Source organism: Streptobacillus ratti, assembly GCF_001891165.1.
Taxonomy (GTDB): Bacteria; Fusobacteriota; Fusobacteriia; order Fusobacteriales; family Leptotrichiaceae; genus Streptobacillus; species Streptobacillus ratti.
Map to the genome: position 1 here is coordinate 1 of NZ_LKKW01000003.1, position 57,671 is coordinate 57,671.

38 protein-coding genes and 1 CRISPR repeat array (1 of these 39 running past the window's edge) are annotated in these 57,671 nt (G+C 25.3%); of the genes, 37 read left to right on the top strand and 1 reads right to left on the bottom strand.

The window, feature by feature from the left end; translation table 11 throughout:
* The first annotated feature begins 499 nt into the window (after nt 1-499).
* From BT993_RS00980 to BT993_RS01145, 35 genes are all read left to right on the top strand, one after another.
* Nucleotides 500-2,782, top strand: coding sequence for a Tex family protein (locus tag BT993_RS00980; protein ID WP_072592815.1), 2,283 nt, complete (start codon nt 500-502; stop codon nt 2,780-2,782).
* Between the two features lie 9 nt (nt 2,783-2,791).
* Nucleotides 2,792-5,578 (top strand): isoleucine--tRNA ligase, encoded by a 2,787-nt coding sequence (gene ileS, locus BT993_RS00985; RefSeq protein WP_072592816.1) that lies wholly within the window; start codon nt 2,792-2,794, stop codon nt 5,576-5,578.
* A 1-nt stretch (nt 5,579) separates the two neighbouring features.
* Nucleotides 5,580-6,041 carry a signal peptidase II gene (gene lspA / locus BT993_RS00990; RefSeq protein WP_072592817.1) on the top strand — a complete coding sequence of 154 codons (462 nt, stop codon included), beginning with the start codon at nt 5,580-5,582 and terminating at the stop codon, nt 6,039-6,041.
* Nucleotides 6,042-6,062: 21 nt separating this feature from the next.
* Nucleotides 6,063-6,944: a glycine--tRNA ligase subunit alpha gene (glyQ, locus tag BT993_RS00995; protein WP_072592818.1), complete on the top strand. Its 882-nt coding sequence runs from the start codon at nt 6,063-6,065 to the stop codon at nt 6,942-6,944.
* Nucleotides 6,944-8,950 carry a glycine--tRNA ligase subunit beta gene (gene glyS, locus BT993_RS01000; protein ID WP_072592819.1) on the top strand — a complete coding sequence of 669 codons (2,007 nt, stop codon included), beginning with the start codon at nt 6,944-6,946 and terminating at the stop codon, nt 8,948-8,950. The genes glyQ and glyS overlap by 1 nt, the downstream gene beginning before the upstream one ends.
* 14 nt (nt 8,951-8,964) lie before the next feature.
* Nucleotides 8,965-9,516: a hypothetical protein gene (locus tag BT993_RS01005; RefSeq protein ID WP_072592820.1), complete on the top strand. Its 552-nt coding sequence runs from the start codon at nt 8,965-8,967 to the stop codon at nt 9,514-9,516.
* Between the two features lie 40 nt (nt 9,517-9,556).
* Nucleotides 9,557-10,531: a Holliday junction branch migration DNA helicase RuvB gene (ruvB, locus tag BT993_RS01010; RefSeq protein ID WP_072592854.1), complete on the top strand. Its 975-nt coding sequence runs from the start codon at nt 9,557-9,559 to the stop codon at nt 10,529-10,531.
* 1 nt (nt 10,532) lies between these two features.
* Complete coding sequence (locus BT993_RS01015; protein ID WP_072592821.1) at nt 10,533-11,234, top strand: RsmE family RNA methyltransferase; 702 nt, start codon at nt 10,533-10,535, stop codon at nt 11,232-11,234.
* Nucleotides 11,235-11,247: 13 nt separating this feature from the next.
* Nucleotides 11,248-12,222, top strand: coding sequence for a hypothetical protein (locus tag BT993_RS01020; protein WP_072592822.1), 975 nt, complete (start codon nt 11,248-11,250; stop codon nt 12,220-12,222).
* Nucleotides 12,223-12,230: 8 nt separating this feature from the next.
* Nucleotides 12,231-12,536, top strand: a complete 306-nt coding sequence (rsfS, locus tag BT993_RS01025) for a ribosome silencing factor (RefSeq protein WP_072592823.1) — start codon at nt 12,231-12,233, stop codon at nt 12,534-12,536.
* Between the two features lie 5 nt (nt 12,537-12,541).
* Nucleotides 12,542-14,419, top strand: a complete 1,878-nt coding sequence (gene mrdA, locus BT993_RS01030) for a penicillin-binding protein 2 (protein ID WP_072592824.1) — start codon at nt 12,542-12,544, stop codon at nt 14,417-14,419.
* Nucleotides 14,419-15,114 carry a 16S rRNA (guanine(527)-N(7))-methyltransferase RsmG gene (rsmG, locus tag BT993_RS01035; protein ID WP_072592825.1) on the top strand — a complete coding sequence of 232 codons (696 nt, stop codon included), beginning with the start codon at nt 14,419-14,421 and terminating at the stop codon, nt 15,112-15,114. Before mrdA ends, rsmG begins: the two co-directional genes overlap by 1 nt.
* A gap of 16 nt (nt 15,115-15,130) precedes the next feature.
* Nucleotides 15,131-20,125, top strand: a complete 4,995-nt coding sequence (locus BT993_RS01040; RefSeq protein WP_072592826.1) for a translocation/assembly module TamB domain-containing protein — start codon at nt 15,131-15,133, stop codon at nt 20,123-20,125.
* Nucleotides 20,126-20,182: 57 nt separating this feature from the next.
* Nucleotides 20,183-22,441 carry a BamA/OMP85 family outer membrane protein gene (locus BT993_RS01045; protein ID WP_072592827.1) on the top strand — a complete coding sequence of 753 codons (2,259 nt, stop codon included), beginning with the start codon at nt 20,183-20,185 and terminating at the stop codon, nt 22,439-22,441.
* 54 nt (nt 22,442-22,495) lie between these two features.
* A complete protein-coding gene (locus tag BT993_RS01050) occupies nt 22,496-23,053 on the top strand; it encodes a hypothetical protein (RefSeq protein ID WP_072592828.1) in 558 nt (185 codons plus the stop codon).
* Entirely contained in the window at nt 23,054-23,977 is a 924-nt protein-coding gene (locus tag BT993_RS01055; RefSeq protein ID WP_072592829.1) for an Hsp33 family molecular chaperone HslO, read from the top strand.
* Between the two features lie 11 nt (nt 23,978-23,988).
* Entirely contained in the window at nt 23,989-24,465 is a 477-nt protein-coding gene (locus tag BT993_RS01060) for an STAS domain-containing protein (protein ID WP_072592830.1), read from the top strand.
* Entirely contained in the window at nt 24,465-25,364 is a 900-nt protein-coding gene (locus tag BT993_RS01065; protein ID WP_072592831.1) for a D-alanine--D-alanine ligase, read from the top strand. The genes BT993_RS01060 and BT993_RS01065 overlap by 1 nt, the downstream gene beginning before the upstream one ends.
* Nucleotides 25,364-26,083 carry a site-2 protease family protein gene (locus BT993_RS01070; protein WP_072592832.1) on the top strand — a complete coding sequence of 240 codons (720 nt, stop codon included), beginning with the start codon at nt 25,364-25,366 and terminating at the stop codon, nt 26,081-26,083. The genes BT993_RS01065 and BT993_RS01070 overlap by 1 nt, the downstream gene beginning before the upstream one ends.
* Nucleotides 26,080-26,658: an IMPACT family protein gene (locus BT993_RS01075; RefSeq protein WP_072592833.1), complete on the top strand. Its 579-nt coding sequence runs from the start codon at nt 26,080-26,082 to the stop codon at nt 26,656-26,658. Before BT993_RS01070 ends, BT993_RS01075 begins: the two co-directional genes overlap by 4 nt.
* A 13-nt stretch (nt 26,659-26,671) precedes the next feature.
* Entirely contained in the window at nt 26,672-27,988 is a 1,317-nt protein-coding gene (gene der, locus BT993_RS01080; protein WP_072592834.1) for a ribosome biogenesis GTPase Der, read from the top strand.
* A 158-nt stretch (nt 27,989-28,146) separates the two neighbouring features.
* Complete coding sequence (locus BT993_RS01085; protein ID WP_072592835.1) at nt 28,147-30,270, top strand: hypothetical protein; 2,124 nt, start codon at nt 28,147-28,149, stop codon at nt 30,268-30,270.
* A 20-nt stretch (nt 30,271-30,290) separates the two neighbouring features.
* Nucleotides 30,291-32,084 carry an endonuclease/exonuclease/phosphatase family protein gene (locus BT993_RS01090; RefSeq protein WP_072592836.1) on the top strand — a complete coding sequence of 598 codons (1,794 nt, stop codon included), beginning with the start codon at nt 30,291-30,293 and terminating at the stop codon, nt 32,082-32,084.
* Nucleotides 32,085-32,272: 188 nt separating this feature from the next.
* Nucleotides 32,273-32,701 carry a Fe-S cluster assembly sulfur transfer protein SufU gene (gene sufU, locus BT993_RS01095; protein WP_072592837.1) on the top strand — a complete coding sequence of 143 codons (429 nt, stop codon included), beginning with the start codon at nt 32,273-32,275 and terminating at the stop codon, nt 32,699-32,701.
* Nucleotides 32,702-32,710: 9 nt separating this feature from the next.
* Complete coding sequence (locus BT993_RS01100) at nt 32,711-33,382, top strand: dTMP kinase (RefSeq protein WP_072592838.1); 672 nt, start codon at nt 32,711-32,713, stop codon at nt 33,380-33,382.
* Complete coding sequence (gene hisS, locus BT993_RS01105) at nt 33,379-34,623, top strand: histidine--tRNA ligase (protein WP_072592839.1); 1,245 nt, start codon at nt 33,379-33,381, stop codon at nt 34,621-34,623. Before BT993_RS01100 ends, hisS begins: the two co-directional genes overlap by 4 nt.
* Complete coding sequence (aspS, locus tag BT993_RS01110; protein ID WP_072592840.1) at nt 34,616-36,379, top strand: aspartate--tRNA ligase; 1,764 nt, start codon at nt 34,616-34,618, stop codon at nt 36,377-36,379. The genes hisS and aspS overlap by 8 nt, the downstream gene beginning before the upstream one ends.
* 43 nt (nt 36,380-36,422) lie before the next feature.
* On the top strand, nt 36,423-40,214 hold the full coding sequence (locus tag BT993_RS01115) for a S6 family peptidase (protein WP_072592841.1): 3,792 nt from the start codon (nt 36,423-36,425) through the stop codon (nt 40,212-40,214).
* Nucleotides 40,215-40,280: 66 nt separating this feature from the next.
* Nucleotides 40,281-44,114, top strand: coding sequence for a S6 family peptidase (locus BT993_RS01120; RefSeq protein ID WP_072592842.1), 3,834 nt, complete (start codon nt 40,281-40,283; stop codon nt 44,112-44,114).
* 124 nt (nt 44,115-44,238) lie between these two features.
* Entirely contained in the window at nt 44,239-45,846 is a 1,608-nt protein-coding gene (locus tag BT993_RS07470; RefSeq protein ID WP_244147525.1) for a S6 family peptidase, read from the top strand.
* A 24-nt stretch (nt 45,847-45,870) separates the two neighbouring features.
* On the top strand, nt 45,871-48,081 hold the full coding sequence (locus BT993_RS07475) for a hypothetical protein (RefSeq protein ID WP_244147526.1): 2,211 nt from the start codon (nt 45,871-45,873) through the stop codon (nt 48,079-48,081).
* Between the two features lie 102 nt (nt 48,082-48,183).
* On the top strand, nt 48,184-51,960 hold the full coding sequence (cas9, locus tag BT993_RS01130; RefSeq protein ID WP_072592843.1) for a type II CRISPR RNA-guided endonuclease Cas9: 3,777 nt from the start codon (nt 48,184-48,186) through the stop codon (nt 51,958-51,960).
* 1 nt (nt 51,961) lies between these two features.
* On the top strand, nt 51,962-52,888 hold the full coding sequence (gene cas1, locus BT993_RS01135) for a type II CRISPR-associated endonuclease Cas1 (protein ID WP_072592844.1): 927 nt from the start codon (nt 51,962-51,964) through the stop codon (nt 52,886-52,888).
* A 4-nt stretch (nt 52,889-52,892) separates the two neighbouring features.
* Nucleotides 52,893-53,207, top strand: coding sequence for a CRISPR-associated endonuclease Cas2 (gene cas2, locus BT993_RS01140; protein WP_072592855.1), 315 nt, complete (start codon nt 52,893-52,895; stop codon nt 53,205-53,207).
* A gap of 85 nt (nt 53,208-53,292) precedes the next feature.
* Nucleotides 53,293-54,251: direct repeats of the CRISPR family, unit length 36 nt; unit sequence GATATAGATTCTTGATAAATTTGAATAATGTGAATG.
* Between the two features lie 103 nt (nt 54,252-54,354).
* Nucleotides 54,355-55,203 carry a hypothetical protein gene (locus BT993_RS01145; RefSeq protein WP_072592845.1) on the top strand — a complete coding sequence of 283 codons (849 nt, stop codon included), beginning with the start codon at nt 54,355-54,357 and terminating at the stop codon, nt 55,201-55,203.
* Nucleotides 55,204-55,463: 260 nt separating this feature from the next.
* Here the strand turns inward: BT993_RS01145 and gpmA are convergent, their stop codons facing one another.
* Nucleotides 55,464-56,153 (bottom strand): 2,3-diphosphoglycerate-dependent phosphoglycerate mutase, encoded by a 690-nt coding sequence (gpmA, locus tag BT993_RS01150; RefSeq protein WP_072592846.1) that lies wholly within the window; start codon nt 56,151-56,153, stop codon nt 55,464-55,466.
* Between the two features lie 378 nt (nt 56,154-56,531).
* On the opposite strand from gpmA, the gene BT993_RS01155 reads away from it, so the two are divergent.
* Nucleotides 56,532-57,260 (top strand): META domain-containing protein, encoded by a 729-nt coding sequence (locus tag BT993_RS01155; RefSeq protein WP_072592847.1) that lies wholly within the window; start codon nt 56,532-56,534, stop codon nt 57,258-57,260.
* Between the two features lie 173 nt (nt 57,261-57,433).
* On the top strand, nt 57,434-57,671 hold the 5' portion of the coding sequence (locus tag BT993_RS01160) for a S8 family serine peptidase (protein ID WP_072592848.1). It continues 2,810 nt past the right edge of the window; the window shows 238 of its 3,048 coding nt (coding positions 1-238); it begins with the start codon at nt 57,434-57,436; the stop codon falls past the right edge of the window.

Sequence of the window (57,671 nt, forward strand, 5' to 3'; positions counted from 1 at the left end):
TTTTTAGAGAATTTAGATATAATGGGAATATAGATGATTTTAAGACAGAATTAAAATCTAAAATTGCTAAAAACCCAAAGGATATAGATTCATTAAAAAAACTTGCAGGTGTATATCATGCGTATTTAGAAAATGATAAGGCGATTGAGTTATAGGGAGGATAGTAAGTATTATTTAAGGAGAGTATTTAGGAGTATAGAGGAGTTAAAAAGAGGAGTAAAGAAGTATTGTAGTAGATATAATAATATAAGGAGAAAAGTACTAAACTTTAAGAGTCCGAATGAGGTAGTAAGAGAGTATCAAAATAGTTTAACAAATTAATAAAAATGTAAAAAAGGTGACTAAGTGGTTAATTACACACTTATACAGAAACTTTTTAAATATTTTGTTACATATGTTTGACAACTAAACATTGGAATTTAGGAAATATCTTGCTATAGCTAGAAATTTTGAAAAAAATGTGATAAAATAGTATGATAGGAAAATAATGGAGGAAAGAATGGAAAGTAAAATATTTGGGTATGTTTCTAAGGAACTTAATATAGGGTTAAAACAAATTGAAGAAACTATTAAACTATATGATGAGGGAGCAACTATCCCCTTTATATCAAGATATAGAAAAGAAGTTACAGGCAATTTAGATGAAGAACAAATTAGACTTGTAGTAGAAAAAATAACATATTACAGAAACTTAGAGAAAAGAAAAGAAGAAGTAATAAGACTTATTGATGAGCAAGGAGCATTAACTCCAGAATTAGAAAAATCTATCAATGAAGCCATGGTATTACAAAGAGTAGAAGACTTATATATGCCATATAAGAAAAAGAAAAAAACTAAGGCTGATATAGCTATAGAAAATGGATTAGAACCTTTATCTATTTTTGCAAAAGATGAAAAAGTTACTATGGAAGCTTTAAGAGAAGAAGCTAATAAATATATTAACGATAATGTTTTAAGTGTTGAAGAAGCATTAGAGGGGATACATTTAATATATGCTCAAAAAATATCAGAAGAAATTACTAATAGAGAATATTTAAGAAACTTATTAGCTCAAAAATCTTTAGTTGTTTCTAAACTTATAGAAAAGAATAAGGAACTTGATGAAAAACAAGTTTACAAAGATTACTATAACTTCCAAGAACCATATTCTAAAATAGTTACTCACAGAATACTTGCTATTAATCGTGGAGAAAATGAGAAAATTTTAAAAGTTAATTTAGAAATAGATGAAGTTACAAGAGAAGAATTGGTAAATAGAATATATCATATGAATTTTGAGAATAATAATATAAAATCTTTTTTCATAGATGTAGTAAATGATTCTATAGATAGATTAATGTATCCGTCAATAGAAAATGAATTAAGAAACATCTTAACAGAAAAAGCAGAATTAGAGGCTATAGAAAATTTTGCAACTAATTTAGAAAAACTATTATTACAACCACCTTTGAATAAGAAAACTATACTAGGGCTTGACCCAGGTTATAGAACGGGAGCAAAACTAGCAATTATTGATAAAGATGGTTTCTTTAAAGAAAGTGATGTAGTTTATTTAGTTAAAGATGTTCATAGTGAAAAACAACTTGAAACAGCAAAAAGTAAGATACTTAAATACTTGAGTAAATATGATGTTGACATAGTTGCTATAGGTAATGGAACAGCAAGTCGTGAAACAGAAAGTTTTGTGGCATCATTACTTAAAGAATACAAGGAAAAGAAAGTATCATATATTATAGTTAATGAGGCAGGAGCATCAGTTTATTCAGCATCTAAAGTTGCTGCTGAAGAATTTCCAGAACTTGATGTAACTGTAAGAGGAACTATATCAATTTCAAGAAGACTACAAGATCCACTAGCTGAGCTTGTAAAAATAGATCCTAAATCTATAGGTGTAGGAATGTATCAACATGATGTAAACCAAAAGAAATTAAATGAAGAACTTGAACAAACTATAGAAAAAATAGTTAATAGGGTTGGAGTAAATATTAATACTGCAAGTGCAGAGCTTTTAGGATTTGTATCAGGTATTAAGAAAAACATTGCTAAGAATATAGTTGAATATAGAAAAGAAAATGGAGATTTCAAAAATAGAAAAGATATTTTAAAGGTAAAAGGTCTTGGAGCAAAAGCTTTTGAACAATTAGCAGGTTTCGTTGTTATACCTAATGGAGAAAATCCTTTAGATAATACAATAATTCACCCTGAATCATATCATATAGCTGAAGAAATTTTATCTAATTCAGAAACTAATGTAAATGAATTAAAATCAGATTTAGAGTTAGTAAGAGAAAAACTTAAATTGGTAAATTTACAAAAAATAATTGAAAAAACAGGACTTGATAAGACAACTAAAGATGTTTATGAAGCATTGATTAAAGATAGACGTGATCCAAGAGATGATTTTGATAAACCACTTTTAAGAGAAGATATTTTATCTATAGAAGATTTAAAAGCTGGAATGGAACTTGAGGGTACTGTTAGAAATGTTACAAAATTTGGAGCATTTGTTGATATAGGGTTAAAAAATGATGCAATGATACATATATCAGAACTTTCAAATTCATTTATTGATGACCCAACTAAGGTATTATCTATAGGTCAAATAATTAAAGTTAGAGTACTTGATATAGACATGCAAAGAGGAAGAGTTGCCTTAACAAGAAAAGATGCTAATTATGTTAAACCTAATAAAAAGAAAAAAACTAAGATTGATAAAGAAGAAATACAAAGAAAAAAATTAGAACAACAACTGATAAATAAAGGCTGGAAAATAAAAAAATAGGAGGAAAATATGTCAGAAGAAAATAAAGTAGATTATGCAGGGACGCTTAATTTACCTAAAACAAGCTTTAAAATGAAAGCAAATCTCTCACAAAAAGAACCTTTAACTATAAGGGATTGGGAAAAAAATAAAATATATGAAAAATCTTTAGATAATGAAAAACCTACTTTTTTCTTGCATGATGGACCACCATATGCAAATGGAAATTTACATATAGGTCATGCGATAAATAAAGTGCTTAAGGATATAATATTAAAGTATAAAAGAATGCAAGGATTTAATGCACCATATATACCAGGGTGGGACACACATGGTCTGCCTATAGAATGGAAAATGATACAAGATTTAGGTGAAAAAGCTAAAGAAATGTCGCCATTAGAATTAAGAAATGCGTGTAAAAAATATGCTTTAAAATCTGTAGAGATGCAAAAAAAAGACTTTGTTAGATTAGGAATTTTAGGAGATTGGAATAATCCATATATAACATTAAATAAAGAGTTTGAGGCAGAAGAATTAAGAGTATTTAGAGATATATATGAAAATGGTTATGTATATAAAGGGTTAAAACCAGTTTATTGGTCGCCAACTACAGAAACTGCACTTGCAGAGGCAGAAATAGAATATAAAGATGTGGAATCAGATTCAATATATGTTAAGATGAACTTAACTAGTGAATCTAATGAAAAATTAGGTGTAGAAAATGCTTCTATGGTAATATGGACAACTACTCCATGGACTATACCAGCAAATTTAGCTATATCTTTAAATTCAGAGTTTGTATATGGAGTATATAAAACAGAAAAAGGTAATTTAATATTAAGTAAAACTTTAGCTGATAGAGCATTTAATGAAATGGGTCTAAGCTTTGAATTAATAAAAGAAATTTCAGGTAAAGATTTTGAAAGATTAACATATAAGCACCCTCTATATGATAGAGTGTCTATGTTAATTTTAGGAGATCATGTTACAGAAGATGCAGGAACTGGTTGTGTTCATACTGCTCCTGGTCATGGGGTTGATGACTATAATGTATCATTAAAATATGATATAGGGATATTATCACCAGTAGATAATAAAGGTCATATGACAAGTGAAGCACATGGATATGAGGGACTTTTCTATAAAAAAGCAAATGGAAATATAATAACTGACCTTGAAAATAACGGGCATTTATTAGGACATAAAAAAATAGTGCATTCTTATCCTCATGATTGGAGAAGTAAAAAACCTGTAATATTTAGAGCTACAGAACAATGGTTTATAAAAGTAGATGGTGAAGTTAGAGAAAATACTTTAGAAAAATTAGAAGAAGTTGAATTTGTTCCAGCATGGGGAAGAAATAGAATTACATCTATGATAGAAAATAGACCAGATTGGACTATATCAAGACAAAGAGTTTGGGGAGTTCCTATTCCAATTTTCTATAATGCAAAAACTAATGAGGTAATCTATGAATCAGAAATAATGGCTAGAGTAATAGATTTAGTAGAAAAAGAGGGAACTGATATTTGGTGGAAATATTCTGCTGAAGAAATAATAGGAGAAGAATTATTATTTAAACATAATTTAAAAGGTGTAGAATTAAGAAAAGAACAATCAATACTTGATGTATGGTTTGATTCAGGAGTTAGTCATAGAGCAGTTCTAAGACCTAGAGGATATAATATTAGACCTGTAGATCTTTACCTTGAGGGTTCTGATCAACATAGAGGTTGGTTCCAATCATCATTACTTACATCAGTAGCATCTACATTTGACTCACCTTACAAGAAATTATTAACTCATGGATTTGTTATGGATGGACAAGGTAGAAAAATGTCTAAATCATTAGGAAATACAATAACTCCTAAAGATATTATAGATGTACATGGTGCAGATATATTAAGACTTTGGGTTTCAAGTGTTGATTATAGAGAAGATGTTAGAATTTCTGATAATATAATACAACAAATGGCAGATTCATATAGAAAAATAAGAAATACTTCAAGATACTTATTAGGTAATATAAATGATTTTGATAGAAATAATAGAGTAGCTTATGAGGATATGTTAGAAATAGATAAATGGGCTATGCACAAATTAGAGGAATTAAAAGAAAAAGTTACTAAACATTATGAAAATTATGAGTTTTATTCACTATTCCAAGAAATACTTTATTTCTGTTCTGTTGAGATGTCATCATTCTATCTTGATATAATAAAAGATAGACTTTACTGTGAATATAAGGATTCATTAGAAAGAAGATCTGCACAAACGGTATTAGTAGATATTTTAGATGTTTTAGTAAGAATAATATCACCAGTATTATCATTTACAGCAGAAGAAATTTGGGAAAGACTTGATTATGAAGGTAAAGAAGAAAGTGTACATTTAGCTTCATGGATACAGCCTAAACCAGAACATATAAATGAAGAACTTGCTAATAAATGGCAAATATTAGGTGAACTTAGAAAAGAAGTTAATAAGAAGATAGAAAAAGAAAGACAAAATGGTTCTATAGGATTATCTCTTGATGCAAGAGTTTTAATTAAAGTAACTAATGATAAATATGAATTTATTAAAGAATACTCTAGTTGGGACATTTCAGATATATTCCTTGTATCACAAGTTGAATTTACAAATACTGAAGAATTAGAAAGTACTGATTTAGAAGGGTTTGAAGTTAAAGTTGTAAAAGCTTTAGGTAAGAAATGTGAAAGATGTTGGAAATATTCTGAAGAAGTTGGACAAGATTTAGAATATCCAGATGTTACATTAAGAGATGCTAAAGTATTAAAAATGTTGAAAGGACAATAATATGCAATACATATTTCTAATATTAATATATATGGTATTAGTATTTATTGATCAGTTTACTAAGCATTTAATGTATGTTATTTCTAATGCTCAAATTGGTTATTCTATACCTGTTTTAGGAGATTTTTTTAAGCTTACATATATAGAAAATCATGGTGGTGTGTTTGGAACTTTTCAGGGTCATATTATTGTATTCACAATAATTAGTACCCTCCTTATAACATACATCATATATACAGAATGGGAAAATTTTTTAAAAGCCGATTTAATAAGAAAAATTGCAATAATATTTATTGCTTCAGGTGCAACTGGTAATATGATAGATAGGTTCTTTAGAGGATATGTTATAGACATGATAGACTTTAGAGGGATTTGGCAATTCATATTTAATGTTGCAGATGTATACATACATATAGGTATATATATTCTTATCATTATGTACCTACTAAAAAAAGAAAAATAAGTATGAAGAAAGGGAAAAACTATGTATTTTCAAGATATAATACTAACACTTCAAAAATATTGGAGTGAACAGGGTTGTATAATAAGTAATCCATATGATGTTGAAACGGGTGCGGGAACTTTTAATCCAGATACATTTTTAATGTCTTTAGGGCCTGAGCCATGGAATGTTGCTTATGTTGAACCATCAAGAAGACCTAAAGATGGAAGATATGGTCAAAATCCAAATAGAGTATATCAACATCATCAATTTCAAGTGATAATGAAACCATCACCTGATAATATACAAGAATTTTATCTTAAGAGTTTAGAAGCTTTAGGGATAGATGTTAAAAATCATGATATTAGATTTGTTGAGGATAACTGGGAATCTCCAACTCTTGGAGCATGGGGTCTTGGTTGGGAAGTGTGGTTAGATGGAATGGAAATTACACAGTTTACATACTTTCAACAAGTAGGAGGAATAGAAGTTGATATAACTCCATCTGAAATTACTTATGGACTTGAAAGAATAGCCCTATACTTACAAAACAAAGAAAATGTTTATGATTTAGAATGGTCTAAAGGTGTAAAATATGGTGAAAGAAGATTTCAATATGAATATGAAATGAGTAAATATAGCTTTGAAGTTAGTGATAATAATATGAATTTCACTTTATTTGATATGTATGAAAAAGAAGCAAATAACTGTATTAATCATAAATTAGTACTTCCAGCATATGATTATGTTCTTAAATGTTCTCATACATTTAATAATTTAGATGCAAGAGGAGCTATATCAACTACAGAAAGAATGTCATATATTTTAAGAGTTAGAGATTTAGCTAAAAAATGTGCTGAAATATTTGTTAAAACTCGTGAAGATTTAGGTCATCCACTTTTAAAAAAAGGGGGTAATAAATAATGAGATTTTTATTTGAAATTGGTGTTGAAGAACTACCATCAAGACAAGTTGATAAAGCTTGCACAGACCTATTAGAAATATTTAAAAAAGAATTAACTGAAGCTAGAATAGAATTTAATGGAGAAAAGAAATATAATTCACCAAGAAGAATAGCTATATATTTTGAAAATATATCAGAAATGCAAAAAGATCTTTATGAGAAAAAAACAGGTCCATCTACTTCTGTTGCATATAAAGATGGAATGTTGACTAAATCAGCATTAGGATTTTTAAATTCTCAGAATTTAACTGAATCTGATTTAAAAATTGAAAAAACAGATAAAGGAGAATATATCTATATTGAAAGAAATATTAAGGGAATAGAGAGCTTTAAAGTTTTACCTAAACTTATGGAAAAAGCAATTAAATCACTTGATTTTGATAAAACTATGAAATGGAGTGATAAATCATTTAGGTTTGCAAGACCTATTAAATGGATAGTTGCAACTTTAGATGATAAAGTAATTGATTTTACTTTTGAGGGTATTAAAGCAAATAATATTTCAAGAGGTATGAGATTATTTGGTTCTCAAGAAGTTTTAATTTCTGATAGTAGCAAATATGAAGAAACTTTATTAAATGAGTATGTGGTAGTAGATGCGTTAAAAAGACGTGAAATGATACTTGAGAGTATTAAAAATAACTGTGAAAAAGATGGAGATAAAGTAATAGTAAATAAATATTTACTTGATGAAGTAGTAAACCTTATTGAATATCCTTATGCAATTTGTGGAGAATTTAATAAAGATTATTTAAAGTTACCAGAGGATATCATAACTATAACAATGGAAACACATCAAAGATATTTCCCAGTTAAGAATTTTGAGGGTAAATTAACTAATAAATTTGTATTAATTAGAAATGCACCTGAATATTCAGAATTAGTTAAAAAAGGAAATGAGAAAGTTATAGAACCAAGACTTGCTGATGCTAAATTTTTCTTTGATGAAGATTTAAAGATAAATCTTAATGATAATGTAGAAAAACTTAAAAATGTTACTTTCCAAAAAGATATGGGAACTATATTTGAAAAAATGGAAAGAAGCCAAAAAATTGCTAAATATTTAATAGAAAAATTAAATTTAGGAAATAGTGAAAACATTTTAAAAACTATATATCTATCTAAAGCTGATTTAGTAAGTAATGTAATTAATGAAAAAGAATTTACTAAATTACAAGGATTTATGGGTTCTATATATGCTGAAAAACAAGGAGAAAAACCAGAAGTTTCTAAGGGTATATTTGAACATTATTTACCAAGATTTCAAGGAGATATATTACCAGAAACTATAGAGGGAACTATAGCATCTATATCTGATAAATTAGATACTTTAGTAGGAGCATTTTCTGTTAATTTAATTCCTACAAGCTCAAAAGATCCTTATGCACTTAGACGTGCAACTAATGGAATTCTTTTAACTGCATTTAATAAAAATCTTAATATTGATTATTTAGATTTAATTAATAAGGCATTTGAAATATTTAGTGAAGATAAGAAAGTATTAAATGAGAAAGCAAAAGAAAATATATTAGATTTTGTTAAACAAAGACTTGAAGCAATACTTGCTACAGATTTTTCTAAAAATTTAATTTCTTATCAGATTAATAATGTTACATCTATTATGGATATTAAGAATAGATTAATTAAACTTGCAGAATTTGAAAAAAGTGAGAATTTTGAAATATTAATTAATTTAATTAAAAGACTTAAAAATATTTCAAAAGAAGTTAATAAAGATGTAGATGTAGATTTATTTGAAAATGAAGAAGAAAAAGAATTATATAATCTTTCACAAAGTTTAAGTGGAGATTTTAAAGATATAGATATGTTAATTGATAAGAAAGATATAATTAACAAATTCTTTGAAAAAGTAATAATAAATGTTAAAGATGAAGTTATTAAAAATAATAGAATAGCTTTAATTAATGAAGTTTTAACTAAGGTTAATAAGTTAATATATGTTTAATATGAGGAGGAGAAATGAAAAAATTGATTTTATTAATATCTTTAATTGGAGTAGTTTCTACTCCAATTGAACTAAAAAGAGAAATTAATGTATTTGAAGATGAAGAAATAGTAAAAAGATATATAGAACATTTAGAAGATATTGATATTAATGACTATTTACCATATATAAATGCGACTGATTTAATTTCTGAAGTATATCGACCCAATAACAATGTTATAAACCCTGTTAGTGATAGAAATGTCATAGATAGTCCTTTTAAAGTAATTCAAACATTTGATTTTGATGTTAAGAATTTAAAAAATATTATTAAAAAAGAATTATCTACTGAATTATCAGATAAAATTGATAAAAGCATATTGGAATTATCAAAATATACAAGTATTGAAGCCCTATTTTTAGATGGAAATAATGATTTGAATAAATTAAATAACTTGAAAAAAGATTTAGTTGATTTTGCAAATGAGAAATTAAAAATATATGGTGATTTATCAAAAGGTGAGTATATAAATAATGAAAAAAATGCAGAAGTATATAATAATGTTATTGAGTTAGAATTAGAATAGGGAGGTTATTGTGGATAATAGATTTGTTGATTTAAATGAGATGTTAGAAGATTGTGAAATAAGTAATGAAATAAACTCTTTAAGACCACAGTTATTTAAAGATTACATAGGTCAAGAAGATTTAAAAGAAACACTTAGTATATCTATAAAAGCAGCTAAGATTAGGCAAGAGGCACTAGACCATATATTACTATTTGGTCCACCAGGACTTGGTAAAACAACTATGGCAACGGTTATTGCAAATGAAATGGGTACTAATATTAAAATAACATCAGGACCTGTACTTGAAAAAGCAGGAGATTTAGTATCTATACTTACTACCCTAGAAGAGGGAGATGTCCTATTTATAGATGAAATACATAGATTAAGTACTAATATTGAAGAAATACTTTATTCTGCAATGGAAGATTTTAAAGTAGATATTATGTTAGGTAAAGGTCATGGTGCTACAAGTTATAGGGTAGAATTAAAAAGATTTACATTAATAGGTGCAACTACTATGGCAGGTAAGCTTTCTAAACCTTTTAAAGATAGATTTGGAATACAACATAGAATGAATTTCTATACTACAGAAGAACTTATGAAGATAATTTCAAGATCTGCAAATATTTTAGGTGTAGAATGTAGAGAAAATTCATTAAGAGATATAGCACTTAGAAGTAGAGGGACTCCAAGACTTGCAAATAGAGTATTAAAAAGGTCAAGAGATTACGCTACTGTAAATAGTAATGGAGTTATTAATGATGAAATAATGAAAGAGGTTATCAGAATATTAAAAGTAGATGATAGAGGACTAGATGAAATGGATAGAAATTTATTAAAATCTATAATAATTAATTATTCTGGTGGACCTGTAGGAGTTGAAACACTTGCTACTCATTTAGGAGAAGATAGAAAAACTATAGAAGAAGTTTATGAACCATATTTAATACAATTAGGATTACTAAAAATTAGTTTAAGAGGTAGAGAAGTTACAGATTTAGCTTACACTCATATGGGACTTGAAAAGAGGTAATATGTTGACAGTTATAGCTGATAAAATTATTGATGATATAGCTCAGATTACTGAAACAACTGAGATTAACCATATTAAAAATGTTTTTAGATTAAAAGAAAATGATGAAGTTAGGGTTATAGATTTTGAATATGAGTATAAAGGAATAATTAAAGAGATTAATAAGAAAAATATATTAATTAGTATTTCTGATAAAAAAGAGGATATTTATTCTCTCCCACTTAATTTAGATTTAGCTATAGGATTATTAAAAAATGAAAAAATGAAATTATTAATACAGAAATTAACGGAGTTAGGTATTAGAAATATTATTCCATTAAAAACTGAAAGAGTAGTAGTAAAAATTAATGAAAAGAAAGAAAAATGGGATTTAGTAGTTAGAGAAAGCATGAAACAATGTAGGGCTATTAAAAAAACTAATGTAGAAATACTTAATGAAATTAAAAGGATAAAATATGGAAATTATGATAAAATAATATATGCGTATGAAAGTAGTGAGTCATCACTTAATTTAAAAGAAATAGTTAAAAAAGAAGATAATAATATTTTATTAATCATAGGGCCTGAGGGTGGATTTACTCAAGATGAAGTAAAATATTTAAAATCTATAGGAGCAATAGAAATTAGTTTAGGAAAAAGAATATTAAGAGCAGAAACAGCAGCAATAGTTCTTGCTGGAAGTATAATAAATATAAAAGAATAAAAGGAAGGTAAAAATGAAAAAGAAATTAACAATACTTTTAACATTATTAACAATAGTTTCTTGTGGAACTAAAACAAGTGCAGAAATAGAGGGAAATAAAATAGTTAGAGTGGATAATTCATATTATCTACATTATGATGATACAGTGATTAAATTAACAGAAGATACATACATTACTAAAGATAAAAAAGTTTCAGACTATTTTAAAGGGTCTTTATTTAGTAATGAAGAAGATGATTTCTTAGTAGACTTAAAAAAATATTTTCCACATGGATTTAATGGTATAGAAAAAGGTGAAGCACCAAAAGAATTTACAGAAATTCCTTTAATGTCATTAGGGGATAAGAAAATTATAGATGCTATAGCATTATCTTTAGATTTATCAAGTAAAAGTCCAGAATTATTAATTGCTAAAGATGAAACTAAAGATGAAGAAAAAATAGAAGAAGTTAAAAAAGAAATAGATTTAAAAGGTAAAAAAGTTGCAATATTAAATGCAAATGGTATAGATGGATATGCAAAAAGATTAGGAGAGAGTTTAAAAACAACTTTAGGTATAGAATTTTTATCAGAAAATTATGGTAAATCTGAAAAATTAAGCTATATAGTTAATCATAAATTAACTCAAGAAGAATTAGATAAATTAATTAATACTGTAAATATTAAATTTATTAAAGTTCAAAATAATCCTAATTTAAAACCTGAACAAGATGCAGTATTAATTACAGGTAATGATGCAAATGTTAAATACAGTGTTGAAGTACTTTCTAAAAGTGGATTAAAAGATATAGAAAATATGCTTAAAGAATACACAGTAACTACAAAAACTGAAACTAAGTATAATAATGAAGATATTAAAGATGAAACTATAATAATGTATAATCCAGAAGATGTATTTATAGCTAAAAAAATATTAAGATTATTACCTAATGCAATATTAAAAGAAGATGCTAGTTTAAGTAATAAATTAATAATAACAACTAAATAAGGAGAGTTATGGAAGAAATAGTAAAAGTAATAGTAGATGTAATAGAAGATAAAAAGGGAATGGATATAAAAGTATATGATTTAAAAGGTAAATCACCATTTTTTGACTATTCTATACTATGCAGTGGTTCTTCAACTAGAAATGTTGATGCCATAGTACAAGAATTAAAAAAATCTATGCCTATGGTTAAAGGAATAGAGGGTCAAGAGGAATCAAATTGGGTATTAATAGATGGTGGAGATGTAATAGTTAGTGTATTTACTAAAGATGCAAGAGAATACTATAAATTAGATGAATTTTATGAAAGCGTTTAATAACTATGAGAATATTAGATATAGAAGATAAGAGTAAAAGAGTATCATCTTTTCTATTTATAGTATCTCTAATATTTTTGGGATTAGTTCTAAGATTATATAATCTACAAATTACTAATAGAGAACTTTATCAAAATAGGGCTTCAAGAAATAGTTTAAGAGCTAACACTATTAAGCCTGCAAGAGGCAAAATTTATGATAAATATGGAGAATTATTAGTAAGTAATACTACTGGTTATCATCTCATACATAAAGAAAGTAATAATATATCTAATAACGAATTAGAAATTTTAACAAAGGTATTTAAAGAAACTGATGTTGAAAGAGAGAAGATATTTTCAGCATTAAGTAAAAAAACTCGTGAAAAATTAGAAGAGATATATTTTGATACATTAGATATGATGAAATTAACTAATATGGAATATGAGGATATTATTAATAAGTTCTATAAGGTATTACCATCTGGGTTTGATAAAGTAATTATAGTTGATGAAGATTTAGATCCAAAAAGTGCTTTAATTGGAGTAGAAAAAATTACTAATCCACGTATTGATATTTTAGAATATGACAAGAGATATTATCATAAGCGTGAAGTTGCTTCTCATGTTATAGGGAATGTTAAACTCATAAGTGAAAAAGAATATGAGGAATTAAAAGATAAAGGTTTTGAAAAAGATGATCTTGTAGGTAAAGATGGAATTGAAAAGACATATAATGTGGAGTTAAAAGGGAAATCTGGTAAAGAGTTTGTTGAAGTAGATGCAAGAGGAAATGTTTTAAATAAACTTGATGAAGAAAAAGCTATAGCAGGTAAAAATATATATCTTTCTATAGAATATGAATTACAAAAATATATGACAGAAAAATTTAGAGGTAAAATTGGTACCTTTATAGCTATAGATGTTAAAACAGGTAAAATATTAACATATGTAAGTTATCCTGAAATAGATTTAAATATTTTAAGTTCAAGAATAAGTAAAAATGATTGGGAGAAACTTTTAAATTCTAGTAAAAAACCTTTATTAAATAGAGGTATAGCAGGTCTATTCCCACCTGGTTCTACGGCTAAGGTAGTTAGTGGTCTAGCTATACTTGAAAATGGGATATCGCCAGAGGAAACTATGTATTCAACTGGGGAGTTCACTTTTGGTAAGGTTAAATTTAGGGATTCTAATAGAAAAGGACATGGAACTACAAATTTTTTCAAAGCTATAGCTGAATCTGTAAATACATATTTTTATCAAAATATTTTAAGAATAAATAGAGATGAATATTTTAAAATAGCAAAGGACTTTGGAATAGGAGAACCTACTGAGATAGATCTTCCAGGAGAGATATCAGGTGTTCTTCCAACTCCTGAATGGAAAAGAAAAAGATTTAAAACAGCAATAGATAGAAAATGGTTACCTGGAGATTTAATTAATATGTCTATAGGTCAAGGATATATGCTTATGACACCATTACAAGTATTAATGATGTATCAAGCTATAGCAAATGATGGAGTTATGATTAAACCAACTTTTATAGAATATTTTGAAAATTCAGACGGTATAAGGGAAAGAAAGAAAATAGAAGTATTAAGAAAATTAAATATTAAAGATGAGAATATAAAGAATATACAAAAAGCTCTGAAAATGACTGTTACTGATGGTACGGCTAAAGTATTAAAAAATCTTCCTACATCAGTTTCAGCAAAAACAGGAACTGCACAAAATAGGAAGGAATCAAAACACCATTCATGGATGGCAGGATATTTCCCTAGTGATAAACCTGAAATAGCCTTTGTTGCATTAGTTGAAGAGGGTGGATATGGTGCAGTTGAAGCAGGTGGAAGAGTACATGAGTTTATTTCTAAATATTATGAATTAAAAGGAGAAAATTAATGAAAGAATATTTTGTTAATCTCTTAAAACTATCTAACATAGATATATGTGAAGATAAAATTGATAAATTAGTAATGTATCTTGATTTACTTATAGAAAAGAATAAAGTAATGAATTTAACGGCTATAAGAGATAGTAAAGATATGATAGAAAAACATTTTATAGATGCTTTACTACTTACTAAAATAATAAGAAATGAAGAAAAAAATTTAATAGATTTAGGAACAGGTGCTGGATTTCCTGGTCTTGTTCTTGCTATATATTATCCTGATAAAAAATTCTTACTAGTTGATTCAGTTAAGAAAAAAGTTGCATTTTTAGATGAGGTAATAGAAAAACTGCAATTAGAAAATGTTAAAACTAGTAGTGAAAGAGCAGAAGAGATAATAAAAAAATATAGGGAAAAATTTGATGTAGCCTTATGTAGAGGTGTTGCAAATTTAAGAATAATACTTGAGTATATGATACCTTTTATTAAAATTGGTGGAAGATTTTTACCTCAAAAACTTAATTTAAATGAGGTAGAAGAGGCAAGTAATGCGTTAAATTTATTACATTCAAGCATTGAAAATGTAAATAAGTTTAATCTTCCAATAAGTAATGATGAAAGAATAATACTTGAAATTAAAAAGAATAAAAAAACAAACTTAGAATATCCAAGAGCAACAGGAATTCCAAGTAAAAAACCATTATAACAAAGGAGGTTTGAATATGAAAATAGTAAAAAGAAGTTTATTTATTATACTTCCCCTTTCCTTTATAATCTCAGGGGCTAAAGTATATATAGGTTCTAATGCTTTTAAATCTCATTTAAAGATATTATTAAATAATGTTTTTGAAATAAAAGTGGATTATTCAGACCTTAAATTACATGGTTTATCAAATTTAGAAATTAAAGATTTAAGGTTAAGAACTCAAGACGGGACAGAAGTAATTACTGCAGATTTAGCTAAGGCAAAAATAAATCTATTTACACCTACTAGAATATCTTATGTTGAATTAATAAAGGGTAAGGTATTATTTGAAAGAAGTTTAGATGGAATAAATTTAAGAAAAATACTACCTAATAGTTCTTCTGATACAACAGATTATAGGAGATTATCATTTATAAATAAGGTTAGTTTTAAAGATATTTCATTAAAATATATAGATAAATCCTATAACACTGTAATAGAAAAAGATTTTAAAGATGTAAATGGGTATTTAATAAGTATTCTTCAATCTAGTCTTGATTTAGTAGCAAATGCAAAAACTGATAATAATGAAAAATTAGAAATTAATATTAAATTTGATACAAATCAAGCAAAAAATTTCTTAGACCTATTTTCTATAAAACAATATGATGAATATAACAAAGAGAAAATGGGATTTAAATTTGATTTTAATAATGTTACTTTAACAAAGGAACTATTTCAGTATGTACCAATTAGTAATATGGTTTCAGCATATAGTGGTAAGGTTAATGGTAAATTAGAAATAAAAGAAGATGATAATGAAAATTTTGAATTTTATGGTAATTTAGATATTAATAATTCTGATATATGGTATAGGGAATATAAAGGGATAGTAAAAAATGTAAATGCTAATGTTAAATTTAATAAATATGATATAGATTTAAATGGAAAAGGTAAAGTAGATAACGGTAATATAGATTTAGGTATTAAATTTAATACTGATGATAGTAAACTATATCTTAAAACAAATATAAATAATGTAGATTATTCTACATTAAGAAAATATTCATTGATTGAAAAAATGAATATAGACGGAAAATCTGATAAGGTAAATGTAGATATAGGTTTAGGATTAAAAATAACAGATGATGATTTTGATATAGAAGAATTTAATGGTAGTGTTAAAACTAAATATTTAAATGTATTTGATAGCGATATTAATAATTTTAACCTATATTTTAAATTAAAAGAAAAAAATGTAATTAATATTAAGACAAATAATATATCTGTTAATAAAAATGTTAATGAAAACTTAAATATTAATGGATTAGTAAATGCAAGTTTTGATTTAAATGTTAAAAATATTTCTGGAAAAGGTAAATTTACTATAGATAATAAAAGTAAATTTATTAATTTAAATAGAATTAATGGAGATGTTGAGGTAAAAGAAAATAAAGATGTATTAGTTAATTTTAATGAGAAAAAAATATTTGGTAATATTAAATATCTTAATGAAAAACAAGAAGCTAAATTTACGATTAAAGGTAGACAACCTATTAATATAAAATACATGGGAAATGATTTAAATATTAAATCTAGTATTAATAATTTAACTTATTCATTTAGTAAAAATGATTTTGTAACTGGAACGGCAGATATATATGCTAAATCTAATGATGGTAAATATTTTAATGATGTTAATGCAAAATTAAATATTAATCAGGGTAGATATAATGTTAATGTTGATGCAAAAACTAATGATGGTAATATAAGTATTAATGGACATAGTTCTAAAAAAATGGAACATTCATATACTTTAGTAGCAAAAGATTTTGACATGGTAAAATATTTGAAAAAAATAGGTATTAAAAACTTAGATGATGTTGAGGGCAGTAAAGAAAGCTTTACAGTAAATGTTTTAGCTCAAAATATTGAAGATAAGGTAAAATTATCTTTAGATTTAAGTAATCCTGTAAATATTAAATTTAAGAATAAAAAATTAGGAATTAAACCTAAATTAAAAGATGTGATATATAACTTTAAAAACGGAACTATTGAATCTGGAGATATGAATCTTGGAGTTATAGGTGATGGAAGCATATTTGATAATATTACCGCTGGTGTAAACGTTAATAATGGTAATTTAGATGTAAATTCAGTAGTTAGCATTAAAGATGGTAAGTTAAATATCAAAGGTAATGTTAGTAAAGATTTAATACATTCATATGATATTAGTGGAGAAAAAATAGATATTTTTGAAATAGGTAAATCATTTGGATATATAGATAAAGAAATAAAAGATAGCATGAAACTTGATTTTAGTACTAAGGTTAGTGGTAATATAGATGATATTAAGGGAGATATACATATTAGTAGTCCTTATGGTGGATATGTTGCAGAATATGAAAATCTTGTACTAGATGGTAAGATAAATAATTTAAAAGAATTTGATATGGATCTTAATTTATCTGTTGATGAATTATGGCTTAAATATCAAAGATTTGTTGATGTAAAATCAAAGGTGAAAATTAAAAAAGAAGATATATATATAGAAGAATTTGGTAATGATAAGCTTAAGCTTAAAGCTAAATATAATTTGAAAAGTAGAAATGTTAGTTTAGAATCTAATTTAAATGCGTATAATATTTATTCTACTTTTGGACCAGATTTAGATTTAATAGTAAATAATATGAATTTTAATGTTTATGGAAATTTAGATAATTTAAATGGGAATATATCTATTGATGAATCTCCTGTAATGTTAAATAAAAAGAAAATATCTGATTTTGTTATGAATGGTAATATAGTTAATAATAAAATTAACTTAGATAAGATGAAAATTAGAGATAATAATGTAAGTGGATATTTTGATATTAAAGATAAAAGTTATGATATAAATATAGCTCTTAAGGAAAATAATATAGAAGAATTAGTTGCTATTAATAATTTAAAACTTAATGTTAATTCTAATTTAAACATTAAGGGTAACTTAGATAAAACAGATATTACAGGTAATTTAGATATAGAAAATTTAAGCTATAAACAATATAGAATACCAAAGGTGTTTTTAAATATCGAACATAAAAATACTAATATTTTCGATATTACTAAAACAGGAATACTGAATATTAATAATTTTGAAATTAAAGATAGTGATAATAAAGAAGTATTTAAATTTAGTGATAGTTTTGATTTAGCTAATTTAGATATAGACTATAATATAAAAAATAAAGAAATAGATTTAGAAAAGATAAGTTTATTAAATCCAGAAACATATAAAGGGAAATTAATACTTGATTTAATACTTAGACATAATAAAGAAGAAACTTTAGCATCATTAAATGTTAAAAGTGATGAACTATTATTAAATAGATTAAAAGTAACAGATGTATATTTTGATGTACAGGGAAATGACAAAGTTATGAATATTTCTGGAGCATACCTAGAATATGAAAATAATCCGTTTTTACTAGATGGTTATGTAAGTTATACACTTGATGACTATAATTTCAATCTATTAGCTAATGATTTTAACTTAAAATTCTTAGAAATTAGTGATAAAATTAAACAGTCTAGTGGTATAGCTAACCTTAACCTATATCTAAAGAAAAACCTAGTTCAAGGTAAGATTAATATGAATAACTTTTCACTTGAAACAGTTGATGATATAGCTAATTTAAATAAAATTAATGCTGACATAGATCTTAAAAATAAGACTATTAGTATTAAGGATTTAAGTGGTAATGCAAATGGAGGTAATTTTAGTATATTAGGTAAATTCGATCTTCCTGAAATAGCTGATGACTTTTTAAAATCTAAAAAGATTAAGACAGGTGCTATAGAAGTTGATACTAAAATAGATAATGTAAATATTAAATATGCAGGAAATAATTTAAGAATTACTAGTGATGTTAAAATTGAAAATAATAAAATATTTGGTAATGTAATATTAAATAGTGGAAATATAGTTAATATTTCTCCATTCTTAAAATTAAATAATAACAATAACAGTTCTAAGAATAAATTAACTAATGTTAATGACTACTTTACAGAACTTAAAAATCAAATTATTAAAAATATAGTAAATCAACATATTTTAGATGTATCTTTTGAAACTGAAAAAGATATTAACATTAATATTCCGTCAGTAGTTGGATTAGTTAAAGATATTAAGGGAGATACATTTGGTAATGCAAGGGTAATTTTTGATAGTTCTAATTTATCAATATATTCTGATTTAAGTGTTAATAAAGGAGAATTTGATTTAAATGGACATGTATTTAGAGTAGAGGAAGCTACAGTTAAGTTTATGGGTAATCTTGATCCTATTATAGAATTTAAAGCAAATACTAATGTAGCTGGAGATGTAATAAGGATAAAAATGATAGGCTCACTAAATAATAGGTCAATAGAATTAAGTTCTGAACAAGGTAAGAATATGAATGAAATTTTAGGGATTATAGCACTTAATGAAGAGGGAGGCTTGTTAGATGTAGATAATATTAAAACTACAAATATTGTAGGTAAAGCCCTATCATCAGCATTAAATAACTTGTTATTCTCAACATTTACTAATAAGGTTAGTTCGACTTTAGGTATAAATGACTTTAAAATTAAAGCGAATTTTGATTCTAAAAACAATTTAGAATTTAAGGATATTATAAATAACACCACAACAACTTTCTATATTAACAATAAATTCTTTAATTTAAATAGTCTTTATTGGAATGCAGAGCTTACAGTTCCATTTGATTTAAAAATAGATAGAATAAGAAACGAACTTAAGTATAATTTATGGTTAAACTATTTCTTGAAAAAAGGAATATCAGCTACTGCAGGTATAAAAAGCCCTATAGATATTACAAACAATAAGACTAGAACTGCAACATTTTATACAGGGTTACAATATGATAATAGGTATGGAAGTTTTGTAGAAATCATTGATGATCTTTCAACTTTATTCAAAAAGAAAAAGGTTCTTAAAAATGGTGAAAAAAAGGAAGAAGAAGTTGATGCAAATAGTAATAAGTAGAAAAAAATAACAATTTATGCTATAATTACAGATGTATAATAAATAGGAGGATATTTTATGAAGAATAAGATATTAATTTCACTTTTATCTCTTGGGACTGTATTAATGTCAGCACCAAAAATAAATAATATAGAAATTAGCAATTTAAAAAATTTGCCTGAAGAAATGGTTAGAGAGTTATTGCCAGTTAAAGAGGGTATAGAATATACAAATAAACATTTAAGTGATATATACTTAGCATTAGTTAGAACAGGATTTATACAAAATGTTAATGTTTATCCTACAGAAGATGGGGAAAATGTTAAATTAAAAATAGTAGTAGATGAAGTTCCTAATGCAGATAAAATACTTCAAAATATGCAGGAAATAGAAAAATTAAAGAAAAAAACAGAATTTAAAATTGGAGAAATAATTGTTAAAGGAACTGAGCAAGATATACAACCTTTAATAGACAAAACAGGTCTTCAAAAAGGTGAATATTTCACTCCTTATGATGCAAAATTATTAGAAAACTTAATATTATCATCTGGATATTTTGGTGCAACTGAAATAAAAGTTTTTAGAACTTCTGATGAAAAAGTTATAAATGTAGAAGTAGAGGTATTAGAAAATCCAACAATTAAATCAATTAATATTAAAGGTTCGAGTATATTAACTGAAGAACAGTTAAAAGAAATTTCAGGATTAAGAGTAGGAGATATATTAAATGGAAGATTACTTACTTTAGAAGAATCTCCAATAATTAAAGCTTATTCTGAAAATGGATTTTTATGGGTAGGATTTAAAGATGTAACAGTTACAAAAGATGGAGATGTAACTATAGAATTACTTGAGGGTAAAATTAAAAATATAGTTTATGAAAAAAAAGGTAACGTTAAAGAAAATGAAAGAATTAGCGAAAAAGATTATAAATTAAAAACACAACCACATATTTTTAGCAGAAATACTTATGTTAAAAAAGGTGAAATATTAAATCAAAAAGAATTAGAACTTACATTAAGAGAACTATTTAGAACAGGGTTATTTTCATCACTTTCACATGAAATTGTTAAAAGTTCAGAAAATCCTGAAGATTTAATTTTAAAAATTATAGTTGTTGAAAGACCAACTACAGGTATAAGTGCAAATATTTCTTATTCAACAGAGGATAGTTTATCAGGATCATTAAAATTAGAAGATACTAACTTCTTAGGAAGAGAACAAACTTTTTCATTAACTGGAGAAGCAGGAGTTAAAGGTAACTATAACTTTGCATTTAATTTCAAAGATCCATGGATTAAAGGAACAGATAGATTACTTGCTGGAGGATCAATATTCTTTAGAAAGACTTCAATTAGGGCTAAAGATTTAGATGGGTATAAAAAAGATGCAAATAATTCGGCAGGCAATGAATCAGATATTATTGAAAAAAATTTAACAAAACCTACAGATAAATCATATATATTTGGTATTAATGGTCAACTAGGTAAAGGATTAACAAAAGATCTTTATCTTTCTGTATCACCTAAATTATTAAATGTATATGCTAAAAATAAAGGAACTAACGTAGCGACTCAAGTGTATGAGGACTATACTTTACTATCATTAGGAACAGACTTGATTTATGATACTAGAGATGATAGAAATACACCTAAAAGAGGATTTTATGCTGATTTATTCTTTGAGGGTGGATATATAGTTAGGGATAAGTCTTTAATTGATGAGAAACAAAATGATGGTAGTATTAAATTTAAAGAAAAAAATAATAGTTCAAGTTCAGGAGGAAATAGTTCAGGTGGAAGCTCTGGAGGAGGGTCTGGTTCTGGCTCAGGTTCTGGAGGAAGTTCAACTCCTACGCCTGCCCCTACTCCTGCTCCAAAAGAATATGAAAAGAAAAAACCTAGACCATATTTTACAACATCTCTTGATTTAAGAGCATTTCATCCAGTGTATAAGGATAAGAACTCTATGGCATATAGATTACTTGCAAGTTACTCGCATGCTAATACTCCAAATGGACAATTAATTACTGTTGGAGATGGTGTAACTCTTAGAGGATTACAAGCACCAATAACTGGGAACCAATATGCTGTTACATTTACTGCTGAAAATAGAACATATATTAATGACTATATACAAGCAGTAGTATTTTATGATGCAGGTATAGCACAAAAGGATAAGAGTGGTAATGTTAACCCTAAATTTATGAATAATATAGGTTTAGGTGCAAGAATAAATACACCTATAGGGGTAGTAAGACTTGATTATGCTTGGGACTTAGATAGAACAAGTAAATCAAAGGGTAAATTTAATTTTGGATTTGGACAAACGTTCTAAATAAAATGGACTAGTACTACTAGTCCTCTTTGTTATTTAAAAAGTGAGGATAATATGAGAAAGTTTTTAGTATTTTTATGTTTATTTTTATTTACAATATCATGTACTTCAAGAAGTGAAAAAGTTGTTGAAAACTTTATGAAAGATTTTAAAGAATTTAATATTGAGGAAACTAAAAAATATGTAAATAACCCAGAACTAATAGATAGTTTAAATCTTAGTTTTAAAAATGAATCTCAAGTAGTATTTTTTAATGCACTATTTGCAAATATTAAATATGAAGTACAAAATAGAACTAGAAGAGAAGATGGAAGTGAAGTTGTAAATGTTAAGGTATCAAATATAGATGTTAAAAAAACATTTGAATTAGCATATAAGCAGATTTTCAAGAAAACTTTTCTTGGTGAAAATGATGTTAAAATTAAAGATGAGTTTATAGAATTAATGACTTCACAAAATATACCTAAGCTTACAATAATTAGTCAATTTTTAATGGTTAATGAGGGAAGAAATAGAAAAATTCTTCTAAGAAAAGAAAATATAGATGATATTTTAGGAAGATATTTTACTACTTTAAATAGTATAAATTTAAATATACAACAAGGAGAATAAATGTTATTAAGAGGAATAAGTAAAAGTGTAAAATTTGTAATAATAGATAGTACTGAATTAGTAAAAGAAGTAATAAATAGAACCAATCTTGATATTCTTTATTCAAAAGATGTTTCTAAATTAACAACTATGGGAGCAATACTTGCTCAAAGTATTAAATCAAATAATACTAAAATGTCTTTATCATTAAAAAGTGAGGGTGCATTAAAAAATATAATAGTTAAATCTACTATAAATTCAAATATTGCAGTCAAGGTAGATATAGATAATGAAAAACATGAAAGATTATTAAATGCAATAAATACTAATAATGAAAAAGAAATTAATATGTTATACAATCTTACAGGAGCTAAGTTACAAATAATGGTTGATTATGGACTTAAAAATCCATATTCATCAGTGTTTCTAGTTAAAGATAATTTACTAGAATTATCACTTAATGAATATTATGAAATGTCAGAACAAACAAAAACTATATTAATTTGTTCAACTAAATATGATGAGAATTTAAATGTAGAAAAATCTTCTGGTTTAATGATACAATTACTTCCTGACGGAGATGAAAACGTAATGTTTTGGTTAGCAAATAAGATTGAAAGACTATTAAGTGTTACAGATATGCTTAAAAACAATTTTAGTTTAGAAAGAATAGCACATTTAATATTTGAAAATGATGAGGAAATATTTGCTAATGAAAAGTTATACAAAGGGCTACCTTATGATAAGTTACCTATGATAGAAGATATTGAAATATTAAGTATAAATGATATAAAATATGAATGTGATTGCAATAAAGAATATATGAAAAGAGCTTTAGATATTTCACTTTCTAATGAAGATAAAGAAGAAATACTAAAAGAAGATGGATTTATAGAAATAGAATGCAGTTTTTGTGGAGAAAAATATAGATTTGAAAAAATTTAAGGAGGGGGATTATGGATAATTTTCTATATGCAAAATTAAATAATGAGTATATATTTAAAATTTGTGGTAAAGCAACTATGAAAAATTCAAAAATATTTTCAGATTTTGTAGATGATAAAATAAGTGAAGCTGAGGGTATTTCTTTTGACATGTATGAAACTACATATATGGATTCTACATTTTTAGGTCTTGTAGCTAAATACTCTATAGATGTTAAAATGAATAAGGGTAAAAATTTAGTTATACTAAATCCTAGTGAAGAAGCATATACATTTTTAAAACAAACAGGTATAATTAAATTCGTTGAATTAATAACTAAAGAAGATTTAAATATTAATACATCTTCAATATATGGTAGTGATTTTTCAAATAATAATGAAAAAAGTAAATATATATTAGAAATGCACGAGATATTAATGAAATTAAATGAAGAAAATGAGAAAGTATTTAAACCAGTGGTAGATGCTATGAAAAAGGTGATAAAATAATGAGAATAGGTGTAATTTATGGTGGTATTTCTACTGAAAGAGAAGTATCTATAAATACAGGTAAACAAATAATTGCTAATTTAGATAAAGAAAAATATGAAGTAGTAGAAATAGAAATAGTAAAAAAAGAAGATATATTTAAAATTGTAAATTTAAATCTTGATTTTGCATATATAGCTTTACATGGAGAATTTGGAGAAAGTGGAGATGTACAAGCTATACTTGAAACAGCTGGTATAAAATATTCTGGTAGTGGAATACTTTCAAGTGCTATATGTATGGATAAGGATATAACAAAGGTATTGGTTAAAAATGCTGGTGTAAGAGTAATAAATGGAATATGTATAAAAAAAGGAGAAAATATTAAATTTTCTGATTTAAATTTAGGAGAAAAAGTCATACTTAAACCTAATCGTGGTGGCTCTAGTATAGGTATATATTTTGCAACTAATGATGATGAATTAAAAAATGGACTTAATGAAATATTTAAATTAGGAGAAGAGGAAGTACTTATAGAAGAAATGAAAAAAGGTATAGAAATTTCAGTACCTATTATAGCTGGAAAAGTTTTTCCTACTTTATTAATAGAACCATTAAAAGATACTTTCTTTGATTATACATCAAAATATGAAAATGGTGGAGCTAAAGAATATGTACACTTTTTTGAAGAAGATTTACAAAATGAAATAAATGATTTTACAATTCGTGCATATAAGGCGGTTAAATGTAAAGGATTTGCAAGAATAGACTATATTTTAGTGGATAATAAAGCATATTTCTTAGAAGTAAATACACTTCCTGGTATGACTAAAAATTCTTTACTTCCAAAATCAACTCTGTATGCAGGTTATTCTTATTCTGAAACTTTAGATTTATTAATAAAGGAGTCTATAAAATAATGATGGGGAAAAGAGAAAAATTGAATTTAAAGATATTCTTAATGATTTTAACTATATATCTAATAGCATGTATATATATTAAAATGGATTATAGGATACAATATTTAGTAGCATTTATAATAGTAAATACAGTTAGAAAGTCTTCTAAAGCAAGAATGGCATTTAAATCAGGAGATGTTACTATGATGTTTGAGGGTAAAATGGGATTTAACCCTATAAATCATATAGGTATAGCTGATATGTTAATACTTGGTACATTGATACTATTTAACTCCCCTATAATATTTGGTCAAGGGAGGAATCTTGATATAAAGTACAGACTATTTAAAGATTATAGAAAAGGTATGTTAAAAGTTGGATTTGCCTCTATATTTTCAACGTTATTAGTAATGGTAACAACAGGTATATTATTTAAATATCATGTAAATATATTTTCATTATTGAATATAAGTAGGAATAGTTACCTATTTTTAAACTTATTTACTTTATTTAATTATACATATATAGTATCTGCATCTATAGTATTATTTAATCTTTTACCACTTCCTGGATTTGATATGTTTGATATTGTGTATTCATATGCTGATGATGATTTAAGAACAATATTATTTAATATGAATAAATATAGTTTTGTATTTTTAATATTGATAATATATATAGTATTAAATACTAGAATATTTTCTTCAATAATATATGATTTATTAAGGCTTATACAATGAATACAGTAGCAAAAGAAACAATGATAGAGTTTATAGAAAAGAAATCAAAGTTTATAGGATATATTAAACCTGTAACAACAGTAAAAGAAGCAGAAGAATATATAGATAAAATAAGTGAAAAACACTTTGATGCTACTCATAATGTATATGTATATAAAGTGGTTGAGAATAATAAAGAATATTTTAAATTTAATGATAATGGAGAACCCTTAAATACTGCTGGGAAACCTATGGCAGAAATAATACTTAGATTAGGTGTTTCTAATTTAGTTATAGTAGCAACTAGATATTTTGGTGGAATTAAACTAGGGGCTGGTGGTTTGATTAGAAATTATGCAAAAACTGCAAAACTTGCAATAAATGAGTCAGGTATAGTAAAATATATATTGAAAAAAGAGATTTTAATTGATTTTGATTATTCAAAGTCAACAGAAGTTGAAACGATAATTGATAAAAATAAGATAGAGATATTAGATAAGGTATATAATGAAAGAATAATGATGAAATTAAATGTTTCAGAAGATGAGTTATATAAAATCAAAGAAATACAAGGAATAATCTTAATAGAAACATGAAAGAGGTGATAATATGATAGTCGCAATAGTTGGAAGACCAAATGTTGGAAAATCGACACTTTTTAATAAATTGATAGGCGATAGATTATCTATAGTTAAAGATGAAATTGGAGTTACAAGAGATAGATTATATAGAGAAACTGAATGGTCTGGTAAGAAATTTTTATTAGTAGATACAGGGGGATTAGAACCTCGTAGTAATGACTTTATGATGAATAAAATTAAAGACCAAGCAAGAGTTGCTATAGATGAGGCAGATTCTATCATATTTTTAGTTGATGGTAAGGCAGGAATTACTGCGATAGATGAAGATATAGCTAAAATACTTAGAAAAGAAGATAAAAAAGTTATAGTTGCAGTTAATAAGATAGATAACTATATTAAAGATAAAGATGCTATGTATGAATTTTATGGACTAGGATTTGAAGATGTAGTACCTATATCTGCTGAACATAAAGTTAATTTAGGAGATTTATTAGATTTAGCCGTAGAAAAATTTCCAGTGGTTAATAAAGATGAAGAACCAGGATTATCTATAGCAGTACTTGGAAGACCTAATGCTGGTAAGTCATCTTTTGTTAATAAAATACTTAATAAGGAAAGATCTATAGTTAGTGATATTGCTGGAACTACAAGAGATTCTATAGATTCAAGTTTTAACTATAACGGAGAAAAGTATACTATAATAGATACGGCTGGTATAAGAAGAAAATCTAAGGTTGAAGATGATATAGAATATTATTCTGTATTAAGAGCAGTTAAAGCTATACAAAGAGCAAATGTTTGTGTACTTATGCTTGATGCTACAGAATTACTAACAGAGCAAGATAAAAGAATTGCTGGGTTAATATTTGAGGAGAAAAAGCCATTAATTATTGCAATTAATAAATGGGATTTAATAGAGAAGAATAATAAGACAGTTAAGGAATATGTTGACCTTGTTAGAGCAGATATGCCTTTCTTAGATTATGCTCCAGTAGTTACAATTTCAGCTCTTACTGGAAAAAGAACTATAAATATTATAGACCAAGTTAAAATGATAGATGAAGAATATAATAAGAAGATATCTACTGGTCTTTTAAATCAAGTATTAGAAGAAATGATAGCTAAAAATCCTGTTCCTACTAGAAAAGGTAGAGCTGTTAAAATAAATTATGGAACACAAATTGGTGTGGCACCACCAAAATTTGTATTTTTCTCTAATAATCCAGATTTAATACATTTTTCATATAAGAGATATATAGAAAATAATTTAAGAGAATATTTTGGGTTTGAGGGATCGCCTATAGAGATAATATTTAATAAAAAAAATACAGGATATGGAGAATAAAGCTTAACGATTTGTTAAGCTTTTTTGGCATTAAAATTATATATATTTGATGAAATATGAGAAATTAAATATTAAAACTAAATATATGTATTGACAATTAGCTTTTTTTAAGGTAAAAATTATTATATTGTTATATTTTTTAGGAGGATTGAGAAATTATGAATAAAGTTGTTTTTGGGTTTTTAGCACTTACTACAATTGCATCGTTTTCAAGCACTAGTGGAAATTTTGAAGTTGAGGGAAATGTTAAATTTGGAAAGGGAGTAAATGTAGGGTTAGATAAAAAGGTTAAATTAGGAATTTATTTGGACTCAAGAAAAGACTTATATGGATTTTCTCATTCTGTAGTAAAAACTGATGATGCTTTAAAAGTTGAAAATTTAAATTTTAAATATTTAGTAGGATTAAGTTTTCAAAAAAAATTAGGTGATAAAACAGATATAGGTGTTTACGGAGCATATAAGCATCTTTTAAAAATAGATGCAAAAGAAGATGAAAGTTTTAAAGATGAATTAGTAAAACATTTATCATCTAAGAATAAATATAGAGATGACTTTAATTTTTTCCAAAAAACTGATACTTTAAATAGACTGGGATATAAAAGTGAAGAAAAGAAAAATATCATAGTAGGTATTCATGGGAATACACGTATTAAAAGAACTGACATATATGCTAGTGGAAGTTATGTAACTGATAGATTTAAGAAGAATACAGATAGACTTTATACTTATTTTGAAACTAATACTATGCTTGATTTAGGTTTCTTTAATACTAAGTTTGTATATGATTTAAATAGTGAAGAACAACAAAAAACAAAAGTAATACATAAAAATAGTAAAGATGAAACAATAAATGTAGCTAAAAACGGTGGAGCTTTGAATATAGATCTTAAATTTTCTAGTTCAAGAATTTTACCAGACACTTTTTTCTATAATCAAGTTAAACTTGATTTAAAATCAGGATTTAAGGCAACAGATAAAGGAGAAAGATTTTTAGAATTTGAACAAAAAAACTATTTCAAATATACAGGAATTAAAAATCTTACAGTAGTTGGTAAATTAGATTATGAATTAAAACATTCAGTGTATGATAAAACGTCTACTAAGCCTGGCAATGGAAGTAGTAATACAACAAATATAATGACAGAAAACAAACATACAGTTAGAATAACAGGTAATGGAGATTATGTTGTAGATAAATACAGATTATTTGGAGAATTTTCTACATCAAATAGTATTTCTATGTCTAAATCTAACTTTATAAACCATACTTATGATTTAAAAGGTATATTTGAATACAATCTTTTAAATAACTTTAAATTAATAACAGATGCAAGTTATAAAACATATATTACGGCTTTTTCTAATAATAGTGATGCTACTTTAAGAATGGGATATAAGTCTAGTGGAAGAAAAGGACGTATGATTTATGATAGTAAGAGTAATGTAGCTTATAGAATGTTTGGACTTTCTAAAAATGATGTAACTAATTCAATATTTTCTTTAAGTGAAAATAAACTATCATATTTAAGTAGAGGATTTAAAGTAGAGGCTAATTTAAATATTGCATCAGAATATGAAATGGTTACTAAAGAACAAAAAGCTGATAAGAAAAAAGCGTCATTAGAATCAGAGGCAATGCCACAAGCTGCTGCAAAAGCTGCAAAACCAAAAACATCTAAACCAAAAGCAGCAAAACCTTCAAAACCTACTACTCCAACAATTAATAAAAGTAATAATTTACTATTATTCGTAAATCCTGGATTTAAAATGTCATATAAAAAAGGTAAGGTATACTTAGGAACAGATGTGCAGTTTGTATATTCAAAAGATATATTTGAAAGTAACAATAAAAATAAATATGGACTAATGAGTAAAAATGAGATTAAATATAGTGTGAAAGATAATGTAACATTACTTTTAGGAGTAGATTTAGATTATAGAGAAAATAAATTATCATTTGACCACATGAAAAACTTTACTGATTATGTAGATAATTTAGGATTTAATCAATATAAGTACTATAAATATAGAACAACAGATAAGAGTAGTACTAAATATGAATATAATGATGCTAAAAAATTAAAGGTTGAAGATCAACCTAAAAAAGATAGAGAAGTTAAAGCTAAAGTTAGTTTAGGAACTGAATTTAAACTTGTAGAAAATAGATTAACATTTAAACCAACAACATCATTTACTTATGTATATGAAAAAGATAGCAGTTCTTCAGTTGAAAATAAATATATAGGAAATGTAGGACTAAATATTTCATATAATTGGTAATTAGGAGGAAGAGAGAAAAAATGAAAAAAATATTACTAACACTTGCCACAATTATGACTATTGGATATGCAGAAAGTATTCCTGAAATACAAGGTAGAGGATTACAATCACCACTTTTAGATAAAATGGTAAGTAATGTAGAGGGTATAGTTACATACAAAGTTAATGATAAATACAATAAAGGTATGTATATACAAAGTGAAAAACCAGATAATGACCCTAATACTTCTGAGGGAATTTTTGTAGAGTATAAGGGAGTGGATAAAATTTCTGTAGGAGATTTAGTTGTAGTTTCAGGAAAAGTAGGAGAAAAACAATTTGCTAGATTTGATAAAACTAAATTAACAGTAACTACAATATTTGCAAATAATTTAGAAGTTATAGATGTTAATTTAAAACCTATGATAACTGAAATATATGGTAATGAAATACCAATGAATGTTTCAGATGAAAATGTTTTAAGCATTGATAGAAATGCTTCAGCTATGGATTTTTATGAATCTTTAGAGGGTATGGTAGTAAAAATTAAAAATCCATATATTACAGGGCATAAAGAAGAATATGGAGATATATTTGTAATACCTAAACTTGCAAGAGATAAGGCAGTGCTTACAGAAAATGGTGGAGTATTGTATGATAAATATGGTAATGAAAAAAATCATGTATTAAATGTTACGGCTTCTGGAAGTAAATACTGGAAGAATAAACATTTTATAAGAGATTTCACACCAAATCCTGGAGATAAATTCAAGGGAGATATAGTTGGTATATTAACTAATGATAATTATAACGATATTAAAATATTACCTATAGAAGAATTACCAGAAATTGATAATATTGGAGCAAAAACTGATGTTTTAGAGTTTAATCATAGGGAAGATATGATTAATATTGCATCATATAATGTGGAAAATTATGCTCATGTTGTAAGTCCTGAAAGAACTGTACAGTTTGCAAAACAAGTTAAGGATAAATTAAATACACCAGATATTATTACTCTTATAGAAGTTGGAGATGATGATGGGCCTGCAACAAGTAATGTTGTAAGTTCAGAAAAAAATGGTCAAGCTCTTATAGATGCTATTAAAGATGAAACTAATATAGAATATGGATATTTAGCAGTTGATCCAGAATATGGAAAAGATGGTGGTATGCCGTCTATGAATATACGTAATGCTATATTATATAGAAAAGATAGAGTTAAATTAATTGAAACAAGTAAAAGTACAGCATATGATAATACTAAAGTAATATTAGATGAAAATGGTAAGGCTAAATTAAAATATAACCCGGGAAGAATAGGTCTTGATGCAGATTACTTTATTGCTACAAGAAAACCTTTAGTTGCCTTATTTGATGTAAATGGTAAACATCTATATATTGTAGGGGTTCACTTAAGTTCAAAAAGAGGGGATGACCCTATATATGGACCACAACAACCACCTATAAGAAGATCTGAAGTTAATAGAAATAAACAAGGTACATATATTAACAACTTTGTAAAAGATATTTTATCTAAGGATAAAGGTGCAACTGTTGTTGTAATGGGAGATATTAATGATTATGATTTCTCTGTAACTTCTAAGAATATTAGAGGGAACGAACTTATAGATGTTATGGGAGAACTTGCACCTAATAAGAGATATTCATATGTATATGGTGGTATGTCTCAAGTGCTTGATAATATGTTTATTAATAAAGAATATAGTGGAAACGTAAATGTAGATGTAATAAGAATAAATCCTGAATTTACTAAATCACAAGGTGCATTTAGTGATCATGATCCAGTATTTATACAATTTAAACTTAAATAAAGATTGAAAGGTGCAGTTTTATAACTGCACTTTAATATTAAAATGGAAATATAAAGATAAATTTATTATGTGTATTTATAAGGATTAACTTTTATGTTATATAGGAATTAATCCTTTTTATTTTACATATATTATAGAAAAAAAGTTTTAAATATGTTAAAATAAAATAAAATGTTTAGGGAGCAAGTATGAGCTTAGAAAGATTATATCAATTAACAATAATGGAATATAATAAAAGAGATGATTTGAAAGGTGAAATAGAAAATGCAACTGATGTTGAAAGAGGTCATAATCCATCTTGTGGTGATGATTTGTCTATAATCTTAAAAGTTGAGAAAGATAAGATAGTAGATGCTTCTTTTTTAGGTAATGGTTGTGCTATTTCTACTGCATCTTCTGCAATGCTTGTTGAATTAATTAAAGGTGAATATATTAGCAAAGTTAAAGAAATATTAAATGTATTCTTTAAGGTTATGAAAGGTGAAAAAGTAAGTGATTTTGAAAAAGATATATTAGGAGAGGCAAAACTTTTAGAAATAACTAAAGATATGCCTGCTAGGATTAAATGTTCAACTCTTGCTTGGCATAGTTTAAAAGTTATATTAGAAAAATACTAGGAGATAGATATGGGAAAATTAATAATAATAGAGGGAACTGATGGAAGTGGAAAACAAACACAGACACAGAAACTATATAATAGATTAGCTGATAATGGAATTAATGTAAAGAAAATATCATTCCCTAACTATAGTTCTGATGCTTCTGCTTTAGTAAAAATGTATTTATCAGGTGAATTTGGTTCTAAACCCACAGATGTTAATGCGTATACTGCATCGACATTTTATGGTGTAGATAGATATGCGTCATATAAAACAGATTGGGAAAAAGATTATTTATCAGATAATGTCATAATTAGTGATAGATATACAGGTTCTAATATGATACATCATGGTTCTAAAATAGATGATGCAGAAGAAAAAGAAAAATATTTAAATTGGTTAGAAGATTTAGAATTTAATAAATTTGGATTGCCAAGACCTGATATAACAATATTTTTAAATGTTCCTATAGAATATACATTTAAATTAATGGAAGATAGAAATAATAAATTTACTGGAGATAGTAAAAAAGATATACATGAAAATGATAGAGAATATTTAAAAAAATCATACTATAACGCTTTAAATATAGCAAAAGAAAAAAAATGGAAAATAATAAATTGTGTAGTTGATGATAAAATGTTGGCTATTGATGATATACACGAGCTAATATATTGTGAAGTAAAGGAGCTTTTATGAAATTTGAAACTTTAAGAGGAATGAAAGATATGTTTTCACAAGAAGCTGAAAAATATAATTTTATTGTAAATACAGCTAAGAAAATTTTTGATAAATATGGATATACAAATATTATTACTCCAATATTAGAAGAAACAGAGCTTTTTAAAAGAGCAGTTGGAGATGAAACAGATGTTGTTTCAAAAGAAATGTATACTTTTATGGATAAGGGAGATAGAAGTATAACTATGCGTCCTGAGGGAACAGCTGGTGTTGTAAGGGCATATTTAAATGCAGGTTTTCATAAAAGTAGTCCTAATGTAAAATGGTACTATTATGGACCTATGTATAGATATGAAGCACCACAAAAAGGAAGATATAGAGAATTTCATCAATTTGGTGTTGAATCCTTTGGTATAAGAAGTGCTTTTTTAGATGCAGAATTAATAACTATGGCATGTGAATTTTTAAATAATTTAGGTATTAATGACTTATTTGTTGAATTAAATTCACTTGGTTCTGTAGAATCAAGAATAGTATATATTAAAGAGTTAAAAAAATATTTATTAGATAATATAGATAAATTAAGCGATGATTCAAAGATAAGGGCAGAAAAAAACCCATTAAGAGTATTTGATTCAAAAGATGAGGGAGATCAAAAAGTTTTACTAAAAGCTCCTAAATTACATGATTTTTTTGATGAAGAAAGTAAGATGTTTTTTGAAGAATTAAAATATAATTTAGATAAATTCAATATTAAATATATTGTAAATCCAGCACTTGTTAGAGGACTTGACTATTATTCAGATACAGTATTTGAAATTAAATCAAATAAACTTGGTTCACAATCTACTATTCTTGGTGGTGGAAGATATGATAAATTAACAGAAATTTTAGCTGGAGTTAAAGTTCCAGCAGTTGGTTTTGCAGCAGGTATAGAAAGATTGTCAATGATAATGGATGAAACATTGTTATCAAAAAATGAGAATAAGGTATTTATTGCATATTTTGAAGAAACTAAAAAATATCTATTTGATATTATTAGAAAACTTAGAGAAAATGATATTAATATAGAATTTGACTATGTTGTTAAAGGCTTTTCAGCACAAATGAAAAAAGCTAATAAAGTTGGAGCAAACTATGTATTAATATTAGGTGAAAATGAATTAAATTCTGGAAAAATAACTTTTAAAGATTTCAAAACAGGAAATCAAGAAGAAATAACAATAGATGAGATAATAGAAAGGATAAAACATGTATAGAAGTCATAAGTTAAATGAGTTAAGAATAGAAAATGTTAATGAAAAGGTAATTTTATCTGGTTGGATTGATAAAGTTAGAGATTTAGGACATTTTGCTTTCATAGACTTAAGAGATAGATATGGTATTACACAAATATTAATTAATGAGAATTCTCCAGTTGAATTACAAGAATTAGTAAAAAAGCTTAAAAATGAGTTTGTAATACAAGTAAAAGGTAAAGTACTTGAAAGAAGTTCAAAGAATGCTAATATTGAAACAGGAGATATAGAAGTATTAGCAGAAGAATTAACTATACTTTCTTCATCTAAACAATTACCTTTTGAGTTATCTGAAACTAGTATAAATGAAAATTTAAGATTGACATATAGATATTTAGATATTAGAAGAAAAAAAGTATTAGAAAATCTTAAAAAGAGAAATCAAATGCTATTTTCTATTAGAGAATTTATGAATAATGAGGGATTTTTAGATGTAGACACTCCTATATTAGGTAAGGCTACACCAGAGGGAGCTCGTGATTTCATAGTTCCAAGTAGAATACAAAAAGGAGATTTTTATGCACTACCTCAATCTCCACAACTTTTCAAACAAACTTTAATGGTTGCTGGAATAGATAAATACTATCAAATTGCTAAATGCTTTAGAGATGAAGATTTAAGAGCAGATAGACAACCTGAATTTACACAACTTGACTTAGAAATGTCATTTATACACCAAGAAGATATATTAAACTTAGTTGAAAGATTAGCTAAAAAAGTGTTTACTGATGTTACTGGTGAAGTTCAAGATATGCCATTTGAAAGAATTAGTTATGATTATGCAATGAATAATTATGGTTCAGATAAACCTGATTTAAGATTTGGAATGAAAATACAAGATATATCAGATATTGTAAAAAATAGTGGATTTTCAGTATTTGATGATGCAATATCAAATGGTGGTAGTGTAAGAGCTATAGTAAGTGAAGATAAAGAATTTTCAAGAAAAAAAATTAAGGATTTAGAAGATTTTGTTAAGATATATTATAGAGCTAAAGGTCTTGCATATATTAAAAAACTTGATGATGGAAGTATAAATTCGCCTATAGCTAAATTTTTTGATGAAGAAACACTTAATGCTTTAGTTGAAAAATTAGAATTAAAGAATAATGAAATAGCTTTTATACTTGCAGATAAAAATAAGGTAGTATTAGATGGACTTGGAGCAATTAGATTAAAATTAGGTGAAGAATTAGGATTAATAGATAAAGATAAATTTAAATTTGTTTGGGTATTAGATTTCCCTATGTTTGAATATTCAGAAGAAGAAAAAAGATATCAAGCAGCACATCACCCTTTTACTTCAATTAAAAAAGAACATATTAAGTATTTAGAAACTAAAGAATATGATAAGATATTATCAGAATCATATGATTTAGTGTTAAATGGTTATGAAATTGGTGGTGGATCTATTAGAATACATGATTCAGAATTACAATCTAAGGTATTTGATGAACTAGGACTTTCAAAAGAAGAACAAATAGATAAATTTGGATTTTTCTTAGAAACATTAAGTTATGGAGTACCACCACATGGTGGTCTTGCTTTTGGGCTTGATAGATGGTTAATGGCAATGTTAAAAGAAAATTCAATAAAAGAAGTAATACCTTTTCCTAAAACTAATAAAGGGCAGGATTTATTAACAGGAGCACCTGCTGATGTAGATAATAATCAACTTGAAAATGATTTAAGATTAAAAAGGATATGTATAGAATAAAATTGGTTTTTTAACCAATTTTATTGCTGTTGAAAGGAAAGTTATGAGGTATGAATATAAGGTATTATTAATACTTTTATTAACCAATAAAATTGTTTTTTCAAATTTAGCTAGACATGATATGAATTGGGAAGATTATGAAGATTTTGCAATGAATAGAGGTAAATACTCCATAGGTAGACAAGGTGTTAAGGTTTATAAAAAAGATGGAACTTTGTCTGGTACAATAGAACAACCTATGCCCAATTTTGATAGCGTGGTTGATACAGGAAATTTTGCTTTATGGGGAGATTCTCAAATTTTATCAGGAGCATATCATGTTGAGCCTCCCAGTAAATTTACTTTTTCAAAAAGACATTTTAGAAATGATGTAGAACTCTTTGAGGGCTATAAAGATTTATCTTTAGATCAAAAGTATGAAAAATTTTCTGAAAATATTGATTTAGATTATAGACAACAAATTGAGAAAGATTATACATTATTAAGAACTGATAGAATAGCTTTTGATGCTTATGTTCCAGAAGCAGTGACTAAAGAACAGTGGAATAAAATTAAACAAGGTGATTTAGTAGCAAGAGTTGGTAGGGGGTTAAATAGAGTAGCTGAAGATTATAGAGTAGAAAAAGATGCAGAAAATAAAGACCACCATTTTGCTGGAGGATTAAATAAAATAATTGATAGAAGAAAATATGGATTAGATCAAAATGTACAAATAGGTTTAGAAAAAGAGGCTAAAACTCCTCTTGATTCAGGAGCTAAAAAAGGGGATAGTGGTTCGCCACTTTTTTGGTGGGATGAAGAAAAGAAAAAATGGTTTATGGCAGGAAGTCTTAGTAGTGGAGATGCAATAGATGGATATGGTAGAAAACAATATTTCTTAGGTAATGTTTCTGCATATGAGGATTTTAAAGAAAAAATAACAGATAAAGAGATTACTACAGAAACAAATGTTGAATTTAATAATGGTAAATTAAAAGTTGATAATGAAGAAAGAGAATTTAAGTCTAAAGAAAAAGTAGATATAGTTAATGGTAGTAATAAGACTAAAAATCAAATATTTAATAAAAAAGATTTAGTAGTCAAGGTAGAGGGAAATACAAATACTCATGCAGCAAGATTAGAATTTAAACAAGATACAACTTTAGAAGGCAGTGGAACATTAAAAACTGCCGGTTTTGTCGTACATAAAAATGTTACTTTAAAGTATAGTTTAAATTTTGGAGAAAATAATGTAGTTAGAAAAATAGGTGAGGGTAAGCTAATTATTAACTCTAAAGGTCCTAATTATGGAGAATTAAATTTAGGTGGTGGAGAAACAGAACTTCAAAATACTGATGGTGTTGCTGCATCAGTAATTAGATTAGCACAAGGAGCTAAATTAACAATAAATAGAGCAGATCAACTTAATGAAAATAATGTTAGATTTGGTCATAGGGGTGGGACTTTAAATTTAAATGGAGAAAGTTTAGAATTTAAAGATATTTATCATATGGATAAAGATGCTAAAATAGCAAATGATAAAAATGATAAAAAATCAACATTTACATTTAAACCCAGTAAGGGCAAAAGAGTATTTTTGGGTAGTTTTAAGGGTAATTTAGATTTAGTGTATAAGGGTGCTGAAGATAAAAGTGAATGGTCAATAAGAAGTGAAGATACAGATATTAAAGGAGATTTTAATATTGAAAATGGTCATGCAAAAATTGAGGGAGATAATGTTATACATGGTTCTGATAACACAACTTCTGAAAACACTATAATTCATAAAGATGAATATAGAGAAACTAAATTTAAATCTGCAAATATTAATATTAAAAGTTCATCAACATTATCAGTTGGTAGAGCAACTAAGGTTGAATCAAATATTAATGTTGAAGAAAATGCTACATTAGAAATGAATTTATCAGGAGAAGTTGTAGAAAGACCTACTCCATATGAGGGAGCTAAGACAGAAAAAGAAATTAATGAGACTATAATTAAGGGAAAGATTGATTTTAAAGGTAAAAGTAATACTGATACTAAAAATGTTTCTAATTACAACTTTAAGGCAAATATTGAAAATAATCATTCATCTGTAATAGAATCAGAACTTAAAGGTGAAATTAATGCTAAAAAAGAGGGTTCTGGACTACTTTATTTAAAAAATGAAAATAATTCAGAATTAAAAGGAAATATTGAAGTTAGTGCAGGAAAATTAAAAATTAAAAAGGCAGAAACTTTAGGTGGTAGTAAAACATTAATAAAAAATAATGCTATACTTGAAGTAGAAAATGGTACTGATTTAAATACTATACTTGATAAGATAAATAAAAGTTCAGAAGGGACTTTAAATTTAAATGATAATATTTCAAAAATTGATAGTAAGTATAAAGATTATTCCAAACTATATTTAGGAGCTACTAAAGATATTAGTATAAATGATATATCTTCTGATATTGGAACTTTAAATTTAGATGCTAATAATATAACAATGACTTTAAAAGGTATTAATAATGCAACAAAACTATCTAAAGTAAATATAGGAAATGGGATAAATAAAGGGACTGTAGATATATTTAGTGAAGATAATAAAAAAATAAATGCAGAGTTTAGTATTAAAAAAAATTCAACTTTAAATTTTTCAAATGATGTAGAAGTAAAATCAATTGAAAATTCAGGGGATATTTCATTAAAAGATAAAAGTTTAAAAATAGGTGAATATAAATCAAATAATGGTAAAATTAATATACATCTAACTGGAAATAATAAAAAACTTCTTGAAATAGAAAAAGCAGATAAAGATGTAGATGCTTCACTTAAACTTGAACAAAATTTAATAGATAAAATAGTTGATAATAATGAAAAATTAGATATAGCTAAAATTAAAGAACATAAACTTAATATCTTAAATCTTAAAGATTATGATAGTGTATACAGGCTTGGAGTAGAAAAAGGTGAAAATGATACTTTCAGACTATATTCTACAATTAAAGGAGATGTAATAAATAATTTATCTATATTTAATGAGTTAGATTTAATTAATAATATTAATAATGAATTTAAATATAGAAATATTATTGAAGCTAATTATGTAAGCTATAATAAAATAGATAAAAATTATATAAAACTTAATAATGTAGAATATATGAATAAACTTCATTCTAATGGAGTAGAAGTTAATTTTGAAAAAGCTAATGATATGGATACATTTATATTTTCAGGTGGATTTAATTTTAAAGTATTGGGAAGTAGGTTAATTACCAATATTAAAGAAAAAGAATCAATTAATCAAACATTTGTATATGTAGGTACAGTACCTAAATTAGGTATAAAGTATAAGTTTTTTGATGTTAATTTTGGATTAGGATTAAATGCAATAGTTACGAATAATTATGAAAGAAAAGATTTATTAATATATTTGAATAATTCATTGACCGTAGGTATAAATCCTAAATTTAAGATAAGTGATGATATTGAAATAAGATATTTAAATAAAGTTGGATATAGACTAAATTCTATGTTAAATAAAACTATTAAAGATTCAGTAGATAATTATGAAGTATTACACAAAAAACCTATTAGTATATATTATGAAACAGGACTTAAATTAGAGCATAAATATGTGGATTTCTTTGCTAAGACTAATTTAGAGTATAATTGGTCTAGTTATGAAATTTCTAAAAAGGGTAAAAGTATAGATAATAGCTTCAAAGATGATTGGAGAATTAATATAACTACAGGGTTTGAGTTTAAACCAACAGATAAGGTATTTCTAAATTTAGAACTTGATGCAAATGTATATCAAAAATCATATGGTAGATATATATTTAAATTAGGTACAGGGTATAATTGGTAGGACAAGGAATATTTAATATGACTCATGAATTTTTTGAGAAGTATTTAAATATCTGAAAGGATAATTATGAATGATAAACATAAATTATTATTACTACTTTTATTAACTAAATCAATTAGTTTTTCAAATTTAGGTAGACATGATATAGACTGGATAAATAATTATGAAGACTTTGCAATGAATAGAGGTAAATATTCTATAGGGCAAAAAAATGTAATAGTATATAAAAAAGATGGAACTAAATCAGGGACAATAGAACAACCTATACCAAATTTTGATGGTGTTGTTGATAGAGGGAATTTTGCATTATGGGGAGATTCTCAAATATTAAGTGGAGTAAGACATATTAAAAGTCCAGAAAATTTTACTTTTTCCAAAAGGCATATAAGAGATGATGTAGAACTTTATGAGGGATATATTAATTCAAGTGAAGAAGATAAGTATAATAAGTTTTCTGAAAAAGTAAAAGGATATTATAGATTAAATATTGGTAGTGATTATTCATTAACTAGGACTGATAAAGTAGCTTTTGATGCCTATGTTCCAGAGGGAATAACAAAAGAAGATTGGGAAAGAATTAAACCTGAAGATGTTATAGCAAGAGTTGGTGCAGGATATAATAGAATGGCTATTGGTACTAATAAAGAAGCTAATGCTGCACCACATAGGCAACTTTCTGGTGGATTAAATAAGATTGTAGCAAAATGGCAAGAAGGTAAAAACAATATTAATAAGATTATATATTTAACCATAGAAAAAAAGGCAAAAACACCTCTTGATTCAGGAACTAAACCTGGAGATAGTGGTTCTCCTCTTTTTTTGTGGGATAAAGAAAATAAAAAATGGTTAATAGCCTCAAGTAATAGTGCTGGAACTGGATTAGGTTATGGTAAAAGTTCTTATCTTTTAAGTAATCCAGAGATATATAAGAAATGGAAAGAATCTTTAACAGATAAAGAAATTACTAATGAAAGTGATGTTAAATTTGAAAATGGAACTTTAAAAGTTGGAAGTGAAAGTAGAGAATTTAAAGATACTAATAAATCTCAAAAAGAGATAAATGGTTATGTAAATTCATTAAGCGATAAAATAGATGAAAAAGTTAGTAAGTATAAAAATCAAATTTTTAATAAAAAAGATTTATCAGTTGAAGTAACAGGAAAAACAAATACAGGTCCTGCAAGACTTGAATTTAAACAAGATACAACTTTGAAAGGCAGTGGAACATTAGAAACTGCTGGTTTTGTCGTGCATAAAGGTGCAACTTTAAAGTATGAATTAAAAATTGATAAAGGAAATACAGTTAGAAAAATAGGTGAGGGGAAATTAGTTATTAAAAGTACCAGTAATAATGAGGGAGATTTAAATTTAGGTGGTGGAGAAACAGTACTTGAAAATACTAATGGTTATGCTGCTGCAAATATTAGATTGGCACAAGGTGCAAAACTTACAATAACTGGAGAAAATCAAATAAAAGATAATAATGTTATATTTGGTCATAGAGGTGGTACCTTAAATTTAAATGGAAATAATTTAGAATTTAAAGATATTTATCATATGGATAAAGATGCTAAAATAGTAAATGAAAATGGAAATAAAAATGGAAGTAAAGACGGTAAAAAATCAACATTTACATTTAAACCTGGTAATGGTAAAAGAGTATTTTTAGGAAGTTTTAGAGGTAATTTAGATTTGAATTACAAGCCTACTAATGAAGAGTCTGAATGGTCTTTAAGAGGGGAATACACAGATATTACTGGTAAATTTGATATTGATAAAGGTATTGTAAAGATTGAGGGAGATAATGTTGTACATGGGTATAAGAATGTTATATACAAAGATGAGTATAAAGAGGCTAAATTTAAATCTGAAAGTATTAATATTAAAAATTCTTCAATATTATCAATTAATAGAGCAGTAAAAATGGAATCTAATATTAATGTTAAGGATAATTCAATTTTGGAATTAAATTTATTAGGTACAGTAAGAAATATTCCTATGCCATATACTAATGCAAAAACCCAAAAAGAGATTAATCAAACCTTAATTAAGGGGAATATTAATTTTAATTCTAGTGCTACAACTAATTTTAAGGCAAATGTTGAGAATAATAATGAGGCTGTAGTAGAGGCTAAGCTTACAGGAGAAATTAAGGCAATAAAAAATGGTAAAGGTTTACTTTATTTAAAAAATGAGGATAATTCAGAATTAAAAGGTAATATTGAAGTTAATGAAGGAAGATTAAAAGTTGTTAAAGAAAAAACTTTAGGAAATAGTAAAACATTACTTAAAGATAGTTCTGTACTTGAGGTAGAAAATAATAATTCTGACATAAGTGATTTACTTGATAAAATAGATAAAGGCTCAAAAGGTGTTTTAAGTTTAGGAAAAAGTATTTCAAGTATTGATAAGAAATATAGTGATTATTCCAATTTGTATTTAGGTAGTAGTAAGGATATTACTATAGGAGATAAAAATACTGTTATAGATTCTAGTATTAAAACTTTAAATTTAGGTGGAGATAGTGGAACTATAACTTTAAAAGGACTTGATAATTCAAACTCATTATCTAAGGTAAATATAGGGAATGGGATAAGTAAATCAAATGTAATAATAGATAGTAGTAATAGTAAGAAAATAGAATCAAATATTAATATTTCAAAAAATTCAACTGTAGATTTTTCAGATGGTACTGATTTAAAATCTGTTGAAAATTCAGGAACTATTAATCTTTTTGATAAAAATTTAAAAATAAATAAGTATACTTCAAATAAGGGTAAGTTTGATATTCAATTAAATGAAATGAATAAGAAATTACTTGAAATTGAAGATACAGATAAAAATGTAGATGTTTCAGTTAAGGTTAAAAAAGATTTAATTGATAGATTAATCTATAAAAATGAAAAATTGAATATTGCAAAAGTTAAAAAACATGATGTTAATATTTTAAATATTAGACAGTATGATGGTGTTTATGAATTTAACACAGAAAAAGATGAAAATAATATTGTAAAATTATATGCCACAGTTAAAAGTGAGATATTAAATAAATTGTATGTATTTAATGAAATAGATTTGATTAACAATATTGGAAGTGAATTAAAATATAGAAATGTTATTGAAGCTAATTATGTAAATTACAATAAAATAGATAAAAATAGTTCAAAAATGAATCATACGGAGTATAAGAATAGAACTTTTACTAATGGAGTAGAGATTAATTTTGAAAAAGCTAATAATTTAGGAGAATTTAAAATTTCAGGTGGATTTAATTTTAATGTAATGGCAAATAATTTAACAACTGAAATTAAAAATAAGGAAACAGTTAAAAGTAGTTTTGCATCAATGGCAATAATTCCTAGAGTGGGTGTAAAATATGGTCTTTTTGATATTAATTTAGGACTTGGATTAAACACTGTATTTATGAATAATGCAGAAAAAGATATTTTAGCATATATAAATAATTCATTAAGTTTAGGAATAAATCCAAAGTTTAAAGTAAGTAATGATGTTAATATAAAATATTTAAATAGAATAGGATATAGAGTAAATGCACTATTAAATGAAACTATTTCTAAAAATGCAGTAGAAAATCATACAATATTGCATAAAAAACCAATTAACGTATATTATGAAACAGGAATTAAATTGGAACATAAATATGTTGATTTCTTTACTAAGGCTAATTTTGAATATAATTGGTCAAATTATGAAATTTATAACAAAGGTCAAAAAATAAACAATAGTTTTAAAGATGATTGGAGAATTAATATAAAGACTGGGTTTGAATTTAAACCAATTGAACAAATGTTTATAAATCTAAATTTTAATGCAAATGTTTATCAAAAATCATATGGTCAATATATATTTAAATTAGGTACAGGGTATAGTTGGGGATAAAGGTAAATAAGATAAGATATTGCTTTTTAAAGAATCTAGTGTTACAATTATTTTAAAAGGTGTTAAATAATATATAATTAATAAATATTTTTTGGTAAGTATTGAAATATCTGAAAGGATAATTATGAATTATAAGCATAAATTATTGATAATACTTATACTAGCAAGTGAAATTGGAATTTCAAATTTAGGTAGACATGATATAGACTGGGTTACTAACTATGAAGATTTTGCAATGAATAATGGTAAGTATTCTATAGGAAGAAAAAATATAATAGTATATAAAAAAGATGGAACAATATCTGGAAAAATAGAACAACCAATGCCTAATTTCGATGGTGTAATCGATAAAGGTAATTTTGCATTATGGGGAGATTCTCAGTTATTAAGTGGTGTTAAGCATGTTGATCATCCAGAAAATTTTACATTTTCAAAAAGACATTTAAGAGATGATGTAGAACTTTATGATGGATATATGGGTTCAAGTAAAGAAACTAAGTATAATAAATTTTCTGAAAGTATAGAGGGACGTTATAGGTTAAATGTTGGAGAGGATTATTCACTAATTAGAACTAATAAAATAGCTTTTGATGCCTATGTTCCAGATGGAATAACAGAAGATGATTGGGATAGAATTCAAAATGGAGATTTACTTGCAAGAGTTGGTGCTGGAGAAAATGATGTGGCTATTGATGTTGGAAAAGAAAAAGGAATAGGTAATTCTAATTTTGCTGGTGGATTAAATAGGGTTGAAAATAAATGGGAATCTGGTAAAGATGGAATAGATAAAAAGATAGGATTAGATATACAAGAAGAGGCTAAAACACCTCTTGATTCAGGAACTAAACCGGGAGATAGTGGTTCTCCCTTGTTTTGGTGGGATAATAGAAGGAAAAAATGGTTGATTGCTTCAAATAATAAAGGTGGGAATTCATTGGGATATGGTAAAAGTTCTCAACTTTTCAGTAGTCCAAAAGCATACCAAAAATGGAAAGATAGTTTAACAGATAAAGAAATTACAGAAAATAATGTAAAGTTTGAAAATGGAACTTTGAAAGTTGGAAGAGAAGAAAGAAAATTTGAAGATGAAACAGGACATGATAAAATTACAGATCATCTAATGGATATTAATCATAAAATAGATGAAAAAATGACTAAGGTTAAAAATCAAATATTTAATAAATATAATTTAGAAGTTGATGTAACAGGAAATAATAATACAGGTTATGCAAGACTTGAATTTAAAAAAAATACTACTTTAAAAGGTAATGGAACATTACAAACTGCTGGTTTTGTCGTACATAAAGGTGCGACTTTAAATTATGAATTAAATTTTAAGAAAGGCAATACTGTAAGAAAAATAGGTGAGGGTAAATTAATTATTAAAAGTAAAGGAAATAATGATGGAGATTTAAATTTAGGTGGTGGAGAAACAGAACTTCAGAACACTGATGGTTATGCTGCTAAAAACATTAGATTAGCACAAGGAGCAAAATTAAAAATAAATAGTTCAAATCAGATTAAATCTAATAATGTAATTTTTGGTCATAGGGGTGGGACTTTAAATTTAAATGGAAATGATTTAAAATTCAAAGATATTTATCATATGGACAAAGATGCTAATATAGTAAATGAAAATATGGATAAAAAATCAACATTTACTTTTACTCCAAAGGGAGGACTTTCATTTCTATCTTGGAAATTAAGTACTGGGAGAAGAGTATTTTTATGAAGTTTTAAAGGGAATTTAGATTTGGTGTATGATCCTACTAATAAATATTCTAGTTGGTCAATAAGAAGTGAGAATACAGATATTAAGGGTAAGCTTGATATTGAAAAGGGTAATTTAAAAATTGAGAGAGATGCTATTCTTCATGGATATAATAATGAGGTGCATCAAGATGAATTTAGAGAAGTTAGATTTAAATCTAATGATATTAATGTTAAAAACTCTTCAAAATTATCAATAAATAGGGGTGCAAAAGTTGAATCAAATATTAATATTGATAAAGATGCAAGTTTAGAAATGCTACTTTTAGGTACTGTGAAAGACATACCTAAGCCTTATGAGGGAGCTAAAACAGAGAAGGAAATTAATGAAACCATAATTAAAGGTACTATTAATTTTAAAGATGATGCGAATATTAATAATTTTAATGCAGAGATTCAAAATAATAATATTGCTACCATAGAATCTAAAATTAAAGGAAAGATTAGTGCTATAAAAAAAGGAGAGGGGTTACTTCATTTAAAGCATGAAAATAATTCAGAATTAAAAGGTAATATTGATGTTGAGGGTGGAAAGTTAAAGGTTAATAAAAGAGAAACGTTAGGGGATACTAAAACAATGCTAAAAAATAATTCTATACTTGAAGTAGAGAATAATAATTCTGATATAGTTGATTTGCTTGATAAGATAGATAAAAATTCAAAAGGAGTTTTAAGTTTAGGAAAAAGCATTTCAAGTATTGATGCTAAGTATAAGGACTATAATAATTTGTATTTAGGTAGCAGTAAAAATATTACTATAGGTAGTTATGATAAAGCTATAGATTCAAATATTAAAACTTTAAATTTAGGTGGAGATAATGGTACTATAACTTTAAGAGGTCTTGATAAATCAAATACTGTAACTAAAGTGAATATAGGAAATGGAGTAAGTAAAGGAACTGTAATAATAGATAATAAAAATGGTAAGGATATAAATTCAGAAATAAACGTTTCAAAAAATTCAACTGTTAAATTTTTAAATGATACTCATTTAAAGTCTGTTGAAAATTCTGGTGAAATATCAATTAAAGATAAGAACATGAAAATAGATAAATATGTTTCAAAAGGTGGAAAATTTAATATTGAATTAAGTAAAATGAATAAAACTTTACTTGAAATTGATAATGCAGATAAAGATGTAGATGCTTCAGTTAATCTTAAAGAAGAATTATTAAGTAAATTGATATATAATAATAAGAAATTGAATGTTGCAAAAGTTAAAAATAATAAGTTGAAAATTTCAAATCTTAAAGAGTATGATAGTGTTTATGAACTTAATGAGGAAAAAGGTAGTGATGATATAGTTAAACTATATTCAACTATTAAAGCTGATGCTTTAAATAAAATACATATGCTTAATGAATTAGATTTAATTAATTATATGAGCAATGAATTAAAATATAGAAATATTATTGAGGCTAATTATGTAAATTATACTAAAATAGATAAAGAACATTCAAAACTAAATAGTACAGAATATAAGAATAAAATTAATTTTAATGGTATAGAAATTAATTTTGAAAAATCTAATGATGTAGATGCAACTAAAATTTCAGGTGGATTTGATTTTAAAGTATTAGGTAGTAGCTTAACTACAGATTTTAAAAATAATGGTAAAGAACCACTTACTAAAATTTTTGTTTCTGTTGGAGCAATTCCTAAGTTAGGGTTAAAGTATAAGTTTTTTGATATTAATTTAGGATTAGGATTAAATACTATATTAGTAAATAATATGTCAGATAAGGATATTTTAGTATATTTAAATAATTCATTAAATATAGGGTTAAGTCCTAAGTTTAAAGTAAGTAATAATGTTGGTATAAGGTATTTAAATAGATTTGGATATAAGATAAATTATTTATTAAGTGAAAAAATTAAAAATTCAGTAGACAATTACCCTATATCACATAAAAAGCCTATTAGTATATATTATGAAACAGGATTTAAATTAGAAAATAAATATGTAGACTTCTTTAGTAAGGCTAATTTGGAATATAATTGGTCAAGATATGAAATTTCTAATAAAGGACAAAGCATAGATAATAGTTTTAAAGATGATTGGAGAATTAATATAAAGACAGGGTTTGAGTTTAAACCAACTGATAGAATATATATGAATTTAGATTTTGATGCAAATTTATATCAAAAATCATATGGTAAATATATATTTAGATTAGGGACAGGGTATAATTGGTAATAGAAGAGATGTTTTTTCTTTTAATATATTGATTTTTTTCAATATAGAGCTATAATATTATTATAAAAAAATAAGAGATAAAAAAGTAGGAGCTGAAAGTGTATGAATTACTGTTTAGGATTAGATTTAGGTGTTGCATCAATTGGTTGGGCAGTTACTGAAATTAATGAAAAAAATGAACCAATAAGGCTTGTTGATGCAAATTCGGTAATATTTAAACCTTTAGATAATGATAAAGGTAAACTGTATAATGAAGAAAGAAGAGATAAAAGAGGTAGTAGAAGAATTCTAAGAAGAAAAAAATATAGGGTAGAGAGAACTAAAATGCTACTATTAAATTCTTCATTTTTAACTAAAGATGAAATTGATAATCTTTATATTGGACAATTAGATGATATTTATAATATAAGATTAAGAGGTCTAAAAGAACAATTAAATAAAAATGAAATAGCTAGACTTATGATATTTTATTGTAAAAATAGGGGATTTAAATCTAATAGAAAGATAGAAGAAATAGAACTTTTAGAAAGTTTACATAAAAAAGTGAGTGAAAAAATTTCTGATGAAAAGAAATTAAAACCTATAATAGCTAAAAATACAGAATTGATTGAAAGTAAAGGATTAACTCCAATAGAAGTAATATATATGACTAAAGAAAATGACAGTAGTATTTTAGGTTTTAAAAACAAAGCAGGTAATTATAAATTTGGGTTTAAAAGAAATCAAGTGATTGATGAAGCAAGAAAAATTTTAGAAATGCAACAAATTATTTCTAAAGAAGTTGTAGAGGAGTATATAAATATATTATCATCACAAAGAGATTTTTCAGATGGACCTGGTGGAAGGAGTAAGTATAAAATTGATTATAAAAAACTTGCGGGTACATGTAAATATACAGGAGAAGTAAGATCTGTAAAATCAGCTCCTTCATATGAAATATTTACGATGTTACAAAAATTAAATGATATTAGATATTTAAAACTTGATTCTGATAATAGAAAAGTAGAAAGATTAGATAAAGAAGTTATAAAGAAAATATATGATTTAGTTGTCAATAAAAATAAGACTTTAACATATGATTTGATAGAAAAAGCTATAAATGAAGATAATATTAGATTATTAAATATTCCAAAAATTTCAAAATCTGAATATATAAATGTTAAAAAATCATATTTTGGTGAAAGAAAAGATTATGAAAATTTAACAGAAGAAGAAATAAATGGATTTAATAAAAAATTGAATAATGCAAGAATGAAACAAAAGTTAATAAAAGATAATTTGAAGGTATATAAAGAATTAAAATCTAAATTTAAAGAAAAGAATATAAGTGAAGAGAGAATAAAAGAATTAGGTGGAATATATTTTCTTGATTTAGTAGCTGAAATATTAACCTATGCTAAAACAGATTCAAAAGTAGAATTCTTTATAGAAAATGATGAAAAATATAGTTTATTTAAAGAACAAAGAGATATAGTAGAAATTATTAAAACCTTTCCTAATTATACTAAAAACGGTAACTTGTCTTTAAGTTTAGTTAGAGATTTAAATAAAATGTTAATAGAGGGGTTAGATTATGAAACATGTCTTTCAAATTTAAATTACTATATTAAAACTGATAATGATTGGAAAAAATTTCCAACTATTTCTCAAATAGAAGATGGCTTATCTACTAAGATTCCTAACCCTAATGTAAAGCATATTCTTGTAATTTTAAGAAAATTATACAATACGTTATTATTTAAATATGGGAGACCTAAAAAAGTTCATTTAGAATTAACAAGAGATATTGCTAATAATTTTAAGGCTAGAAATGATATTCAAAGTGAGCAACTAGAAAATAGAGTTAAAAGAGAAATAGCAACATTTGAAATGTATGGAAAAAATAAAGATATAGTCGCTGGTAAAGATAGATTATCTAATGATGATTTTGTTAAAATAAAATTATGGGAAGAACAAAATAAAGTTTGTATGTATTCAGGTAGACCTATTGAAAAATATCAATTAACTACTTCTGAAGTACAAGTTGACCATATACTTCCGTATTCAAAATCGTTTGATAATTCATATGCTAATAAGGTTTTAGTCTTTAGTAATGAAAATCAAAATAAAAAAGAAAGAACACCTTATCAGTGGTTAAAAGGAACTGAAAAATGGTCTGAATTTAAACAAAGAGTTAGATTAAATTTAAAAATAAGCGACAAGAAAAAATCAAATTTATTATTTGAAGAAGATGTTGTTAATGATGAATTTTTAGAAAGAGAACTACATGCTACAAGCTATTCTTCAAGATTAGCTTTAAATATTTTTCAAAGATTAATACCAGCAAGTGATGAAGATAAATATGATGAAAATGGAAATGAAAAAGTTAAATATATTTATAACCGTAATGTGATAGCATTTCAAGGTAAAATGACTTCCATGTTAAGAAATCTATATAACTTAAATAGATATACACATAATTTTGAGTCTGGTACACTTGAAGTGAATAATAAGAATTTTTATTTAAAAGAATTTCAAATGGATAAAGAAAGTTTAAAAGTTAGTGTATATAACTTAAATACTGGTGTAGAGATTACCACGGAAACTAAAGTTGAAAAAAATAAAGCTGGAGAATTTAAAACAGTTAAAGATGAAATTTTACAGAAAGAACTGAATAAAAAAGAAAATTTACTTGAAATTTCAGATTATTTTAAAGATAAGGTATTATTTGATTTAAAAACAGTTGATTTTGAAAATATAGATAATGTTGAACCTGAAATTACTTCAATATTATATAAAATGATAACTATTTTAAAAGAAAAAGTATACAGTAAGAATAGAGAAAACCATTTACATCATGCTTTAGATGCTTTCTTATTAACTACTATGAATAAATCTATGCAAATTAAACTTACAAAGTATAATCAATTAATCTCGATGTTAAAAAACAAAGAAACAGAAATACTTGATGAGGATAGAGGAGAATATATAAATTCAAGAGAATTTGCTGAAGAATTAAGTAGAGAGAAAATAATAGACATTGATGGTAATGAAAGAGGAATAAAATTTAATATAAATGGTAAAACACATAGACTTAATTTAACTAAACCTTATGAAAATTTTATTGATGATATTAAATTTAAAATTTTTGATAAGAGAGAAAATAATAAATATCCGTATCATGTTGTTAAATCAAAAGTAAATGGGAAATTACATGCTGAAACTATACTTGGTGAAAGTAAGGGAGAAATAACTAAGAGAATATCAGTGTTTGATTTAAGTAACGAAGAACTTAAAAAAATATTTGATAAAGATGGAAGTCAAAAGGAAATATATGAAACTTTAATTAAATGGTTTGAAACTAAGAGTAAAGATTATCCTAAACTTAAAAATGGGAATATTATTAAAAAAGTTAAAATTGTTGATGAAAATAAGGATAAATTTATTAAATTAGGTGATAAAAGATATGTAGAAATGGGTAAAACGATTGTTAAAATATTGGTATTTAAAAAAGAAGGAGAAGAAGGTCTTAAATTTGCATCACTAGGTAGATATAATTATAATTTACTAAAAAGAGGGAAAGAATTTGAAATATCTGTTTGGAAAAATAGAACTAATTATTATAAATTTAGCTATAATAAATTAAAAGAGAATGGATATACATTAATACATGAATTAGTTCCTGGAGAACTTATAGAACTTGAATTGGATGATGGAAATATTTCTGAATGTTTAGTTAGGGGGTTTACTTCAGGGAGATTTGAAATAAAAAGTTTATTAGGTGATGATTTTGATTTAATAGATAACGGTATTATAAAGAAAATAACAAATCAGTATCAAATAGCTATATCAACCATAAAATCAATTAAGAAAATAAATAAAAATATTTTAGGAGATTAATATGTCATTTAGGCAAGTATTGATAACTCAGAAATCATATATTCACTTTGAAAATGATAATTTGATAATAGAAAAAGATGATAAAAAATTATCTGTACCTGTAAATGATATTGCAATAATAATATTTGAATCTTTAGAAAGTACTATAAGTTTAAGATTGATATCGGAATTATCATTAAAAAATATTACTATGTTATTTTGTGATTATAGACATATGCCAGTAGCGTATAGTCTTCCTATAAATCAGCATTATAGAATTCCATATATTCACAGTTTGCAAGAACAACAAACAACTAAATCAAAAGAGTATATTTGGGAACAATTGTTAAAAACTAAAATTAGAAATTCTATAAAAGTATTAGAAATTGAAAATGCCTCAAGTGATTTGATAGGATTAATGCAAAAATATGAGAATGAAATCGTAGGAAATGATGTTCAGAATAGAGAGGGAACAGCTGCTAAAGTATTTTTTAATTATCTATATGGTACAAATTTTTGTAGGCAAAATGAAAGAGATTCAATAAATATGGCGTTAGATTATGGGTATGGAGTATTTAGAAGTGCAATTACAAGATTATTATGTACTTATGGATTTACAACACATATTGGTGTTCATCATAATTTTATGATGAATGCCTTTAATCTAACTTATGATTTAATAGAACCCTATAGACCAATAATTGATTATTATGTATTTAATTATCTTTATAGGTTTGAAAAAGATGATGAATTAAGAACAGAAACTAGAAGAGAATTGATCTCTCTTTTAAATGCAAATATTAAAGTTAATGAAAAAGAATATACTGTATTATATTCTATGGAGTTATTAATAAAAAGCTATTTGAAATTTTTAGAAGAAGGTGATAGAGTACTGGCTATACCTGAAATAATAAAAATAGATTTTTATGATCTTTTTAAAGAGTTATAGAGAAATGAGATTACTTGTTTATTTTGATTTACCAGTATTAACTAAATTAGAAAGAAAACAAGCTCAAGATTTTAGAAAAAATTTATTAAATGAAGGTTTCATTATGATGCAATTTTCTTGTTATTCAAGATTTTGCAGAAATGATGCTGAATGTTCAAAATATTTTAGTAGAATAAAGAAATTAAGTAATAAATTGAGTGGTGGAGAAATAAGGATTTTAAAAATTACTAATAAACAATATGAAAATATGTTAGTATTAGTAAAAGAACCTAAATTATCTGAAATAAAGATTTCAAAAAATCCGTTAGTTATTTTTTAATGTGAATTTTGTACTAATGGATTGATTATTTAAATTGTCAACTGTATCTTCTATTAATGGAAATGTATTAATTTCATTAATAGAGGATATAGATTCTTGATAAATTTGAATAATGTGAATGATGGAATGTATGCCGTAGATGAATTGTTAGGATATAGATTCTTGATAAATTTGAATAATGTGAATGTTAAATTAAATAATATAAATCGTGAAATTAGATATAGATTCTTGATAAATTTGAATAATGTGAATGCTTAATTTACTTTAAATTAATGAATAGCCTGATATAGATTCTTGATAAATTTGAATAATGTGAATGTCTTGATTGTATCGCCTTATCTTCTCTTAGATATAGATTCTTGATAAATTTGAATAATGTGAATGTTCTGTATTTTTATAATAATATATTAAATTGATATAGATTCTTGATAAATTTGAATAATGTGAATGCTAAAGTAAATAATAATATTGAGATTGATTGATATAGATTCTTGATAAATTTGAATAATGTGAATGAAAGTAAAAAGACAAGTTCAAGTAGTATCAGATATAGATTCTTGATAAATTTGAATAATGTGAATGATGATAATGATATTGAAGTTGAATATGTAGGATATAGATTCTTGATAAATTTGAATAATGTGAATGACATTAAAAGAAAGAACGATAAATATACCTGATATAGATTCTTGATAAATTTGAATAATGTGAATGAAACAAATGTGAACTACAAGCAAATTTATTGATATAGATTCTTGATAAATTTGAATAATGTGAATGATTTTCTTCTGTTTTTTCTAAATTCCATTTTATATAGATTCTTGATAAATTTGAATAATGTGAATGTTCTGCATTTTTATAATAGTATATTAAATTGATATAGATTCTTGATAAATTTGAATAATGTGAATGTATTCTTATGGGACAAAACGGAGATAATGCGATATAGATTCTTAATAAATTTGAATAATGTGAATGAAGTGAAGAACTTAACTATCTAGCTAGTTTGATATATATTCTTGATAAATTTGAATAATGTGANNAAATTTGAATAATGTGAATAAAGATGGTTTCACTCTATGTTGAATATAGAGATAAATCCTTTTGTGTAAATTTAAATAAGATATTACTAATATAGGAGATATTTATGAATGTTTTGATGTATTTTAGAGATGAATACTCTAATTTTTCTTTTGATAATCATATATTTATTGCTGGTGGTAATGGTACTGGTAAGACTTCTATGTATAATTACATATTATCTGGTTTTGACGGTAAAGAAAAAGATATGTTTTTAGTTGACGGTTTAAAAATTAAAAAAAATCAGTTTGTTGCATTGGGAATATCGAGAGATAATACATTAGATGAAGAAATAAAATTAAGCTCTAAAACATATATTATTTCAAGACTTGAAACCTTTAGAGAATATGTTAATGAAGAAAATGTTAGAAGTTCAATGATTGAATATTTTAATTCAATTAAAAAACTAATTGAAAAAGAAATTTTTTCTATACCTAATTTTAATCTTGAATTTGATTTTGATAAAATTAATTCAAGTATTTTTAAATCTATTGAGTATAAGATTGATAATATTAATTTTTCTGAATTATCTACTAGTGAAAAAGTAGATATACAACTTGAAATGTACTTAAATAGATTAATTAGTGTAAATGATAATACAATTTTATTAATAGATGATTTTGATAGTATTTATACTAAGAGTAAATTTTTTGAAAAAGTATCATATATATCATCTAAGATAAATGATTTTAATACAAAATGTATATTTTTTGTAAAAAATGAAGATATAGTATATAAGTTAGTTAGAGATGGACATAAAGTATTGTTTATTGACAATAATAAATTGGTAGAATTACCAAGATACATTAATTTTATTGATGGAGTTGACCTTTATTCAGAAAAAGAAATAAAAAGAAAAATCGAAGAAATAAGAGAAGAAAAGGAATTCGATATAATTAAAAATTATTTGAAATGAAAAAAGCTGCTTAAGGCAGCCAATCTTACGATTCTAAATCTTAATATAGAATCTTGCGTAAACTTGAATAATGTGAATTTTGTCCTTGTCTACAGAATTATTATACCACGATATTTTAAAAAGTCAATATATAAATATTAAATATAGCTAAATTGTAGTAATACTATAATAAATTAATCTCAAAATTAAAAGGATTAACTTTCATAAAACTTAAAGTTAATCCTTATTTATTTAATATTCTTTTATAATCAATACATATACTAGAATAATTCAGGTGCTGAAACTATTTCTAAGTTTTCATTTATTTCAAATACTAATGGTTTTCCAGTAGGTAAGTTTAAATCAAGTATTTTAACATCATCAATGTTTAATAAATATTTAATTAATGATCTTAAGCTATTTCCGTGTGCAACAACTATTACATCTTTACCTGCTTTAAGTTCTTTTGATATATTTGAATCCCAGTAAGGTAAAACTCTTGCTATAGTATCTTTTAAACTTTCTCCTCTTGGACATTCAGATTCTGGTATATCCTTATATCTAGCTTGGAATCTTGGATAATTTACTTCATCTGTTAATTCAACATGAGGAGGTGCTACATCAAAACTTCTTCTCCAAATATGTACTTGTTCTTCACCATATTGTTTAGCAGTTTCTGCTTTATTTAAACCTTGTAAAGCTCCATAGTGTCTTTCGTTTAATCTCCAAGATTTATATACTGGTAAATATAATTGGTCGATTTCTTCTAAAATATAGTTAAGAGTTTTATTAGCTCTTTTTTGAAAAGAAGTGAAAGCAACATCAAAAGTATAACCTAATTCTTTTAAAGCTTGTCCTCCATTTTTAGCTTCTTGAACCCCTTTTTCAGTTAAATCTACATCTATCCAACCTGTAAATCTGTTTTGTAAATTCCATTCACTTTCTCCATGACGTACTAATACTAATTTCATCAAATTTCCTCCTAAATTTCTAAATATAAGCTAATTATACAATATTGTTAAAAAAAAATCAATTTTTATTGTTTTCATTTTGTATTACCTAAATTTTAAAAGTAAATGTCCAAAAACAACTTAAACAAGATTTAAAAGACATTCATAAACTTACATAATAATACAATGAAATGAAAAAACATTAGAAAAGTATAAAAAATAAATGTATTACATCTAAAGATATTATGAATATGATTTTATTTTTAAAAAATAAGTTATTTTTTTTACTAATCTTTTTAAATCTATATCTTTTTCTTAGAATATTCATAACTATATTGTAATATCCTTTTATATTTAGTATAATTGTGTCATATATATAAGGTATGGAAAGGAATTATTATGAAAAAGATTATTTTAACAATATTATCAGCAATAACATTATTTGCTTGTACTAGTATTAAACCATTGGATGTTGAAAATAAGGAATTTGTCCTTGAAACTATAGAATATACAGAAAATAACATTTTAGATACTATAGGTAAAGGAATGACTCTGGAATTTAGAGCTAAAAAATTATCAGGTAAAAGTTCAGTAAATAATTTTTTTACTGGATATAAAATAGAAAATAATAAATTAATATTAGATGATATAAATCTAACTAGAATGGCTGGAAGTCAAGAGGATATGGATTTAGAAAGTGAATATTTAAATGCTTTATCAACTAATAAACATATTAGTAAAAAAGGAGAAAAATTAGTACTTGAATCTAAAAATGGAATTAAACTTGTATATATACAAGAATTAAATAATGAAAGTTTAGAAAATAAGAATTTTAAATTAATTAATGATGAATTTAAAGACAATGAATTTACTATAGGATTCAAAGAAAATAATATTTTTGGTAAAAGTGGAATAAATAGATACTTTAGTAGTTATGAAATTAAAGGTAATGTATTATTCTTACAAAATATAGGTACTACTTTAATGGCTGGAGAATCTAATCTTATGGCACTTGAATCTAAATATTTAGGAATGTTAAGTAATGTAAGTGGTATAAAATATGAAAATAAAATGTTGATACTTTATACTAAAGATAATCAAAAATTAATATTTGAAGAAATAAAATAATAAATGGTATCTTAAAAAAGTTAGATATATTTAATTTAACCTAAACAATATAAAGATTAATTTCTGTGAAAAACAGGGTTAATCTTTTTTATTTACCAATAAAGACTCATCATTGACAAATAATTGTAGTTAATTGTATAATATTTACATATTTACTATTAAGAGAGGATTTTATGAGTATTAAAATATTTCAGTTTTATTTTGTATTTTTATTTCTACTAACAAGTTGTTCATCATATGATTTTGATGAATATATAGTTAAAAATTTAAAAAACAAGCCAGTGGAATATGTTTCAACAAGTTATGCTTCAAAAAAGAATTTAGGTGAAAATGAAGATTTAGAAGAAGTAAAAAAAGCAGAAAAAGTATTAAAAGAAAATGAAAATCCAGTCATAATATATGAACTATTGT

Excerpts from the sequence above, each read along its gene's own strand:
- BT993_RS01040 (WP_072592826.1), top strand. The coding sequence starts at position 15,131 with ATGAAAATAGTAAAAAGAAGTTTATTTATTATACTTCCCCTTTCCTTT.
- rsmG (WP_072592825.1), top strand. The coding sequence starts at position 14,419 with ATGAAAGAATATTTTGTTAATCTCTTAAAACTATCTAACATAGATATA.
- der (WP_072592834.1), top strand. The coding sequence starts at position 26,672 with ATGATAGTCGCAATAGTTGGAAGACCAAATGTTGGAAAATCGACACTT.
- glyQ (WP_072592818.1), top strand. The coding sequence starts at position 6,063 with ATGTATTTTCAAGATATAATACTAACACTTCAAAAATATTGGAGTGAA.
- BT993_RS01120 (WP_072592842.1), top strand. The coding sequence starts at position 40,281 with ATGAATGATAAACATAAATTATTATTACTACTTTTATTAACTAAATCA.
- cas2 (WP_072592855.1), top strand. The coding sequence starts at position 52,893 with ATGAGATTACTTGTTTATTTTGATTTACCAGTATTAACTAAATTAGAA.
- BT993_RS01045 (WP_072592827.1), top strand. The coding sequence starts at position 20,183 with ATGAAGAATAAGATATTAATTTCACTTTTATCTCTTGGGACTGTATTA.
- BT993_RS01055 (WP_072592829.1), top strand. The coding sequence starts at position 23,054 with ATGTTATTAAGAGGAATAAGTAAAAGTGTAAAATTTGTAATAATAGAT.
- BT993_RS01100 (WP_072592838.1), top strand. The coding sequence starts at position 32,711 with ATGGGAAAATTAATAATAATAGAGGGAACTGATGGAAGTGGAAAACAA.
- BT993_RS01020 (WP_072592822.1), top strand. The coding sequence starts at position 11,248 with ATGAAAAAGAAATTAACAATACTTTTAACATTATTAACAATAGTTTCT.
- BT993_RS01065 (WP_072592831.1), top strand. The coding sequence starts at position 24,465 with ATGAGAATAGGTGTAATTTATGGTGGTATTTCTACTGAAAGAGAAGTA.
- lspA (WP_072592817.1), top strand. The coding sequence starts at position 5,580 with ATGCAATACATATTTCTAATATTAATATATATGGTATTAGTATTTATT.
- glyS (WP_072592819.1), top strand. The coding sequence starts at position 6,944 with ATGAGATTTTTATTTGAAATTGGTGTTGAAGAACTACCATCAAGACAA.
- rsfS (WP_072592823.1), top strand. The coding sequence starts at position 12,231 with ATGGAAGAAATAGTAAAAGTAATAGTAGATGTAATAGAAGATAAAAAG.
- BT993_RS01050 (WP_072592828.1), top strand. The coding sequence starts at position 22,496 with ATGAGAAAGTTTTTAGTATTTTTATGTTTATTTTTATTTACAATATCA.
- sufU (WP_072592837.1), top strand. The coding sequence starts at position 32,273 with ATGAGCTTAGAAAGATTATATCAATTAACAATAATGGAATATAATAAA.
- ileS (WP_072592816.1), top strand. The coding sequence starts at position 2,792 with ATGTCAGAAGAAAATAAAGTAGATTATGCAGGGACGCTTAATTTACCT.
- BT993_RS01015 (WP_072592821.1), top strand. The coding sequence starts at position 10,533 with ATGTTGACAGTTATAGCTGATAAAATTATTGATGATATAGCTCAGATT.
- mrdA (WP_072592824.1), top strand. The coding sequence starts at position 12,542 with ATGAGAATATTAGATATAGAAGATAAGAGTAAAAGAGTATCATCTTTT.
- BT993_RS01070 (WP_072592832.1), top strand. The coding sequence starts at position 25,364 with ATGATGGGGAAAAGAGAAAAATTGAATTTAAAGATATTCTTAATGATT.
- BT993_RS00980 (WP_072592815.1), top strand. The coding sequence starts at position 500 with ATGGAAAGTAAAATATTTGGGTATGTTTCTAAGGAACTTAATATAGGG.
- BT993_RS01145 (WP_072592845.1), top strand. The coding sequence starts at position 54,355 with ATGAATGTTTTGATGTATTTTAGAGATGAATACTCTAATTTTTCTTTT.
- BT993_RS01085 (WP_072592835.1), top strand. The coding sequence starts at position 28,147 with ATGAATAAAGTTGTTTTTGGGTTTTTAGCACTTACTACAATTGCATCG.
- BT993_RS01060 (WP_072592830.1), top strand. The coding sequence starts at position 23,989 with ATGGATAATTTTCTATATGCAAAATTAAATAATGAGTATATATTTAAA.
- BT993_RS01155 (WP_072592847.1), top strand. The coding sequence starts at position 56,532 with ATGAAAAAGATTATTTTAACAATATTATCAGCAATAACATTATTTGCT.
- BT993_RS01075 (WP_072592833.1), top strand. The coding sequence starts at position 26,080 with ATGAATACAGTAGCAAAAGAAACAATGATAGAGTTTATAGAAAAGAAA.
- gpmA (WP_072592846.1), bottom strand. The coding sequence starts at position 56,153 with ATGAAATTAGTATTAGTACGTCATGGAGAAAGTGAATGGAATTTACAA.
- cas9 (WP_072592843.1), top strand. The coding sequence starts at position 48,184 with ATGAATTACTGTTTAGGATTAGATTTAGGTGTTGCATCAATTGGTTGG.
- hisS (WP_072592839.1), top strand. The coding sequence starts at position 33,379 with ATGAAATTTGAAACTTTAAGAGGAATGAAAGATATGTTTTCACAAGAA.
- BT993_RS01090 (WP_072592836.1), top strand. The coding sequence starts at position 30,291 with ATGAAAAAAATATTACTAACACTTGCCACAATTATGACTATTGGATAT.
- BT993_RS01005 (WP_072592820.1), top strand. The coding sequence starts at position 8,965 with ATGAAAAAATTGATTTTATTAATATCTTTAATTGGAGTAGTTTCTACT.
- ruvB (WP_072592854.1), top strand. The coding sequence starts at position 9,557 with ATGTTAGAAGATTGTGAAATAAGTAATGAAATAAACTCTTTAAGACCA.
- aspS (WP_072592840.1), top strand. The coding sequence starts at position 34,616 with ATGTATAGAAGTCATAAGTTAAATGAGTTAAGAATAGAAAATGTTAAT.
- BT993_RS01115 (WP_072592841.1), top strand. The coding sequence starts at position 36,423 with ATGAGGTATGAATATAAGGTATTATTAATACTTTTATTAACCAATAAA.
- BT993_RS07470 (WP_244147525.1), top strand. The coding sequence starts at position 44,239 with ATGAATTATAAGCATAAATTATTGATAATACTTATACTAGCAAGTGAA.
- cas1 (WP_072592844.1), top strand. The coding sequence starts at position 51,962 with ATGTCATTTAGGCAAGTATTGATAACTCAGAAATCATATATTCACTTT.